This window comes from Pseudomonas fluorescens (assembly GCF_000967965.1).
Taxonomy (GTDB): Bacteria; Pseudomonadota; Gammaproteobacteria; order Pseudomonadales; family Pseudomonadaceae; genus Aquipseudomonas; species Aquipseudomonas grandcourensis.
In genome coordinates this window covers 219,134-263,372 of sequence record NZ_LACC01000025.1, presented here as the reverse complement: position 1 = coordinate 263,372, position 44,239 = coordinate 219,134, and the positions used below count along the sequence as shown (strand labels likewise).

48 protein-coding genes, 4 tRNA genes and 1 riboswitch (1 of these 53 only partly in view) are annotated in these 44,239 nt (G+C 57.0%); of the genes, 24 read left to right on the top strand and 28 right to left on the bottom strand.

What is annotated here, in order from left to right:
• Nucleotides 1-93 precede the first annotated feature (93 nt).
• From flgE to flgB, 4 genes are read right to left on the bottom strand one after another with little or no spacing between them, the layout of a single operon-like run.
• Nucleotides 94-1,434 (bottom strand): flagellar hook protein FlgE, encoded by a 1,341-nt coding sequence (gene flgE, locus VC35_RS21140; RefSeq protein WP_046042367.1) that lies wholly within the window; start codon nt 1,432-1,434, stop codon nt 94-96.
• Nucleotides 1,435-1,465: 31 nt separating this feature from the next.
• Nucleotides 1,466-2,188, bottom strand: coding sequence for a flagellar hook assembly protein FlgD (gene flgD / locus VC35_RS21135; RefSeq protein WP_046042366.1), 723 nt, complete (start codon nt 2,186-2,188; stop codon nt 1,466-1,468).
• Nucleotides 2,189-2,203: 15 nt separating this feature from the next.
• The gene (gene flgC, locus VC35_RS21130) at nt 2,204-2,647 is read right to left on the bottom strand and encodes a flagellar basal body rod protein FlgC (RefSeq protein ID WP_007980123.1); all 444 of its coding nucleotides are present in this window, start codon (nt 2,645-2,647) and stop codon (nt 2,204-2,206) included.
• Between the two features lie 3 nt (nt 2,648-2,650).
• Nucleotides 2,651-3,058 (bottom strand): flagellar basal body rod protein FlgB, encoded by a 408-nt coding sequence (gene flgB / locus VC35_RS21125; protein WP_008051530.1) that lies wholly within the window; start codon nt 3,056-3,058, stop codon nt 2,651-2,653.
• A gap of 54 nt (nt 3,059-3,112) precedes the next feature.
• Here flgB and VC35_RS29610 point away from each other — a divergent pair, with 54 nt between their 5' ends.
• Nucleotides 3,113-3,259: a hypothetical protein gene (locus tag VC35_RS29610; protein ID WP_185754821.1), complete on the top strand. Its 147-nt coding sequence runs from the start codon at nt 3,113-3,115 to the stop codon at nt 3,257-3,259.
• Nucleotides 3,260-3,431: 172 nt separating this feature from the next.
• Here the strand turns inward: VC35_RS29610 and cheR are convergent, their stop codons facing one another.
• Nucleotides 3,432-4,259 (bottom strand): protein-glutamate O-methyltransferase CheR, encoded by an 828-nt coding sequence (cheR, locus tag VC35_RS21120; protein ID WP_007980127.1) that lies wholly within the window; start codon nt 4,257-4,259, stop codon nt 3,432-3,434.
• Nucleotides 4,260-4,304: 45 nt separating this feature from the next.
• Nucleotides 4,305-5,237, bottom strand: a complete 933-nt coding sequence (locus tag VC35_RS21115) for a chemotaxis protein CheV (protein ID WP_007980130.1) — start codon at nt 5,235-5,237, stop codon at nt 4,305-4,307.
• An 83-nt stretch (nt 5,238-5,320) separates the two neighbouring features.
• Here VC35_RS21115 and flgA point away from each other — a divergent pair, with 83 nt between their 5' ends.
• From flgA to VC35_RS21095, 4 genes are all read left to right on the top strand, one after another.
• Complete coding sequence (gene flgA / locus VC35_RS21110) at nt 5,321-6,079, top strand: flagellar basal body P-ring formation chaperone FlgA (protein WP_046042365.1); 759 nt, start codon at nt 5,321-5,323, stop codon at nt 6,077-6,079.
• 168 nt (nt 6,080-6,247) lie between these two features.
• Nucleotides 6,248-6,574 (top strand): flagellar biosynthesis anti-sigma factor FlgM, encoded by a 327-nt coding sequence (flgM, locus tag VC35_RS21105; protein WP_046042381.1) that lies wholly within the window; start codon nt 6,248-6,250, stop codon nt 6,572-6,574.
• Between the two features lie 48 nt (nt 6,575-6,622).
• Nucleotides 6,623-7,090: a flagella synthesis protein FlgN gene (locus VC35_RS21100; RefSeq protein WP_046042364.1), complete on the top strand. Its 468-nt coding sequence runs from the start codon at nt 6,623-6,625 to the stop codon at nt 7,088-7,090.
• Nucleotides 7,091-7,182: 92 nt separating this feature from the next.
• Entirely contained in the window at nt 7,183-7,929 is a 747-nt protein-coding gene (locus VC35_RS21095; RefSeq protein WP_046042363.1) for a flagellar brake protein, read from the top strand.
• A gap of 63 nt (nt 7,930-7,992) precedes the next feature.
• On the opposite strand, the gene VC35_RS21090 is transcribed toward VC35_RS21095, so the two are convergent.
• The 4 genes from VC35_RS21090 to VC35_RS21075 form a co-directional block, all read right to left on the bottom strand.
• Nucleotides 7,993-9,369 carry an MFS transporter gene (locus VC35_RS21090; RefSeq protein WP_046042362.1) on the bottom strand — a complete coding sequence of 459 codons (1,377 nt, stop codon included), beginning with the start codon at nt 9,367-9,369 and terminating at the stop codon, nt 7,993-7,995.
• Nucleotides 9,370-9,439: 70 nt separating this feature from the next.
• The gene (locus tag VC35_RS21085) at nt 9,440-10,684 is read right to left on the bottom strand and encodes a glutamine synthetase family protein (protein WP_185754823.1); all 1,245 of its coding nucleotides are present in this window, start codon (nt 10,682-10,684) and stop codon (nt 9,440-9,442) included.
• Between the two features lie 201 nt (nt 10,685-10,885).
• Complete coding sequence (locus VC35_RS21080) at nt 10,886-11,578, bottom strand: sensor histidine kinase (protein WP_046042360.1); 693 nt, start codon at nt 11,576-11,578, stop codon at nt 10,886-10,888.
• The gene (locus VC35_RS21075) at nt 11,575-13,179 is read right to left on the bottom strand and encodes a tetratricopeptide repeat-containing response regulator (protein ID WP_046042359.1); all 1,605 of its coding nucleotides are present in this window, start codon (nt 13,177-13,179) and stop codon (nt 11,575-11,577) included. Before VC35_RS21075 ends, VC35_RS21080 begins: the two co-directional genes overlap by 4 nt.
• A 591-nt stretch (nt 13,180-13,770) precedes the next feature.
• Here VC35_RS21075 and VC35_RS29090 point away from each other — a divergent pair.
• Both VC35_RS29090 and VC35_RS21070 read left to right on the top strand, forming a co-directional pair.
• The gene (locus VC35_RS29090; RefSeq protein WP_080925354.1) at nt 13,771-13,989 is read left to right on the top strand and encodes a hypothetical protein; all 219 of its coding nucleotides are present in this window, start codon (nt 13,771-13,773) and stop codon (nt 13,987-13,989) included.
• Nucleotides 13,986-14,699, top strand: coding sequence for a response regulator transcription factor (locus tag VC35_RS21070; RefSeq protein WP_046042358.1), 714 nt, complete (start codon nt 13,986-13,988; stop codon nt 14,697-14,699). Before VC35_RS29090 ends, VC35_RS21070 begins: the two co-directional genes overlap by 4 nt.
• 286 nt (nt 14,700-14,985) lie before the next feature.
• On the opposite strand, the gene VC35_RS21065 is transcribed toward VC35_RS21070, so the two are convergent.
• Nucleotides 14,986-19,575 (bottom strand): DUF5801 repeats-in-toxin domain-containing protein, encoded by a 4,590-nt coding sequence (locus tag VC35_RS21065; RefSeq protein WP_080925353.1) that lies wholly within the window; start codon nt 19,573-19,575, stop codon nt 14,986-14,988.
• 444 nt (nt 19,576-20,019) lie between these two features.
• On the opposite strand from VC35_RS21065, the gene VC35_RS21060 reads away from it, so the two are divergent.
• Nucleotides 20,020-21,231 carry a site-specific integrase gene (locus VC35_RS21060; protein WP_046042356.1) on the top strand — a complete coding sequence of 404 codons (1,212 nt, stop codon included), beginning with the start codon at nt 20,020-20,022 and terminating at the stop codon, nt 21,229-21,231.
• Here VC35_RS21060 and VC35_RS21055 read toward each other — a convergent pair.
• Complete coding sequence (locus tag VC35_RS21055; protein ID WP_046042355.1) at nt 21,228-21,725, bottom strand: hypothetical protein; 498 nt, start codon at nt 21,723-21,725, stop codon at nt 21,228-21,230. The genes VC35_RS21060 and VC35_RS21055 overlap by 4 nt on opposite strands.
• Before the next feature lie 164 nt (nt 21,726-21,889).
• Between VC35_RS21055 and VC35_RS21050 the strand changes: the two genes are divergently transcribed.
• From VC35_RS21050 to VC35_RS21040, 3 genes are all read left to right on the top strand, one after another.
• Nucleotides 21,890-22,090: a helix-turn-helix domain-containing protein gene (locus VC35_RS21050; protein ID WP_046042354.1), complete on the top strand. Its 201-nt coding sequence runs from the start codon at nt 21,890-21,892 to the stop codon at nt 22,088-22,090.
• Between the two features lie 115 nt (nt 22,091-22,205).
• Nucleotides 22,206-22,442 carry a helix-turn-helix domain-containing protein gene (locus tag VC35_RS21045; RefSeq protein ID WP_259674442.1) on the top strand — a complete coding sequence of 79 codons (237 nt, stop codon included), beginning with the start codon at nt 22,206-22,208 and terminating at the stop codon, nt 22,440-22,442.
• A 64-nt stretch (nt 22,443-22,506) separates the two neighbouring features.
• A complete protein-coding gene (locus tag VC35_RS21040; protein ID WP_052960573.1) occupies nt 22,507-22,920 on the top strand; it encodes a hypothetical protein in 414 nt (137 codons plus the stop codon).
• A 278-nt stretch (nt 22,921-23,198) separates the two neighbouring features.
• Here the strand turns inward: VC35_RS21040 and VC35_RS21035 are convergent, their stop codons facing one another.
• From VC35_RS21035 to VC35_RS21025, 3 genes are all read right to left on the bottom strand, one after another.
• Nucleotides 23,199-23,495: a hypothetical protein gene (locus tag VC35_RS21035; RefSeq protein ID WP_046042352.1), complete on the bottom strand. Its 297-nt coding sequence runs from the start codon at nt 23,493-23,495 to the stop codon at nt 23,199-23,201.
• On the bottom strand, nt 23,492-23,677 hold the full coding sequence (locus tag VC35_RS21030; RefSeq protein WP_046042351.1) for a hypothetical protein: 186 nt from the start codon (nt 23,675-23,677) through the stop codon (nt 23,492-23,494). Before VC35_RS21030 ends, VC35_RS21035 begins: the two co-directional genes overlap by 4 nt.
• A 113-nt stretch (nt 23,678-23,790) precedes the next feature.
• Nucleotides 23,791-24,015 carry a hypothetical protein gene (locus VC35_RS21025; protein ID WP_046042350.1) on the bottom strand — a complete coding sequence of 75 codons (225 nt, stop codon included), beginning with the start codon at nt 24,013-24,015 and terminating at the stop codon, nt 23,791-23,793.
• A 249-nt stretch (nt 24,016-24,264) separates the two neighbouring features.
• On the opposite strand from VC35_RS21025, the gene VC35_RS21020 reads away from it, so the two are divergent.
• The gene (locus tag VC35_RS21020; RefSeq protein ID WP_046042349.1) at nt 24,265-24,699 is read left to right on the top strand and encodes a DUF2846 domain-containing protein; all 435 of its coding nucleotides are present in this window, start codon (nt 24,265-24,267) and stop codon (nt 24,697-24,699) included.
• Nucleotides 24,671-25,504 carry a hypothetical protein gene (locus VC35_RS29605; RefSeq protein ID WP_185754820.1) on the top strand — a complete coding sequence of 278 codons (834 nt, stop codon included), beginning with the start codon at nt 24,671-24,673 and terminating at the stop codon, nt 25,502-25,504. The genes VC35_RS21020 and VC35_RS29605 overlap by 29 nt, the downstream gene beginning before the upstream one ends.
• 340 nt (nt 25,505-25,844) lie before the next feature.
• Here VC35_RS29605 and VC35_RS21015 read toward each other — a convergent pair whose 3' ends face one another.
• Together VC35_RS21015 and VC35_RS29600 are read right to left on the bottom strand one after the other, a co-directional pair.
• A complete protein-coding gene (locus VC35_RS21015) occupies nt 25,845-26,618 on the bottom strand; it encodes an AbiV family abortive infection protein (RefSeq protein WP_046042348.1) in 774 nt (257 codons plus the stop codon).
• A gap of 211 nt (nt 26,619-26,829) precedes the next feature.
• Nucleotides 26,830-27,588, bottom strand: a complete 759-nt coding sequence (locus VC35_RS29600) for a hypothetical protein (RefSeq protein ID WP_185754819.1) — start codon at nt 27,586-27,588, stop codon at nt 26,830-26,832.
• Between the two features lie 739 nt (nt 27,589-28,327).
• Here VC35_RS29600 and VC35_RS21005 point away from each other — a divergent pair.
• The 5 genes from VC35_RS21005 to VC35_RS20980 all read left to right on the top strand — a co-directional run bounded on the left by VC35_RS21005 (nt 28,328) and on the right by VC35_RS20980 (nt 31,224).
• A complete protein-coding gene (locus tag VC35_RS21005) occupies nt 28,328-28,744 on the top strand; it encodes a DUF5681 domain-containing protein (RefSeq protein ID WP_046042345.1) in 417 nt (138 codons plus the stop codon).
• Nucleotides 28,741-29,172, top strand: coding sequence for a hypothetical protein (locus tag VC35_RS21000; RefSeq protein ID WP_046042344.1), 432 nt, complete (start codon nt 28,741-28,743; stop codon nt 29,170-29,172). Before VC35_RS21005 ends, VC35_RS21000 begins: the two co-directional genes overlap by 4 nt.
• Before the next feature lie 200 nt (nt 29,173-29,372).
• The gene (locus VC35_RS20990; protein WP_046042342.1) at nt 29,373-30,206 is read left to right on the top strand and encodes a hypothetical protein; all 834 of its coding nucleotides are present in this window, start codon (nt 29,373-29,375) and stop codon (nt 30,204-30,206) included.
• A 68-nt stretch (nt 30,207-30,274) separates the two neighbouring features.
• Nucleotides 30,275-30,619, top strand: coding sequence for a hypothetical protein (locus VC35_RS20985; protein WP_046042341.1), 345 nt, complete (start codon nt 30,275-30,277; stop codon nt 30,617-30,619).
• 8 nt (nt 30,620-30,627) lie between these two features.
• A complete protein-coding gene (locus VC35_RS20980; protein WP_046042340.1) occupies nt 30,628-31,224 on the top strand; it encodes a tail assembly protein in 597 nt (198 codons plus the stop codon).
• 22 nt (nt 31,225-31,246) lie between these two features.
• On the opposite strand, the gene VC35_RS20975 is transcribed toward VC35_RS20980, so the two are convergent.
• Entirely contained in the window at nt 31,247-32,452 is a 1,206-nt protein-coding gene (locus VC35_RS20975) for a hypothetical protein (protein ID WP_046042339.1), read from the bottom strand.
• Between the two features lie 184 nt (nt 32,453-32,636).
• Between VC35_RS20975 and VC35_RS20970 the strand changes: the two genes are divergently transcribed.
• Both VC35_RS20970 and VC35_RS20965 read left to right on the top strand, forming a co-directional pair.
• Nucleotides 32,637-33,254: a recombinase family protein gene (locus tag VC35_RS20970; RefSeq protein ID WP_046042338.1), complete on the top strand. Its 618-nt coding sequence runs from the start codon at nt 32,637-32,639 to the stop codon at nt 33,252-33,254.
• A gap of 18 nt (nt 33,255-33,272) precedes the next feature.
• A complete protein-coding gene (locus tag VC35_RS20965; protein ID WP_046042337.1) occupies nt 33,273-33,833 on the top strand; it encodes a hypothetical protein in 561 nt (186 codons plus the stop codon).
• Nucleotides 33,834-33,967: 134 nt separating this feature from the next.
• On the opposite strand, the gene VC35_RS20960 is transcribed toward VC35_RS20965, so the two are convergent.
• Nucleotides 33,968-34,044, bottom strand: a tRNA-Arg gene (locus VC35_RS20960).
• A gap of 290 nt (nt 34,045-34,334) precedes the next feature.
• On the opposite strand from VC35_RS20960, the gene VC35_RS20955 reads away from it, so the two are divergent.
• On the top strand, nt 34,335-34,568 hold the full coding sequence (locus VC35_RS20955) for a hypothetical protein (protein WP_046042335.1): 234 nt from the start codon (nt 34,335-34,337) through the stop codon (nt 34,566-34,568).
• A 23-nt stretch (nt 34,569-34,591) separates the two neighbouring features.
• The gene (locus VC35_RS20950) at nt 34,592-34,771 is read left to right on the top strand and encodes a PA3371 family protein (RefSeq protein ID WP_046042334.1); all 180 of its coding nucleotides are present in this window, start codon (nt 34,592-34,594) and stop codon (nt 34,769-34,771) included.
• 70 nt (nt 34,772-34,841) lie between these two features.
• Here VC35_RS20950 and VC35_RS29080 read toward each other — a convergent pair whose 3' ends face one another.
• Nucleotides 34,842-35,075 carry a hypothetical protein gene (locus tag VC35_RS29080; protein ID WP_080925351.1) on the bottom strand — a complete coding sequence of 78 codons (234 nt, stop codon included), beginning with the start codon at nt 35,073-35,075 and terminating at the stop codon, nt 34,842-34,844.
• A 110-nt stretch (nt 35,076-35,185) separates the two neighbouring features.
• On the opposite strand from VC35_RS29080, the gene VC35_RS20945 reads away from it, so the two are divergent.
• A complete protein-coding gene (locus VC35_RS20945; protein ID WP_003178899.1) occupies nt 35,186-35,512 on the top strand; it encodes an Arc family DNA-binding protein in 327 nt (108 codons plus the stop codon).
• 101 nt (nt 35,513-35,613) lie between these two features.
• Here VC35_RS20945 and mgtE read toward each other — a convergent pair whose 3' ends face one another.
• The gene (gene mgtE, locus VC35_RS20940) at nt 35,614-37,056 is read right to left on the bottom strand and encodes a magnesium transporter (RefSeq protein ID WP_046042333.1); all 1,443 of its coding nucleotides are present in this window, start codon (nt 37,054-37,056) and stop codon (nt 35,614-35,616) included.
• A 322-nt stretch (nt 37,057-37,378) separates the two neighbouring features.
• Between mgtE and VC35_RS20935 the strand changes: the two genes are divergently transcribed.
• A complete protein-coding gene (locus VC35_RS20935) occupies nt 37,379-37,897 on the top strand; it encodes a SmpA/OmlA family hypothetical protein (protein WP_046042332.1) in 519 nt (172 codons plus the stop codon).
• A gap of 19 nt (nt 37,898-37,916) precedes the next feature.
• Here VC35_RS20935 and VC35_RS20930 read toward each other — a convergent pair.
• From VC35_RS20930 to ltaE, 7 genes are all read right to left on the bottom strand, one after another.
• A tRNA-Arg gene (locus VC35_RS20930) sits at nt 37,917-37,993 on the bottom strand.
• A gap of 72 nt (nt 37,994-38,065) precedes the next feature.
• A tRNA-Arg gene (locus VC35_RS20925) sits at nt 38,066-38,142 on the bottom strand.
• Nucleotides 38,143-38,249: 107 nt separating this feature from the next.
• Nucleotides 38,250-38,340 (bottom strand) — tRNA-Ser (locus VC35_RS20920).
• 62 nt (nt 38,341-38,402) lie between these two features.
• Entirely contained in the window at nt 38,403-38,591 is a 189-nt protein-coding gene (csrA, locus tag VC35_RS20915) for a carbon storage regulator CsrA (RefSeq protein ID WP_002554426.1), read from the bottom strand.
• 188 nt (nt 38,592-38,779) lie between these two features.
• Complete coding sequence (locus VC35_RS20910) at nt 38,780-40,021, bottom strand: aspartate kinase (RefSeq protein ID WP_007971040.1); 1,242 nt, start codon at nt 40,019-40,021, stop codon at nt 38,780-38,782.
• A 91-nt stretch (nt 40,022-40,112) separates the two neighbouring features.
• A complete protein-coding gene (alaS, locus tag VC35_RS20905; protein ID WP_046042330.1) occupies nt 40,113-42,734 on the bottom strand; it encodes an alanine--tRNA ligase in 2,622 nt (873 codons plus the stop codon).
• A gap of 146 nt (nt 42,735-42,880) precedes the next feature.
• The gene (gene ltaE / locus VC35_RS20900; protein WP_046042329.1) at nt 42,881-43,885 is read right to left on the bottom strand and encodes a low-specificity L-threonine aldolase; all 1,005 of its coding nucleotides are present in this window, start codon (nt 43,883-43,885) and stop codon (nt 42,881-42,883) included.
• Between the two features lie 197 nt (nt 43,886-44,082).
• Nucleotides 44,083-44,239, top strand: a riboswitch (FMN riboswitch) (it continues 13 nt past the right edge of the window).

The following is a 44,239-nucleotide window of genomic DNA, read 5'->3' as shown; positions in this document are numbered from 1 at the left end:
AAGCTGGTTGCGCTTACGCGCACCGCGCCATGCCTGGCGTACCAACAAAAAAGCCCCTCTAATGAGGGGCTCCTTGCACTGCACTTTCCAGCATCAAGTCATCTGAATGATGGTCTGCATGATGGTGCTCTGGGTGGAGATGGTCTTGGCATTTGCCTGGTAGTTGCTCTGCGCCTTGATCAGGTCGACCAGTTCGTTGGTCAGGTTGACGTTGGACTCTTCCAGGGAGTTCGAAACGACGGAACCCAGCGTTCCGGTTTCCGGCGCATCGTAGCCCGGAATACCCGAGGTGTAGGTTTCTTTCCAGCTGGTGCCACCCACCGGCTGCAGACCTTGTTCGTTGGTGAAACTTGCCAGCGAAATCTGGCCGATTGGCTTGGTCTGGTTGTTGCTGAAGTTGGCCAGCAGTACGCCGCTACCGTCGATGGTCAGGTTGGTGATCTGGCCAGTGGCATAACCGTTCTGCGATGGAATCGAACGCGCGGTGTCGGCGTTGAACTGGGTGGTGTTGCCCATGGCAATGGTCAGGCCCGCCGGATCGGCTGCCGCGCCGTTGGCTGCCCAGACACCGTTGGTGACGGTACCCGGCGTCCAGTTGCTGATTTTCAGGTCATTGCTGGTGGTCGATGTTGGCGGGGTCGTCGGTGGCGTCACTGGCGTGCTGACCGAAACCAGTTTGCCGGATGTATCAAATGTCATGGTCGAAGCAATTGGATCAACTGCACCCGTACCGGTAGGCGAGGAACCGTCCGGATTGCGACCATCGATCAGGGTGTAGGTATCCCAAGTGTTCGGCCCGGTCTTGACCATGTATTGATCCATGGTGTGCTGGTTACCCTGAGTGTCGAAAACCGGGGTACTGAACTGCTTGGTGAAAGTTGCCTGTTTGGTCGGATCGAATTTGTTGGTGGCGACCGACTGGTCAATCACCACGGCCGTAGAGTTCAGGTTGATCGTCGACGAAACGGTGCTGGTGGATTTCGGCGCCAGATTGGAGGTGTCGATCCGCAGATCGGTCAATACGCCATTGAGGATCTTGCCATTGGAGTCCACGCCATAACCTTGCAGACGGGCCGTACCGTCGCTGTTCGTCACGTAGCCATCCTTGTCGGTCTTGAACGTACCGGCACGGGTGTAGGTCAGCGAACCGTTGTTGCTCAGGACGAAGAAGCCATTGCCCTGGATACCCATGTCGAGCACGTTGCCGGTGTTATTCACGTCTCCCTGGCCGAACTGCTGGGAAATGTTGGCCAGGCGCACGCCGTTGCCGACGGTCTTGCTGCCGGTGCCCAGGCGAGTTGCCGAGTACACATCTTCGAATTCTGCACGGGACGATTTGAAACCGGTGGTCGCGACGTTGGCGATGTTGTTGCCGGTCACGTCCAGTTGTTTGTTGGATGCAAAGAGACCGCTAAGGCCGATATTAAAAGACATAATCCACTCCTTTGTGCCGGGTTAGTCGGCCTTACATACCAATGGTTTGTACTTTGGACAGAGCGACGGTGCCCAGCCCGGCCAGATTGAGCATCAACTCACCGCCAGTCTGACTGATGGTCACGCTGTTGACGGTCGCTGGCAGGTTGGTGATCAGCGCCACGGACTTCCCGTCGATCGTGCTGGTAGCGCCGAAGGTGTAAGTACCTGCAGCTGCCGTTTCGCCCGCGTCATTCTTGCCATCCCAGATGAAACTGGCGTTGCCTGCCTTCTGAGCGCCCAGGTCGATGGTGCGTACGGTCTTGCCGCTCGCATCAGTGATATTCAGGGTGGCGGCGGCCACCGACGATGGCACCACCACCGTACCGCTGAGGCTCTTCGACGTGTCGACCACAGCCTTGTCACCGGGTGCAATGACCGAACGCCCCACCAGCGACGAAGCCTGCAATGCCTGGGACGAGTTGTAGTTGCTGGCCAGCCCGCTCACGGTGTCGTTGAGCGTGGTGATGCCTTCCAGGCTGCTGAACTGCGCCAACTGGGCCACGAAAGCGCCGTTGTCCTGCGGCTCCAGCGGGTTCTGGTTTTTCAGCTGGGTCACCAGCAACTGCAGGAATGCATCCTTGCCCAGGGCTTTGTTGCCCGTGGGGCTGTTGGTAGCCGATGCCAGACCATCAGTCGTGGCGGTGTTCTTGATCGAAGAGTTGGCCAGGATGTCCTTGAGGCTCAAAGCACTGGTGCTATCGTTAATACTCATCTGAGTCGCCCCTTATCACTGACCGAGGGTCAGGACCTTCTGCATCATGGTTTTGGCGGTGTTCATCATTTCGGCGTTGGTCTGGAACGAACGGCTCGCGGAAATCATGTCGGCCATTTCCTCCACCACGTTGACGTTCGGGTAGTAGACGTAACCCTTGGCATCGGCCGCCGGATGATTCGGCTCGTAGCGCGCTTCAAGATTGCTCTGGTCTTCGACCACACCCAGCACCTGAACGCCCTGACCGGCGGCGTCCTGGCTCTGGAACAGCGAATCACTGCCGCCGCTCTGCCCGCCCTGGAACATGGTGGCGAATACCGGGTGGCGTGCACGGTAGGTCTGGTCGATGCTCGACGAGACCGTCTCGGCGTTGGCGATGTTCGAAGCGACGGTGTTCAAGCGCGTGGTCTGCGCACTCATGCCGCTACCGGCAATGTTGAAAACACTGGATAGAGACATGGCTTACTCTCCGCGCAGGGCTGACACCAGCCCTTTGAATTTGCTGTTGAGCAGGGTGAAGCTGGCCTGGAAGCCGATCGCGTTTTCCGCGTAGTTCGACTGCTCCAGCTGGGCGTCCACGGTGTTCTGGTCAATCGACGGTTGCATCGGCGTGCGATACAGCAACGATTCGTCGCCATTGCCCAGGCCTTCAGCTTCGATATGACGGCTGTTGGTCATGTTCAAGGCGAAGGTGCCGCTTTTGGTTTTCTCGTTCTGCTCGGCGAGCACTTTCGAGAAGTCCAGGTCCCGAGCCTTGTAGTTCGGGGTATCGGCGTTGGCAATGTTGTTGGCCAGGACTTCGGCACGCTGGGCGCGGAAGCCCAGGGCTTGTTCGTGGATACCGAGCGCTTTATCGAAGCTGATGCTCATGTCGGGAAACCTTCGGGTGACCTGATTTTTCGTAGGATCAACTTAGCAAGCCCCATGCCAATTCAAAAAACCCCGGAAACCGGGGCTTTGCCGGCCTTGGCAACGCGGCAATGCCAGAAAAGCGGCAACGGTTTTCCGCCGGATGCCGCTTTTCTGCCGCTTGGCACCCATCTCACCAACACCACCGAACAACTGTTGTAGGAGTGAGCCTGCTCGCGATGACTGTGTATCAGTCACCGGATATGTCGAATGTGAAACCGCTCTCGCGAGCAGGCTCACTCCTACAGGGGATTTGCGGTGTGTGGGAGAGATATTGCGGACAAAAAAACGGGAGCCCCTGAGGACTCCCGTTTTTTTGACAACACCAACGAAATCACTTCGCCTGGTAAATGATCCCCGGGCTGCACTGGACCATCTGGTAATGATCCGGCAAACCGTTCAACGCTTCGGAAGCGCCGAGGAACAGGTAACCGCCTGGCTTCAACGTGCTGTGGATACGCAGCAGGATGTCCTTCTTTACCTCGGCGGAGAAGTAGATCAACACGTTGCGACAAAACACGATGTCGAACTTGCCGAGGCTCGCGTAGCTGTCCAACAGGTTGAACGAGCGAAACTCCACCCGACTCTTGATCGGCGCCTTGATCGCCCAGCGCCCCGGCCCTTTAGGGTCGAAATAACGCTGCAGGCGCTCAGGCGACAGACCGCGGCCGATGGCCAGGCTGTCGTACTCGCCGGTCTTGCAGTTGTTCAGCATGGTGCCGGACAGATCGGTGGCAACAATCTGCACGCCCATCCGCAACTGGCCCATGTTGACCCGCTCGAACTCGTCGATGGACATCGACAGCGAATACGGTTCCTGACCCGACGAGCACGCTGCCGACCAGATGCGCAGGCGCTGGCCGGGACTGGCCTTGATCGCTTCGGGCAGTACCTTGTTCTTCAAGACTTCAAACGGGTAGGTGTCACGAAACCACAGGGTTTCGTTGGTGGTCATGGCATCCACCACCTGCTCGCGCAGACCGCTGCGCGGCTGGGTCTGCATGCGCTGAACCAGTTCCCCCAAAGACTTGATGCCTTGCTGTTCCATCAGTTTGTTGAGACGGCTGGAGACCAGGTACTGCTTGTTTTCACCGAGCAAAATGCCACAGGCTTTTTCCAGGAATACCCGGAACTGTTCGAAATCCAAATTACCCGTAGACAATGATGCCGCCTCTTAAATCGTGTTGACTGCCAGGAGCACGGGCCCCTAGCTGATATCTGCTGCTTTGATCCGGTCGACTACCCGGGATGCCAGGTCATCAGGACGGAACTTGGCCAGGAAGTCATCGGCACCGACCTTCTTGACCATCGCCTGATTGAATACCCCCGACAACGAAGTATGCAGGATGATATGAAGCTTTTGCATGCGCGGGTCGTTGCGGATTTCCGCCGTCAGGGTGTACCCGTCCATCTCCGGCATCTCGATGTCGGAGATCATCATCAGGAACTCTTCTTCCGGCTTCTTGCCCTCGTCGACCAGTTTGCGCAGGTAGTCCAGCGCTTGCCGACCGTCGTTCAACGCCACCACTTCGACGCCGACCGTTTGCAGGCAACGCGTGACCTGCTTGCGCGCCACCGACGAGTCGTCGACCGTCAGCACGCGCAACGAAAGCGCCTTGTGCTGGGTTTCGACATCCACTACACCGACGGAAATCGCTTCCGGCGTCGGCGCCACTTCCGCCAGCACCTTCTCGACGTCGATTATTTCGACCAACTGATTGTCGACCCGCGTCACCGCCGTGAGGTAGTGATCGCGCCCGGTGCCCTTGGGCGGTGGATGGATCTCCTCCCAGTTCATGTTGACGATGCGCTCCACCGAGCGCACCAGGAAACCCTGGGTCTTGGTGTTGTACTCCGTGATGATCACGAAGGGGTTGTTCTTGTCCTTCAACGCGCCGGAGCCAGTTGCCATCGCCAGATCAAGGATTGGAATGGTCGCCCCCCGGATGTTCGCCACGCCGCACACGACAGGACTGGACTTGGGCATCAGCGTCAGTTTGGGGCATTGCAGCACCTCCCGAACCTTGAACACGTTGATCCCGTACAGTTGCTGGCCGTCGAGACGGAACAACAACAGTTCAAGGCGATTCTGCCCCACCAGTTGCGTGCGCTGGTTTACCGAATCCATTACACCAGCCATGCCCAGACTCCTACGCCAACGCCAAGTGTTGTTGCGACGCGCCTTCATCACTAAACGGCACGGCGCTTGCTTTTTTAATCGTTATGAACACAGAACCGACATTTTTTCGACGCCTGACCACACCCTACCGCAAATTGCTCGGCGTGCTGGCGGCTGTTTGCCTGTTCAACGCTGGCAGCCCTGCCCTTGCTGACGCGGTTACCTTGCCTGACATGCTTATCGGCGTCACTCAGGGCTTTCTTGAATTCACCGTAGAAGACTATCTGGCTACCAGTCAAACGGAAGGTCGCTACGAGATCCAGGTCAACCAGCTCGATCCGCGCATGCACATGCCCATGTGCGACAAGGAATTGACAGCAACGCTCGAGAGTCCCAAGCCGCTGGGACGGGTCACGGTCAAGGTTCGCTGCGAGGGCGCGTCCCCCTGGACGGTGTTCGTACCCGCTCAAGTCCGCCTGTTTCGCGATGTCGTGACCAGCGCCCGACCACTGCGCCGCGCCGCCATTGTCGAGCCTGGGGATGTGGTCCTGCGCGAGCGCGATATCAGCCTCACCAGCCAGGGCTACCTGACCTCCCTGGATCAGGCGATCGGGCAGCGACTGACCCGACCAATGGTCGCCGACCAGGTGATTACCCTGGTGCATATCGAACAGGCCGAAGTCATCCGCAAGGGTGATCAGGTGGTGATCACCGCCCGCAGCGGTACCCTCAGCGTGCGCATGCCGGGCGAAGCGCTGTCAAACGGCAGCCTGAGCGAGCAGATCCGGGTGAAAAACCTCAATTCCCAACGAGTCATCAAGGCGCAGGTCATGGCGCCGGGGCAGGTGGAAGTGTCCATGTAAGGCTCTCTGCTCATCAGAATGTGGCGCTTGCCGCGGCGGTTCCCTAGACTGTGCTCCATGCAGGGCAAGCGCTGACGCGCGCAAGGTTCATTGATAAATGGGCCTAAAGTTTTCCAGGGAATGGCCGAAACCATGGCAAGCGTCCAAATTCCCAGAGGTTTTTTTATCATGGTCATCGATTTCAGCCGTTTGAACAGCTCCTCGTCCCTGACGGGCAGTACACGTACCAGCACCAGCAAGGAAAGCGCCGAGGCCGGCAAATCCGCGCCGCTGGAGTCCGCGGCCGAACAGGCCGGTACCGTCAAAAGCGGGGAATCGGTACATCTCAGCAATGAGGCTCAACAGTTGCAGAAGGTCACTGACAAGCTGCGCGATCAGCCTGCCGTCGACAACGCCCGCGTGGCCGAGTTGAAAGCAGCGATTGCCGATGGCAGCTATAAAGTCGACAGCAACCGTGTAGCCAGCAAACTGCTCAACTTCGAAGCCCAGCGCTAGGCCACCGCCGGCGCCAGGCTTTTGGACGCTTAAAACCCAAGGCCAGCCATGCACGACACTCATTTACTGCAACTGATCACCGACGACTTTGCTCCAGCGCAACACCTGCTGGAATTACTGCAGACCGAATCCCTCGCATTGCATGGTCGCGACATGCCATTGCTCGAGGACATCCTGGCGCAGAAACAGGCGTTGGTCGTTTTGCTCGAACAGCATGGCCGCAAGCGCAGTGAAATCCTCGCCAGCCTCAACCTGCCGACCAACCGTGGCGGTCTGGAGCAATTGGCCGGCCAGTCAAGCATTGGCGAGCAGTTGCTGGCGCAAAGTGACGTGCTGACCGATCTCCTGGCCCAGTGCCAGGCCATCAACGCCAACAACGGCCAGTCGATCCTCACTCAGCAGGCCGCTACGGCCACCCAGCTGAAAATCCTCAACGGCGGTGAAACCCCGGCGCTTTACGATGCCAGCGGAACATTCTCCAAGCTTGCCAAGCCGCGCCCGCTCAGTCAGGCATGAGCCGGTCAATGCCCCCGCTCTATCAAGACGCACAACATACTGGCAAACTGCTAGCCTGCCGTAGTCAAATTTTGTCTGGAGATTGATTAACCGTGTCCAATGCCTTATCCGTGGATGATGCTCCGCAGCCACCCAAGGTGCTCTCCACGCCCTTGGAAATCTCCAGCAACCTGCGCCAGCTGCTCGAAAGCCATGACCCGCTGATCATCACGTTCCACGAGCGCAGCCAGCGCTTCCAGAGCTATCTGGTGGACCTGGACCGTGACAGCAACATGATTGCCCTGGACGAAATGATTCCCCGTGATGGCGAGCGCTATCTGCTGGCGGGCGAGCCGTTCCGGGTCGAAGGCTTCCACGAAGGCGTACGCATTGCCTGGGAAAGCAACGGCCAGCTGAACATCGACGAGTCCGCTGGCAGCCGCTGCTACCGCGGCCCCCTGCCCGATGAAGTGGTGTACCACCAGCGCCGCAATGCGTTCCGCGCCGCGCTGAAGCTGGCACAACTGGTCAACGTCAACCTTGACGGCGAAAAGCTCAAGGCGCCGATCAGCGGCAAGCTGCTGGATATTTCCGCCACCGGCTGCAAACTGCGTTTCGACGGCGACATCACCGGCAGCCTGCAACTGGGTCAGGTCTACGACCGTTTCACCGCCGACCTGCCCTTCGGCAAGATGACCGCGCCGGTCGAGTTGCGTTATCTGCATTTCGAAGAAAGGATTTCCACCACCTTCGCCGGCATTCGCTTCCACAACATGAGCGGGCTGGTGCAGCGTCAGGTCGAACGCTTCGTCTACCAGTTGCAACGCGAGGCGCGTCGCTTCGACAAAGACGACATGTGATAGAGCGTCAACAAAAAACGGGCAGTCCCTTGCGGCGACTGCCCGTTTTTTTGTGCCCCGATTTTAAGGCCTGGCCTCGGTAAAGCTTTGCTCGCGGCCCGAGTCAGGATCTTCTGGCGGCTGATCGGATTCAGTTCCTGATTCGGCTTCCGGTTCGGCTGGCGGCTCCGGATTCACCGGATTGCACATCTGATCCTGCACCACCTGCTCATCAACACGCGGGTCGAGGCAGGCCACCAGTGGCGAACTCGTCATATTGTCCGGCATGGCGACGTGATGCAGCGGTGCGTCGTCGACCTGATGCAGGTTGGTCACTGCTTTCGGGCGAATCCGCCACACCAGTACCAACGCGAAGAAACTGAAGAAGGCGTAGAGCATCTGGCTGCCAAACAGCTTCATCAGCACACCTGCCACCAGCGGCCCGATACTCGCACCCACGCCATAGGTCACCAGCAACATTGCCGTCAAGGACACCCGGCGATCGCCTTCGACATGGTCATTGGAGAACGCCACCGCCAACGGATACAGGCAGAACTGCACCAGCGAACAGACGAAACCGGCGATAAACAGAACCTCCAACGGCACCTGCGGCATGATGGCCAGCGGTAGTGCGGCCAGGGCCAGGCTGAACGCGAAACTGCGGATCAACACGGCCCGATCGTAGCGGTCGGACAACCAGCCCAACGGCCACTGCACCAGCAGCCCGGCAAAAATGCAGCTACCCATGAACAGACCGACCTGTTCGGTGGACAACCCTTGCTGCGAGGCATACAGCGGCGCCAGACCATAGAACGAACCGACGATCAGGCCCGCCCCGAGCACCGTGCTCAATGACTGCGGCACGCGCTTGATAAAGAACCGTGGCTCCATCGGTGCCGGATGCAAGGGCGCCGGGTGAATCCGCCGGGTCAGGGCCACGGGTACCAGACAAAGCGCGAAGCACAGGGCGACCAACATCAGCAATTCAAGCCCCAGCCCTGGGTGCATGACCAGAATCAACTGCCCCAGCACCAGCCCCAGGTACGAAGCGATCATGTAGCCGCTGAAGACCATGCCGCGCTGATTGGCATCGGCCTGTTCATTGAGCCAGCTCTCGATCACCATGTACTGGCACATCATGCCGAGGCCGACGATCACCCGCAAAAACAGCCAGGCCGGCAACCAGTCCACCAGGCCATGGCCGAGCACCGCCGCGCCAACGATCCCGGCACACGCCGAATAGGCCCGGATATGCCCGACCCGGGCAATCAACCGGTGACCGATCTTGCCTCCCAGCACCAGGCCGAAATAGTTGGCGGCCATCAGCGCACCGACCCACAGACTGTCGACATGGTCGGCAGCCAGGCGCAACGCCAGGTAAGTACTCAACAGGCCCGAGCCGATCAACATCATCAGCGAGGCGAAATACAGCGCTCGAAAGGATTTCCAGATTTGGCGCATCGGCGTTCCGAGCGGCTCCTTGCAGTGAGAATCGACTATCGCTAAACGATAGCCGGATGTCGACGGGACGTCAGGCCTGGGCTGCTAAAACACGCCTTTCCCAGGGAGTAATTTCATCATGGAAACTGGTCAGTTCCAGGGTCTTCGAAGCGATGTAGCCTTCGATGAATTCCGCGCCGAACAGTTCCTTGGCCAACTGGCTACGTTTCAGACGCTCAAGTGCCGCATGCAAGGTACACGGCAACGAAAGATTGTCCGGAACTTCGAACTCACCCTGGATCGGCGCGCTCGGCTCCAATGCCTTCTCGATGCCATGCAACCCCGCCGCCAGGCTTGCGGCAATCGCCAGATACGGGTTGGCATCGGCCCCCGGCAAGCGGTTCTCGACCCGACGGGCCACCGGCAAACTGGCCGGAATGCGCAGGCCCGCCGCCCGGTTGTCATAGGACCAGCAGGCATTATTCGGTGAGGCGTAAGGGTGGCACAAGCGCTGATAGGAGTTCACGTTCGGCGCAAACAACGCAGTGAAATCGGCCATACACGTTTGCTGACCGGCAATGAAGTGGCGGAAGGTGGCCGTCTCCTGCCCCGCCTCGTCGCTGAACACGTTACGCCCCGAATCGATTTCGACCACGCTCTGGTGGATATGCATCGAACTGCCCGGCGTATGCGGCAACGGCTTGGCCATGCACACCACGCTCAGGCCGTGCTTGAGGGCAACCTCCTTGAGCAAGTGCTTGAACAGGAATGTCTGGTCGGCCAGCAACAGCGGATCACCGTGTAGCAGATTGATCTCGAACTGGCTGACGCCCATTTCGTGCATGAAGGTATCGCGAGGCAACCCCAGGGCCGCCATGCACTCGTAGACTTCATTGAAGAACGGCCGCAAGCCGTTGTTGGAACTGACGCTGAACGCCGACTGACCATCCTCGCGACGACCGTCCAGCCCCAGTGGCGGCTGGAACGACTGAGTCGGGTCAGTGTTGGGGGCGAAGACAAAAAACTCGAGCTCGGTCGCCACTACCGGCGCAAGGCCTCGGGCCGCGTAACGGGCAATCACCGCCTTGAGCTGTCCACGGGTCGACAGATTGGAGCTGGTGGTGGTGCCCAGTTCATCCGCATCGCAAATGGCGAAGGCCCGTGGTGGATGGCTCCAGGGCAAGCGGTGGATTTGTGCAGGGTCCGGGATCAGCGCCAGGTCGCCATCATCGCTGCCGTAAAACCGTGCCGGCGGATATCCGCCCATGATGCATTGCAACAGTACGCCCCGCGCCATCTGCAAACGTCGACCGTCGAGAAAACCCTCGCTGGTCATCACTTTGCCCCGTGGAACGCCATTCAAATCCGGCGTAACACATTCAACTTGATCAATGCCCGTCAATCGCTGCGCGAGTGAACTCAGGCCAACGGTCGTCATGACGCTATCCTTGTTATTGTGCGGGCCGCGAACGGCGACCGTACAAAATAGGCTCCACGTGTTCAGAATTTCAAGCAGCGTCGATAAATTTGCTGCCGGTCAGGGCAGGTAAAGGCGGAACACCCCACCACCCAACGGCCCGCCATTGCTGATTTCGGTACGCCCACCCACGCCATTGCGTTGATGCAGCGCGGCAATTCGCCCGGCAAAGTACAGGCCCAGCCCGGTGCTGCCGGTGCTTTGATTGATGCCCTGCACATAATCGGCCTGACGCTCGATCATCTGCGCCGGGTATCCCTCGCCATCGTCATTGATGGTCAACACCAGTTGCCCGGCTTCGTCGCTGACACTGATCAAAACGGCATGCCGCGCAAAGCGAATGGCGTTGTTGATGCAGTTGGCCAATACCGACGCGATCAACTCACGGTCAAAGAAGCCCAGCGGGCTCAGCGGGTCCACTTCATAGGTGGCCATGATGCTGCGGCTGGCGAACACCTCCTGATGACAGGCCAGTTGTGCTTCGATGAAATCGTCCAGCTCATGGTAGGCCGGTTGCAATGGCATCTGGTTGACGCCGAGCTTGTACAGCCCCAGCAACTGCACCAGCATGCCGTTGAGGTGGGCGAATTCGAAGTCGATCACACCCTGCTCCGGCGCCTGCCGCGCCGACTCCGGCAATCGTCCCAGCCACTGGCTGTGGGCCTGCATCAGCATGGCCAACGAGTTCTTCATATCGTGCACGGTAGAGGCGATCACCGTGGAGAAATCCAGTGCCTGCTCGTTGTCGTTCATTGGCCAAGCGCCTTGCTTTTCAGCTTCTGATAACGCGGATAGCGCGCGTCGGTGTCGGGCATCAGGCCGACCATTTTCAGGCAGACCCGGCACTCTTCCAGCTCCGCCGAAGGAACGCTGGTATCGGTGCCATGCAGCAACGACTGCGCCATGTTCAGGGCGATACTGATGTTCTTCGGTTGCATCGCCAGGGCCTTGCGGAATGCCTGCCGGGCCTCCACCAGGTTGCCGGTCTTGTAGACGCGCACGCCCTGACGGTTGAGTTCCGCGGCGGCGTTGCCGGAATTGAGGATGCTCGGGTCGTCGGTCTGCTTGGCGATGTCCTTCATGACCACAGGATCGTCGCCGTAGATTTCCACGCAGTTTTTCAGCATCGCGGTACCGGCCTCGGTCTGCCCGAGCAGTTTCAGCTGCTTGGCCACCAGCAAGGCTGCTTCGGCGCTCATGAATTGCTCCATGCCATCCAGGCGCAGCAAGGCTTGCTCGGTGAGCTTGTCGGCCGTCTCGGCGTCGTTGAGCAACAGGCTGGTGGCCTTCATCAGGCGCGCGCGGATTTGCAGGCCCGGATCGGAGGGGTTTTCCTTGGCCACGGCACTCAATGTGGTGTTGATTTCAAGGCGAGTCCGCGTGTCCAGGCCCCGTTCGCTGCCCTTGCTGATCAAGGCGTGGGCCAGGCCGAGGTTGCTCTCGGCATCCTTGAACCGTGACTGCGCGCCCTGGCTCACTGCCTGGCGATAGGCCTTGGCCGCCGTGTCGAAGTCCTCGTTGGTCATCGCCAGCTTGCCGAGCAATGCCTGGCGACGCACCGCCAGCGGCGACAGGCGAATCGCCTCTTCCAGTACGCGCTGTGCTCCCTTGGTGTCCCCTTCGGCGACCAGTACATCCGCCATGCCGTCATACAGCGACGGCATCATCGGGAAGACTTTCAGGGCTTTTTCATAAATGCCCTTGGCCTGCCCGACCTGGCCACGCTTGAACAGCAACTTGCCCAACCCGGCAAACGCCCATGGCAACGGGCGGTCGGCGATGATGCTGTCGTAGAGACGCTCCAGCGCTTCGTTCTGATTCAGGTCGCGCAGGGCATCGGCGCGAAAGCGCAGGCACAGTGGCGAATAGCGGATGTCTTGTTTGCACAGGGCGATACAGGCGTTGAGCACCTCCATCGGCTTACCGCGGTCGAGGGCCTGCAGGATCGGCTTGAGCAGGGTCTTGCGTTGCTCCAGGCGCTCCAGACGCTGGGCCAGGCTGGAACGGTTGAACGGCTTGGTCAGGTAGGCATCGGGCTCATGCTCCAACGCACTGAGCACCATGGCCTGGCTGGTTTCGGCGGTGACCATGACGAACACCGCTTCATGGCTGATCAGCTTTTCTTCCATCAGGTCTTCGAGCACCTGCTGGCCATTCTTCTTGCCGTCGCCCAGATGAAAGTCCTGCAGGATGAAGTCGTAGGCCTTCTGCGAGCACATTTTCAGCGCCTGCTCGCCGGTATCGGCAGTGTCCACTTCCTTGACGCCCAGTTCACGCAGCATCGACCTGACCGAACTGCGGAAGTCCGAGAAATCATCGACGATCAGAAAACGCTTTTGGTGATACGACAGCATCGAAGATTTCCAGGCAATTTAAGAAGAAGAACCCAAAGGCAAATACACGGACGGACTCAGCTTTGCAGCCCATATTTTGGCGCGCAGATGATAGCTGGTAGCCCTTAGCCATCAAACACCTACTCATTGCCAATCAACACATGCATCGACCGCGAGAGGAGGCTCGTAACTGCCGTGTTATCGGCCAGCCATGGCATTCCCTTGAGAACCTTCCTCAACGCTCACTCTGAATATTCGAAGGCGCTACTGAAAACGAGAACTCGCGCACAAAAAAGTGCTGATGCATGAACACCCACAATTGCCGGTGGCTGACCAGGCAGATTTCGCCGATAAATTGACTAAGTCAACATTAGCGCTCCTAAGTGAACGCCACTCGTCGATTAGTTGACGATCGTGATGTGGATCCGATCTTGGCCATTGGCCATCTATGGCAGGCCTAATACCTTGATTTTCGAGGGTTACTCCCCCTTCTCGAGAGCATCGGACAGTCCTGTCCGCACCGAACCTGGATCGAGGACTGACGGACGGGCGGGCAGGTAGCGCTCCGGGTTGACCTAGAATCAGTTGAGAGGCGGGAGGGAGCACATCATCATGCGTAAACCACTGATAATTATTCGTATTTATCTGCTCTCCCGGGCTTTGGCTGCCTTCTGGAAACGTTCGCGCCGCCTGCCGGTGCTGTTGATGGAAATGGCTCCGGGGTCGGTGATTACCAATGATCGCGCCTGCCTGGCGAGCAAATGGTTGACCCAGGAAGATCTGCGGGTAGAGGTCATCATTGGTTTTTCAAGGGGGTCAGGAAGATCATGACCGACCAAAAAGAGCCAATTCGTGTGATGTTGATCGATTGTCGCCCCCTCGTGCTCATGGGCCTTCACGACTTGATCAATGCCAGAAAGCCCCGGATGGAAGTGACAGCACAGGCCACCACCTATACCCAGGCGCTGGATCTTGCCGATCAACTGCGGCCCGATGTGATTTTTTTCAGTTTCTTTCCGGATGCGCTGAATCCTCTGGATGTCATCGCGGGACTCACCCGTAGCGCCGAAATGAAAGTGCTGCTGCTCAAGGGTCTGTACGAAGTCGTCCCCGCTGCCCAGGCGATAGAGGCTGGCGCTCGCGGCATCGTGCTGGCGGAAGACCCGACGGAATCGATTATCCAGGCCATCCTCAAGGTCCACCATAGCGACTTTGCAATGGACAGAGCCTGGGCTGGCGGCCTTTGCGGCTATGCCGTGACCGGGCAAATGCCCATTAAATGCAATCTGGAGCAGGCGAAACAGGCGCGGTTGACGCTGCGAGAGAGAGAACTGATTCGCGCCATCGTCGGCGAACCGTCCGCCAAATATGTAAGCATCGCCGGGCGCCTGGGGATCAGCGAGCACACCGTGCACAACCACCTCAGCAACATCTATCAAAAGCTTAATCTGATCAACCGTATCGACTTGCTGATGTATGCGCTGAAACACGGGCTCACCAACGAAGCCCCGACCGAGTCCGTCTGGGTGGAGCTGGATTGAATTTCAAGTCGATACAAGACGGTCTGCTCCTCACTTTCAGAGGGTAGACCGCCACCGTTCCGCCATCCTTGTCGGTAGACCGGGTCAGACAGAGTGCCCCGCAATACTGATGTCGTTCTCGGTAAATTCCGCCACGCCAACCTGTACCTACCCGCCGCGCTTTTCAAGCCTTGTGCTGCTCGCCAGTTCACAGCGCATGCGATCATGGGGATCTCGTATCTGAACCGCAAAAAGAATGCGAGGGTGGTTTCCTAGGCCACCCTCGCATCCGTTCACGCGCAAAGCCTCAGGCGCTGCCAAAAAAGATGTCGGTATTCTGAACATGGGCCCCGACCACTGTGATGGTCGTTGCTTGTCCGCCAGACTCGGCAACCGTCACGACGCCGTTTGCGCCCGAGTTGTCGATCTGGACAACGGCGTTCGGGTCGCCGTTGAGCACCAGCTTGTCTTGCACGCCAGACCCCGTATCGAAGCCGGTGACCTGGTACCTGTTCTCATTGACTGACAGGTCGACGTTGAACGCATCCTGCTTTCCGATCGTGCCAGCCAGCGAGAAGTCGAAGGATGCGTTGGCCGGGTCGTTGGCGAACAGGTTGGCGTTAAACGTACTCGTCGCCGAATCCCCATCCTTGTCCGTCAACGTCGCGCTGAACGCCAGCTGGACATCGCTGGCCAGACTCTCGCTCTGCTGAATGAACTGGATCACCGGGATCTTGACATCGCCCCGGCCCATCGTCAGCTGAACAGCGTCGATCAGTACCGTACCCTCCTTCTGGACGAGGAAGGACACCTGGCCGCCAGCCTCCGACGTCAGGGTGTTCACCTCGACTTGGTTCGAATGCGTGCCATCCGCGTAGTAGATCCTGTAGTACAGATCCTCGGTCGCCGTGTTGTAACCCGCCACGGAGTTGTCGATGAAGACCTTCATGCCCGTCAGCAGGCTCTCTGGATTGATGACGAAACTTTCATCGGCGGCGCTGATTGCCGCCAGGTTATCGCCCTGGAAAACGTTATTGCCGACGCCGATGCCGGACGCGCTGACGTTCATGGATGCGGGGTCGATGTACGCCGGCAAGGGGTTGGTCTGTAGCGTGGCTTCGGTGGGGTCGGATGCTCCGAGCCCGATGCCGGTCAGGATGTCCGCAGGCAACGCAAGCGCCTTCGCGGAAAAGAACACGATCTCCTCGGAGGTCGAAGGAATAGCCGGGTTATCCGTGTGAGGGATTAACAATGTGCGCACCGAATCCGGGCCGCCGGCAGCGAGCGAGCCGTTTGCACTGCTAAGCACGATCGTCGAACTGAAGCCTTGCACCAGATCCAGTGCATAGTGACCATCGGCATAGGCGGTCAGCGTGTAGTCGACGTTGGTATCCGAGGTTGCGGTGTTGTTGTCGAAATCACCGGTCAACGTTCCCGCGAAGTGGTACGCGCCATTGGCATCCGGTGATTGCGCCAGCTCGTGGAGCGTGCCGGTCCCGGTCATGGTCGTGTTGTCGGGCCTGACGAGGGTGAAGTGGTCATTGACCAACGAGATATCCAGACCGGCCGCACCCAGCCCGTCGGCTCCCGTCGCCATATTCCAGAACCCGGATTGCGCAAGGACGCTACCGGTCCCGATCAAGTTGCCGAAACTGAGTGCCGGCCCGTCGTCCCTGAACACCAGGTTCTGCCCGATGTTGAGGGTCGCCTGGGCGCTGTCGCCGTCCCCGTCGGTCTTGATCGCGGTCAGCGTCACCAGGTTGTCCGAGGTCAAACTCGTTGAATCATCCGGATTGGTCGGGTCGAGATGCACCACGGCCCGGAGCTGGTCGAGCGTGACGCCGCCATTGGCGGCCACGCTGACCGTGAACACCAGCAGGTTGCTGAGGGCTGTATGCCCTTCCACCACCGTGCCATTGAGCGACAGGTTCACCGCCTGGCCCGAGGCCGTGTCCGTCAGCCCGGAAGCTCCTGCCACTACGCCCAGTGCATAGGTCAGCGTGCCGGCACCATCGGCGCCAAACGCCGAGTTGAAGTTGGCGGCGAAGCTCTGGGTATCGTTGGTCGTCAGTATCGTTTCGTCCACCGTCAATGTTGGCTCCGTGCCGGTGGTGGTAATGCTTGGCCCGTCGTCCTTGAACACCAGGTTCTGCCCGATGTTCAGCGTCGCCTGGGCGCTGTCGCCGTCCCCGTCGGTCTTGGTCGCGGTCAGCGTCACCAGGCTGTCCGAGGTCAGGCTCGTCGAATCATCGGGATTGGCGGTGTTGGCATGCACCACGGCGCGGACCTGGTCGAGCGTGACGCTGCCATTGGCGGCCACGCTGACCGTGAACACCAGCAGGTTGCTGAGGGCCGTATGCCCTTCCACCACCGTGCCATTGAGCGACAGGTTCACCGCCTGGCCCGAGGCCGTGTCCGTCAATCCGGAAGCCCCGGCCACCACGCCCAGCGCATAGGTCAGCGTGCCGGCACCATCGGCGCCAAACGCCGAGTTGAAGTTGGCGGCGAAGCTCTGGGTGTCATTGGTCGTCAGTATCGTTTCGTCCACCGTCAATGTCGGCTCCGTGCCGGTGGTGGTAATGCTTGGCCCGTCGTCCTTGAACACCAGGTTCTGCCCGATATTCAGCGTCGCCTGGGCGCTGTCGCCGTCCCCGTCGGTCTTGGTCGCGGTCAGCGTCACCAGGCTGTCCGAGGTCAGGCTCGTCGAATCATCGGGATTGGCGGTGTTGGCATGCACCACGGCGCGGACCTGGTCGAGCGTGACGCTGCCATTGGCGGCCACGCTGACCGTGAACACCAGCAGGTTGCTGAGGGCCGTATGCCCTTCCACCACCGTGCCATTGAGCGACAGGTTCACCGCCTGGCCCGAGGCCGTGTCCGTCAATCCGGAAGCCCCGGCCACCACGCCCAGCGCATAGGTCAGCGTGCCGGCACCATCGGCGCCAAACGCCGAGTTGAAGTTGGCGGCGAAGCTCTGGGTGTCATTGGTCGTCAGTATCGTTTCGTCCACCGTCAATGTCGGCTCCGTGCCGGTGGTGGTAATGCTCGGTCCATCGTCGTCGAAGATGATCCTGGAGCCGATTTCGGTTTTTGTAATTGAGGCCTGGACCAGCGTGAAACCACCAATATCAAAATCGGCGTGCTCATTGCCCTTGGCAGTGACGGCCGCGCCGTTCTCGACGAGCACGCGGTTGTGGTCCGACGTAGTGGTGTATTCAATCTGGTAGCCGGCTTTAACGCCGGTGATGGTTGCGACCCCTGCAGCAATGCTGATGGTGATGGCCGGATCATTCACCGAGCCGTTTGAATTCTCGATCACCTGCCCGGTGCTATTGTTGAAGACTCGAACATTGGTGATGGCCACCGACGCATCACCCGCATACCCATTGATGAAATCCGCGCCAGGCTCAGCAGCGGTGCTGAATGCGCTGACTCTTACCACGGCACTCTTGCCACTTTGCAACTGCACAACGTCGAAACTGGCCATCTTCGCATTGAAGACGTCGGTAAAGTCGATGTTGGATTCAACATCGGCTTCGTTTTGACTGAGGTTGGGAATGGTTAGATCCTGCCTGGCACCCGTGACGAACGAAAAACGGATGCCTTCCTGTTCCGTAATCATCTGGTTGTTGGTGCCTAAGGTGGTCGGGTTAGCCGCCTGGCTGGTAATGATCGTGTCGCCAGTGTTTATATTGGCGCCGCTTGACTGGTCAGCGGGGTCCTTGCCGGTGGCGATGATGGTGGGATCCGTGATCCGCAACACACCAGCGTCATCGACAATGTTCGGATTCGCCTTCGTGAACATCAGGAACAGGTTCGAACCGGAGGGCACACCGGTCAGACTGAATTCCAGGTCCTGGCTAGCCCCGATGAAAACCTTATCCAGCAGATTGAGCGAATCATCGGCATTCGTCATAACGGGATGTTTGAGCGGTTGGTACTCCACGGTCCAGATCTTGCCACCCGTGGCCGGCGATCCGGTTTCATCAATATAGGCAGCGAACACGATCGCGCCGGTTGCACTCCCGGCTCGGCCCACAACGATGTTGTTGTTCGTATCCGTATAGAGAAGGATGCTGGTGCCATCGAGGGTATCCAGTCCGCTGTCCTCGCCATTGAGCGGTGCGCCAGAGAAGCCGACGAAGCTGATATCGATACTGCTTGCTCCGGGGTCAGCGGTGATGGTGAATGCATTGCTGCCGGTGTTGTCCGCGGCACCGGTATAGCCACTCAAGGCCGCCCCCGTGGCGGTACCTGCCCCCAGTGCGGCTAAACGGGTAGTGAAGATCGAAGGCAGGGACGCCACCAGAATGTCATTGTCGTCAGCGTCCCCCGCAGGGGTTGGAGTGGCAGTGGCGTTCTGCAATCCGGCCGTTTCGTCCAGCGTAACGTCCTCGCCGGTTGCCACGACGCCCAAAACGCTGTCCGTAAACGACATTGTCGCCACGGCGTCATCAGCGGTGCCGACCACTCCATCGGCGCCCGCAGCGGCCGCGGTGAGCAGAAACGTTGCGCCTGCCGAGTCGTCGGGATTCACGTACCACGAGGTGGTGACGCTGCCGTTGACCTGGCCGTCGAGATCGCCGGCGCCGCCGTCGGTCACGGACCAGGGCTCGTGACCCGCTCCGGTGTTGGTATCGAGCACATCGTCGGACGTACCCCACACGCCATCCGCGCCGGCACCGATAGCGTGGTCGACTTCGAGCGTCACTGTGCTGCCGGCGGCGAAACCGCTGGCCGTGATGATGGCAGTGCTGCCGGGGGCGTAGTCTTTAAGGTTGGTGGTGACGGTCGGAATGTAGGTAAAAGTCCAGTCGTGGTTGACGGGTGAAGGATGGTCACCGGCGTTACTGGTCAGGTCATTCGTTAGCGATGAGATTTTCTTGCGCATAGCCATGACTTTCTCCTGGGCGGGGTCCAGTCATCGGAGGTCGACCTTGGACCATTTTCTGATCTATTGGTCACAACTATGAACAAGCACCGCAGACGGCACATCGGCGGATACTCCCAGACGGGATGGGAGATTCAGACTACGTGGGGGAGGAGACGGAAAGTCGCGAAGGCAGGGTTGATGGCGTCAATAGATCCCGGGGACCTGGGCTTTTCGAACGTTATCTACTAATCGTGAAAAAGGAAGCGTTGAAACAGGCGGGGAGAACTGCGAAATATGGTGTCCCAGGGCAGGTTCGAACTGCCAACCTTCCCCTTAGGAGGGTCAATTTAGAAGCAACCCGGCTTGAGAGAGACCAGCGATTACTGGGCTTCCAGTCCGGTTGCGTCCGATAAAACGGCCCCGTATAGTTCTTTTCGCTGCCACGGCGCTGTCACGGAGCTGGACCGCTTGAAAACGAAGATCACACAAAAGCTCATCAACAGCCTGCCTACTGAGCCGAAGGCATACCGCGTCCATGACACTGTACAGCCGGGCCTGTTCATCCGCGTGCTGCCGAGCGGGCATAAATCGTACATGGTCACCTGGGGCCGCAACAAGAATGCCACCCTTGGCCGCGTTGGCGTTATGACCCTCGATCAAGCGCGCACCGAGTCCGCCCAGTACCTGGCCGATGCACACGCCCACGGGGAGCCGCTGGCCGTCACCCAAGGGCGGAAAGGCGCCGCCCTGCCCTCTTTGCGCCAGTTCATCGACGACACCTATATTCCATGGTTCAAGACGCACCACAAAGGGCATGAGAAAACCCTGCACACGCTCGACAACAACTTCGAATCGATCATGCCTAAGCGTCTCGATGCAATCACTGGACGCGACCTGGACCAGATCCGGACCGGATGGATGCAGTCGGGCAACAAGCCGTCGACGGTCAACCGCAAAATGGGCTCGATCAGCGGCCTATTCAGTAGGGCCGTTGAATGGGAGTACATCAGCGCCCACCCGATGGACAAGCTGAAAGCCCTCAAGGTCGACTCCATGGGGTTGGTCCGCTATCTGGATGTCGATGAGGCCAAGCGCCTGCGCGAAGCGCTAGACGCGCGCCAAGACGAAGCGCGGGCGGAGCGCGAGACTGCGAACAAGTGGCGGGCAAACCGCGGCAAAGAGTTGATGCCGAGCCTGCTGGGATTGCCCTTCACTGACCACCTGAAACCCATGGTTCTAGTCTCGCTGAATACCGGAATGAGGCGCGGCGAGCTGTTCGACCTGAAATGGTCAGCGGTGAACTTCCAAACGAAGACGATCACCGCCGCCGGCGCCACTACCAAAACGAGCGATACGCGCCATATCCCGATGAACAAGGAAACCTTCGGCGTACTGGAGGATTGGAAAAAGCAGGTCGGGAAGTCCCGGTACGTTTTCCCGAGTCAATCCGGCGGCCGCCTGGAGGACGTTAAAAGCGCCTGGCTCAATCTGCTGGAGCGAGCCAAGATTGATGGCTTTCGCTGGCACGATATGCGTCACGACTTCGCGTCACGCTTGGTAATGGCTGGCGTACCGCTCAACACGGTACGGGATCTGTTGGGGCACGCCGATATCAAAATGACGCTTCGGTATGCCCACTTGGCGCCAGGCACCAAGGCTGCAGCGGTAGAGCTGATTTAGAATGGCGGCTCGAACGGAACAATAGTTCGGCTCTCTTTGTTGTCCTCGACATGAGCCAACAGATCCTGCCACCAGCGCCTAACATTTTGCCTATCAACATTCCCTACCCCTGGCACGTCCCAATATTGGGCATTATCACCAATACAATCAGTGAGAAAGAATTTAGATGCCTTGATCGTCTCCCATAGACGCTGCTCTTCGTAGGTAATCAGTGAGGGCAGATAGGTGCAAAGCTGAATGAATCGTTCGCTTTCGTCTGTCGACCATATCTCGCTTACAGAACTGAGCAATGACATGGGGTGCGCTTCTCCGCCAGATACAAAGGGCGCATCCAAATCAAAGGCAATCTCCTCGATTGCGGCTTCCACTACACCCGTGATGGATTGCCGGCGAATGCGAGATATAAGCTCGATCATCAGCTTTACCTTGGGATCGAGACGCAGTGTCAATGTCTCTGTCTTCCGTGCGCCCTGGCTGGGCTTGTTCTTCGCCATCTAATCCACACCCGTCAATTTGCACTTTAACCGAATCCTACCTTTTGCGTCCGGCGAAGTCCATGCGTTCACATTCAGCCATTGACTGCAGTTGACGTACAGCAAATACAGCAATACGCTTCTCACATCGCCCGATCAATCTCGATGGGCATTTGGAGAAATCTATGGAACAAGCACACCAAATCGCTCCCCTCTCAGTGAGCGTCGAAGATGCAGCAAGGATCGTCGGCTATTCCCGGTCGGGCGTATATGAACTGATTGCTTCCGGGGACTTGAAGGCTTTCAAGCTTGGTCGGCGCCGTCTGATTTTGATGACGGAGCTCAAGGCTTGGATCGAGCGCGCAGCAAAGGACGGCGCGCGGTGAAGTGCAAGAATAAGGGGGAAGTATGGCGCAGGGCTGCGCAGAAGATTGCCAAGGCGGTGTTCGAGCACCGCCTTAGCGAAAACACACTGGATAGCACCAACGTGAAGGGCAAACTATGACACGTCATTCTTCCGTCGAGCAAGACCGTAAAATGATCGAGGCGCTGCGAACCGGCCCGATTTCCTCAGTCGAAGCGGCTCAAATGCTCGACATCGTTCAGCCACCAAGCACCATTCGCCGCCTCAGGAAGAAGGGGCATGAAATCCGCACCTTCTGGACGCACCAGTCCACTGAGCCAGGCCGCCCACCGCATCGCGTGGCCAAATACATCTTGATGCGCGAAGCGTCGTAACCCAAGAACAGCAGAGATGCCCTCAGTTTTGAGGGCATCTCTGCTCCTGCCTGTGAGCAGCCGAATGGCGACAAAAAGAAAGGGGTTCAAGCCCAAGGCTAAACCGTTTGCCATGATGCTATGGCAAATGGGGCAATCGGCTCCCTATCGCGCGCTGAGCTTCACCGCCAGGGGTGTTCTGATGGAGCTGCATATGCAGTACAACGGGAGCAACAATGGCGACCTGTCCGCTACGCGCACGATGGCCAAAGAATGGGGGGTCAGCTCTCCAAACATCCTTCAAAAAGCTCTTACCGACTTGCTGAATGGCGGCTGGATCGTTCAGACCCGCACCAGTCACTTCTCCCGCCACGGGTCAAGGTGCGCGCTGTACGCGCTTTCCTGGTATGCAATCGACGAATGCCCGGGAAAAGAGCTCGAGGTTTCACCAACAATTGCCCCTCCGAGAACTGTCCGGGATCTGACAGATTCGAATTGATCCTGTATTGAATCGATACACGTAGCGGTATTGAATCGATACACGTAGAAAAATTGAAAGTACCGTTCTGTCCGGTAGCGTTCAGAAACTCACTCATCGTGTATTGATTCAATACCACTAAATCAATTCTTCCTGTATCGAATCAATACACCCTTATAGATATCTACCACACCAGCCGTTGAAACCCGTGCGCCTGTTCCAATGCTTTGCTCGCACACAGCAAAAGGCACCACCCCGTTGCAGGGTAGTGCCTTCGATACAACGAAGTTTCGTAGTGCTCAGTCAATTCCTTCGCGAGCTCCAACCACGCCATGGGATGCGCCCAGGTGACGATACTTCCAGCAGAAGTTGCCGCTGAAGGAGCGTACTTGCTCGATGTGACGGGCGATATCGGAAGCGACAACATTTTCCTCATGACACAACAATGGGTCGAGCAGCGGCCACAGGATCTGTACCAGCTTGTTGAATTCCTCGCGCGCAAAGTTCATGTAAGCCATATCGCGAGAATCTAGAATCGCGTCAGCGAGAAACTCACCATCGAGAGTCAATGCGGCCGGCAGGGTCTGCACATTCATTGCACACCTCCTGCGCTGATTCCTTCGTATGGAGCGGTGTAAGGCAAGACCTTCACGTTGATGGCGCCCAGCATTTTCAGCGGAGCCAGGTCGTTCAACTTGATATTGGCGGGCAGCACCATAGTGCCAATGATTCCCCCGCGCGCATCGAGGATTTGGATGATATTCTGTTTAAATTGCATGACGTGTGCCTCTAAGCGTCGTCGTGTGATCGCCAGGCCGCTGTTGACGCAGCGGCTTGGCACCTTTTAAAAGTGGGATTCCCTCACATTTAAGTACCCGGATCTAGGGGGCTTTATTGCTTCCCCTTCTCGGCGATCCATCCCGCCGCCCAGCTCAAGGGGTCTTTCGACGCCATCGGCTTGAGTGGTTTGCCGTCCCGCGCCGCCTGCTTACCCTCCTCCTCAGTTTCCGTGTGAATCCATAGCGCTGTGAGTTTGTATCCTGCTGCTCGCTGACGCTCTTTGTAGTCCCGCTGCCTGGCTGCTGATGAGCGCGGGGGATTGACCTGATCCGTCATTTGAAGCCCCTGTTACTAGTTACGATGAAGAGAAGATATACGATCGTTACTAGTCACGCAATAACAGAGTTAAAAATAATTGCAGGCCCGAAGATGCGGGGTTTTCTGTTCACGTCTGGATTTGAGATCCGGAAGCGCTCAACCCCTAATGGGAGAACAACCTGCAGGCAGTTGGCACCCAGCGGTTGCCGGGGTATAAAGCCTCGCAGCGTGGCAAACCGCCACCCACTCCAAAGATAGGGACATCAGATGAAAAAGACTGCTGGCGCATTCGCCCTGATCGGCGCTCTCCACGGTTGCGCCTCGGTACCCATGGGAGACCCCGTGGCAGACGCTGAGATGAAGCGCTTCGGCACCGTGCCAGATATGTCCAGGGTCTACATCTATCGCAACGAGAATATGGGCGCGGCCATCAAGATGACGGTAACTGTCGATGGGCGAGTGATCGGCGCTACGGCGGCGAATACATACCTTGTCGCAGAAGTGTCAGCAGGCTCACACACAATCGGTTCTGACGCTGAAAACCTGACGATGCTTAAGATCAACGCCCAACCCGGAAGAAATCTGTACGTGTGGCAAGAGGTAAAAATGGGATTCGGTTACGCAAGGAGCCAACTCCATCTGGTGAGCGAGTCTGAGGGGCGCAAAGGTGTGCTTGAGACAAAACTGGCCGGATCTCTATAAAAGAGGTCTTAAACTTTATTTGCCGGGCCGTCTCGAACGGATAAATGGCGGCGCTATAGGGATTCAAGGTTCCAGAGAAAACACACACCTATTGATAAAATTGGAAACGCAATTGAAAATACTACACCTTATAAAGTCTGCCTCCCCACAAGCCAACATTCTTTTAGTTTTATCAGCCTCACTACTCCTATTAAAAATACTGATACTGAACAAATTTGAACCGTTATTTACTGGTGCATACAGCCTAGGCCTAATGGTCGAATCAATACTTGCATCAGTAATAGCGAGCTATGTGTTTTACTTAATTGTTGTGCACTTGAAAGAGACCAACGATAGAAAAACAATCGCACCATACATCGCCAAGCATATAAATCGTGTAATTCTATCTTGCAGAGCTCAAGTTTCAGCCTTTAGCCAAGCGGCCAATACCGACCTAGGATTCAATGCACTATCCAAAGAAGAGCTCGAGCTAGCACTCAAAAAAATCCCGCCATACTCTGAGGCTCCGCTTTCGTTTGGATTAAATCAAAAAAATGCAAATTGGTTTCAATATTTTGAGTACCAATCAAACAGAACAAAATCGAGCATCCAAAGAATTCTACAGCAACTCCCTTTTCTTGAAGCAGAACTAATAAGCAATCTTGCTGCGATAGATGACTGCAATCACGTCGATACGGCTAGCTTTTTAGCAAATCAAAGATTTAACAACACTGACCTTTCAGTATTTTCAGGGCAAATTTATGAGTACTACACCCTCAATAAAAAACTAGAATCACTCTTAACTAAATACAACTACCCAACATAAGCAAGACTAAAGACGCCGACATGTCGGCCATCCACTCTGAGCTTCCAATTTTAAACTGGGCCACCATCGGTTCACTCAAATCTTTGCGCGCAGGGTTAATGTGAGCAAAATCCCGCGTGCCAGGTTGATGCCCTCAGTGTTAAGGGCATCTCCTTCAGGCAAAAGCCCGTGATACAATGCTCCCACTGTGAAATCTTGCGCAGCGAGATGATTCGGTCTCAGTGAGCTGGCTTGGTCTGATGGACGGGCTAACTTTTAAGCCAACTACCCCGGTAGAGTTAAGATCTCAAATCTGGCCTCCTGCTTCCAAACTCGAAAGTATCGCTTACTTTGCCAGCTACTACTTTCTGCGGTCCTTAGCGATATCTTCTAATCGCTTAGAGAGTGTATCTCTAACTTCAACCATAGACATTTCACCCAGCTTTCCCTCATCAACGATCTCGAAAATTTCTTGCGCCTCTTTAACGGCTGCATTGAGATCGCCTCTCCATCTAGACAACATCTGCACCTTAATATTTGTCAGCCCCATAAACTTTGCATTCTGCGCTCGGATCCTTTCGTAATCGTCCTGAGAGATAACATCTAGAGGAGATGTAAAATTACCATCGAAGTCAACATATAAAGATGAGTTCTTTAAGCGATTTGATTCCTGATGAAACTCTTCCTGAACGACTTTAAATGCGCTAACTGCCGCCGCAACATTATTACTTTTCTCTGCAACTTCCTCATTCTCAGAGAGAGGAAGAAAGTACGCATTCATTTTATTTTTACTTTCGTGCCGTCTAAATACCTTAGAAAGGGATTTTACATCCACCTCATTTCCAATTAAGTAGGAGAGAACCGCGGCACCTAATATTTCGATTTTTCCGCACTCTTCGAGTGAGATTTGGTGTAACAGGTATGCTCTAGGAAATGCTTTTACATCAGCCAGAACACCAGCCTCATAGAAAAGCTGATCAGCATTCTCAAATACTCTCTGAGCACCATCAATAAGACCAACCGCAAACGCCTCTTGCTCCTGTGTTAGTGCCATTTCACCCTTACTCCCTTTGAAAACGCCATTGTGCGCGAGCAGCAGACCAAAACCAATACCGGCCCCCGTAGTCCCAAACATACAAACGCCAGTAAAAGCCCGCGGTTTTCCCGTCCCCACCAGCAAGATATAGTGGAGTGTGACGTTTTGGTCTCTGTCCGATGATTTTGGCTCACTGAACTTGGCACGCCAATCGGCGAAGGTTTCAGTTGGTTGGCTGTCCCATCCCAGGAAGCGACACGGGGGCGATTCCTCAACATCTTCGTCGGTTGATCGTTTTAATGAGGAATCATCACCTGGTATTGGGGAAGTTTATGAGCCACGCTGGTTTGTCCTGCATGTGAACGGCGAAGTGATCAATCACAGCCTTTGCAGCCAGATGAGGCGCGGGAGACAAAATTATTGCTTTCCAAACGCTTTCTACTTCTGGGCCTGAGGATCGACGATCAAGTGTCTTCATATGCACTATACGATCCCTCGTAGTCTTCAATTGCCGATACCCCTGCCAGCATCTGGTGCCTTTCGGTGATGAGCATTTCAAAATCTCAGGAAGAACTGCAGTCAGCTTTGTATCAATCCGAATATGTCGTTCTATCGTGGGTTTGCTTGACGCCTCCAGGACAACGTCGCTTCGATTGTGGTGAGCGTAGAAATAATCCTCGGGAATTATTTCGTTCACAAAAGCTTCGAGCGCAGTAAAAGCCAGCACTATCGACTCGATCATTCTTTCGATGAAGTCAAAAGCATCCGCGTCGCTCTTAAAACTGACCTCCATGTGATGACTCTTGTCTATTCCGCTCCGATCACGAATTTCACGTGCTGCGGTAAACGCTGTTGCCGCCGAATTGAGTAGCAAAGCTGAAGCATTGGGAAGAGGGATCGTCAGTTGTTTCTTCTTCGTCATTTGAACCACTGAAGAGAGCGTAACTCGCGTCCCCACCGGTGAAATAGTACCGGTCCAGGGCGAGGTGAACTCCTGCGTCAGATGGGTGATTAGCTGGAGTCTCCAATCATCACCAATTGAGGTCTGTGCTTTGTCGGAAGGCTTCATAGGCACTCGGAAAGTGGTCGAAATGGGTATGCAAGTATGGCTAAAGTTACGCCTGACAGCAGGCCGGAGCAGGCGCGACTCAATTGTAATACTGGCTGACATTTGAGCCGGACCAAAGTGGGATTCCATCACTTTGCCTCGGCATCAGCGCCGCGACACGTTTTCATCATTCGCAAAACGTGTCGCGACACCTGCCATACCAAATTGGGAGGTCAAGCCCAGCCCCCATTGGGGGTAGGATGAATTTGAAATCCGGCCAACTTCGGCCAGCGGCAACAGTTCCTCAAATTGAGGAAGACCCGCCATCGCAGGGCGCTCCCCGCAATTCCCCGTCCTCAGATTGAGCGTGAACGAATCGTTCACCTGTGACGCTGTATCACTTTGCCTACCCCTAACTTACTGCAACAAAAAAATCCCCGTTTCCATCCGCCAAAACCAACTATTTCAGTCCCATTCCGTCTCGTTCCGTGTAGCACCTGAGGTGCACCTAAAAAGCACTGGATAAATGATCAGATCATGCCTAATGTGAGTTTTTGAGCCACTCAAAACCCATCGAGGCAGCACCTATGAACACAGCTAAGCCCGCCCGAGGACGCCAGCACAAACCAACTCGCTCTGAAGTTGCTGCCGCCTGGGGCCGCCTTCGCGAAGCCGCGGCAGACGGAAGCGTTCAAGCATCCGCCCTGCTGATAGCGCTCGCTGAAAACAAGCCGGTCATCGCCATGGAATCGCCCGCCGCATGACTGATCGCGATAAAGCCGGCAAATGGAAGCCCGGACAGTCGGGTAATCCCGGTGGCCGTTCTGGCCAGACGCAAGAGCTACGCGCCCGACTCGCGGAAGGTGCAGACGCCGTAACAAAGAAGGTTCTGACAGCAGCCAAGAAGGGCGATATGCAGGCTTGCCGATTGATCCTTGAACGCCTGGTACCGCCAATCAAGCCAACTGCCGAAACAGTGTGCTTCGACCTCGACGATACCGACCTACCCAGCGCAGCCAAATCAATCCTTCGCGCAGTTGCCGCCGGCGAGCTACCGCCAGACCAGGGCAAAGCATTGATCGAAGGGCTAGGCGCTGTTGCCCGGGTAATCGAAGTTGCCGAGCTACAGAAGGCCGTCGAAGACCTCCGCGAACAGATGGAGGGAATGCGGCAATGAGCATTAAGTGGATGCGGGCCGAGCTCAAGCGAATCGCAGAGAAGATCGGCGCCGAAGACGAAGAGACAGTTCTCGTTATGTTGACGGTGGTGGACTGCAGGGTTGACGCGGTTGAGGGGGAGATGGATTACCCCGAGACAGTGGGCCATTCGTTCAACTATCCCGTCCAAGGCGTACAGGCGGTCATGCACTTCCCACTGCGCACCATGAACAGCAGCGACGCGGCCAATCTGGCAGAGGCGTTCATTCTCCACGTCCGCGCAATTGAAAGCCTCCGCCGTCCCGCTCCGGTAGGTGTGATGGATATGCGGCCATTCCCAAGTCCGGGTGCCTGGATCTTCCCGCCGCTGGCTGACGGGCAAGACATTAAAAATCACGTCGCAGAACAGTATCGACTGATGATCGAGGCCCGCCATGAACATCCGTAGCCAGGTGGCCAAGTTGCGTCATCAATCCGGGCTCACTCAATTCAATCGTGACGTGCGAGAGATTAGCGCCCTTATGGACGAGTTGCACACAGCCGCAGCCGGCGGTGGCGCCCGAGAAAACGTGTCCCTACTCGAAATCCTGAGCGAAGCCTCAGACCAAAACCGGCCGCCCCACGGCCAGACAATCAAAAGGTAACTCAATGAAAATCGGCAAACGATCAGTCCTCAAAGTTGGCTTGGCCAACCTCCATTACTCCGAATACGAACACCATCAGGTAGAGGCAAGAACATTCAATATTCAGCGACCAGATGGCACCAAAGGCACCTGGCAGGCCGGTGGCTTGCTGAAGTCTGTTCGCCATTTGCAGGGCTTGTCGCTGGAGGCGTTTAAGGACCTCGGAGAAGAAATACTCTCGATTCGCGAGAACAAAGACCTCAACGCCGCAGCCATTGAGCGCAAGGGCAAGGAGCAGATTGATGGAATCATCCCCGCCCTGATGCCTGCGATGGAGAAGGCAGCAAAAGATATGCTCACACTGGCCCAGACAGTGGCCAGCGGCTTTGCCGCGGTCACGCCCCGCGCTAGCTCGGACGTTGTTGGTTTCCTGGCTGATCAGGAGCTACGCGCCATCGTGCGAGGCCTCAAGCCGGAGGAGCGTCAGCGACTAGTAGCTGAAGCGCGAGCAGGCAGTCATCCCGACGTTGTAGAGGCGGTGCTCAGGGCAAATCCAATGCTCTCCGGGCTATCGCCAGAGGCGGCTGACAGCCTTTCGCGCGCAGGTATTGCCGCGTCACGCGCCGAAGACATCGAAGGGCTCAAGCAAATGCTGGCGATCTACGATGACGTGCTGGCCACCGCCTCCAATGCCGGTGTCGCACTGAGCGGTATGGTCGCCAATTCGAATGGATACACCGGCCGGTTTGAGAAGTGGAGATCGGGCTGCGAAGGCTCCGAAGCGCTTCGCGACTGGCTGGCGAAAATGCCAACTCGCACCTCCGCAAAAGCGTCTCCTGATCAATCCGAAGCGGCCTAACTACCCGTCCGTGCGCTACGCAAGTATTGGTAGCGCCGATCAGCGGCAGACTCTGTGAGTGTGACGATATGACCTTTCAAGAGCGCTTTAACGAAGCGTGCAGTACGCAGAAGTTCAAACCCTACGAGCTAATACAGGGGCCAGACGCCGGCTATTTGGTGTGGGAGGTTCAACACGTCCGCAATGGCCAACAGGTGACCATCGACGGCCCCTACTTCACCGAGGAAGAGGCCAGGGTGTCAGCCGACCTGATGCGCGGAACATTCCGCGGCGCCCGGGCCAGCGAGGCGATCTACAACCGGGTGTGGAACTACGACCCGCGCCAGGAGCAACTGACCATCGACCAGGCGCATATGTCGCGCGCAGTGCTCGCCATTCGTCTTGGGCTGCCCGCCCCATCCACCAATCCATAGGAGGCCCCATGGCCGCTACAGCAATCGAATATGCCCCGTTCACCACCATCAAACTGTACGGGCAGCTACGACAGTTCGGTAAGTCCTACCAGTTCTCCGTCCGCACGCCGGCCGAGGCCATCAAAGCACTGTCAGTGCAGATCCCAGGGTTTGAACGGTTTCTGTCTAATGCGAAGTCTCGCGGGCTCGTGTTCGCCGTTTTTCGAGGCAAAAAAAACATTCGTGAGAGCGAGCTCACCTACCAAGGTCAAGGCGACATCATCATCGCGCCTGTGATCGTTGGTAGTAAGCGCGCGGGTGTTTTGCAAACGGTCGTCGGCGCGTTGCTTATAGCAGCGTCATTCTTCACGTTCTGGGCGCCTCCGGTGTCAGCAGCGCTATTCGCATCAGGCGTGGGTATGGTTGCTGGAGGCGTTATTCAAATGCTTAGCCCCCAGGCCGGCGGCCTCAAGACAAGTGCTGCGCCAGAAAATCAACCTGGATACGCGTTCGGTTCGGCGCGAAACACCACCGCTTCCGGAAACCCAGTCCCGCTCTGTTACGGGAAGCGTCGGGTAGGCGGAGCAATTATCAGCGCCGCCATCTACGCAGAAGACCAGGTGTGACTGGTGACCACCTCTGCCTCAACTAAACCGTTTTCGCAGCCTTCAGCGCCTCAACCAAACTCTTGATGTGTTCGGGATCAAGCGGGCTACTGACAGTGTGCGCTTCCGTAGTTCGACCAAAATAACTAGATGTAAGGCCCGTACGTATTGCCACCTTACTTTCCTCAGGAAGCAGTTCAATAAACGGACCGATCGACGCAAGCTCTAACTCGGTCTGTTTAGCCCTATCCGCATTTGTTCGATGACGGGCTGACTCTCTAGCTGTGTAAATCGCTGGCGTGGTAATCACAATGGCGTAAAACAGCCTTATGAGGACTGACACTGCGCTATCAGGAGTAAATGGCTCGAACCAAAACTTCAAGAAAGTGGCCACCGCAATCAAAATACCAGTGCCAAAAATCCCTATCGTGGCCCAACGCCAGAAATTAGCCTGTTTGCCTTCAGAGTTGGCAATCAACTGGTAGTTGCCTGTTACTCCTATGTTCCCCACCACCTGCACGATACGAGCGGCTTCATCTCGAAAATTGCTGATCTCTTCTAGTGTTCTAGAGGCGATATATGCCTGAAGCTTCATTTCCTCTTTGTGCAGCCCTTGTTGCTCGACGATACTCGCGTCAAAGACTGCTTGCCGTGCACCTTCAGCCTGGGTAAACACCTGCTCCAGCTTGGCAACGGCAGCAGACGCTTCCGCACGCTCCTTCGCTGCAATCTCAATCGCCTCATCAAGCTTCTTCGAGAGAATTCCACTTTTTTCGATGATGTCGACCAGGTCGTTCGCTAATTCATCTCGAGTCTTAGTCAGTTCCTGTATGACACCCTGCGAAAAATCGGCCTGGGCTTTGAGCAAGGCAGGAAAGGTATTCTTTGCAGTTCCCTGGAGCTGTGGAGTGAACGCCCAAAAGGTGGACATTACATTTTGGTCTAGCTGCGAAGATGCGTTAACGATATGGCCAGGATTCCCGTTACTGACAAATGCAACCAGCTCAGCAAGTGGGGCCTGAATATGGCTATTCAGCGTGCTCAACCCACCAGCGCTTGTGAGTTCCGCAGGCGTCTTATCGAGAAGCTCTTGAAGAACCTGAGCAATAGCAAAAACCTTATCGCGGGCGAATGAATAGCCTTCATCTAATGCTACGGCTTCGCTCGAAAACTCTGACATTTTGCGCATATCCAGGATGCGCTGGACTGATGCACGCAGCGGGGTTTCGTCGTAAGCAGCTCGCGTCATGGTTGATAGCTCGTTGTTATTTCATCCAGAAGCTACTGTTTCGCCATCACCTTGTCCACGAAACAAAAAGGTATGCCTATCCAGATACGGGCTAATTTTGTCTTTTTCAGGCTTTCCGCTTGATAAGTAACACCCAAAGTGCAACATTATTAGTAGAACGCCCTAACTGATACAGGCACCCATCATGTTCATCCGCGCATACCTCCGAGCCTCCACCGAAGAACAAGACGCCGGCCGCGCCCGGGCCTCGCTTGAGCAGTTCGCAAGTGACCACAACAAGGTCATTGCGAGCGTGTACTTGGAGAACGCCAGCGGCGCAACTGCCGACCGGCCGGAGCTGCTGCGCCTGCTGAAAGATGCGCGCAAGGGCGACGTGCTGCTGGTGGAATCGATAGACCGCCTATCCCGCCTCCCGGTGGAGGACTGGAAAAAGCTCAAGGCTGCTATCGACTCCAAGGGCCTGCGCATCGTTGCGCTCGATCTGCCAACCAGTCACCAGGGAATGCAGGACACGAAGGGCGACGAGTTCACCGGACGGATGTTGGGGGCGATCAATTCAATGTTGGTGGAAATGATGGCCGCGATCGCACGCAAGGATTACGAGCAGCGCCGCGAGCGCCAAGCCCAGGGTATCGAGAAGGCTAAAGCTGCCGGTAAATACCAGGGCCGGCCGGTCGATGAGGATCTGCACAAGCGCGTTACAGAACTGCTCGGCGCCGGCTTGGGCATTCGTGCAACGGCACGGCACGCCAAGTGCTCGACGACTACAGTGCTCCGTATCCGAGATATTTCTGTGAGTTGAATCAACCAGGATAAACAAGTGAAATTTCAACCAGCTGTAGACTTCACCGCTCAAGGCATCAACATACGAACCCTTATGACTATGTTTCGGGACTTTGAAGAGGTGCCCGTCACCGTGGAAAAAGTCGTGCCCATGGTGGTATTCATGGCTTTTTCAATTGAGTCATATTTGAACTCAATTGGCTCACGCCGCGTGAAAATTTGGGATGAGATCGAGCGAGTCCCTTGGAAAAGCAAGGTGGACATCCTTCATAGAAATGCAGGAGTGACGGCCGTTTGGGGTGATAGACATCTCCAGTTTGCTAGGGAAATCTTCAAGCTCAGAGATAATCTTGCGCACGGCAAACCAGAAGAGGTGCTCGGCCCGATGGTGGACTGTAACGAGCAGGCAATAGCTATCTTGGAGAGCGCCGACTTCGGGCCTGCTTGGTATAGCGCGCTGAATAAGGATTGGGTGATGAAAGCAAAATCGGATTTTACGAATCTGATGCAGAAGCTTGCAGCATTGTATGAACTTGGTGATTCGGATCACCTCTGTGCTGCAGTAGGTAGGGTCATAACCGTAGACCATGGGCACTGACCAGACGAGACACTCATAAAAAAAGCCCCGACCGAGCATTGCTTGGCGGGGCTTCTTTTTGGCCTGCTGCTGCCACCCTGCTGTCACGAAAAATTTAAGCTGACAGGAGTATGGCTTGAAAGGCCCAATTTATATGGTGTCCCAGGGCAGGTTCGAACTGCCAACCTTCCCCTTAGGAGGGGGATGCTCTATCCAATTGAGCTACTGAGACACACGTTGACCGCGCCGATGCGCGGTGCGATGGACGGCGTGCATGTTAACGGCCGGGCTGGCTTTTGTCATGTCGTCCGTAGGCTTTTTAAGTGTAGGCAGACGCCTCGGCCGGGCGCGGACTTGTTTACCGTGCAAATTGCATCACTGCAAAAAGCCATCATTGCAAAATGCAATATGGCGCTTTACCAAAAATAACTTAATTCATTGTTTTTAAAGAATTTAATTACCGATAAACTCTGGCATGCGAGCTGCTTCTGCTGTTCTCACAGAACAACCGAGGCCCGCCCCATGAAGAGCGCCCTTTCACTCTCCTATGCCATCGCACTGGCGGTTTTAGCGGGAGTTCATTTTGTTCCCGAGAGCAGCGCTACGCAGGCTGCCCAACACATGCCGCATTACCTTCAGTTGCAGAAGGCACCACAGCTGGCAGTGACGAGCGACCAGCACGGCTTTGTCAGTCAGGAGAACAGCCAGAAAAACACCCTGGTACCAGCTCCGTCTGCCGAACGTTTGGTATTTTGAATGACCCTCACCAGGAGTACAGCATGTCCAGATCAGCCGCGAGTTTCTTCATCCTCGCCTTGTCGAGCGGCATTTTTCATCTGTCATTGACCCAGGGCATGGTCGTCACCCTCCCCCTGATCGCCTGTGGCGTATTCAGCGCGCTGTTCGTGCTCGCATTGATCGCCGGGCGCAAGATCAAGTTTGATCCGGTACTGCGCTGATCCCGACATGGCAGACCCGTTGCAAGGGCCTGCCATCCATCCTGAATTCCCCCCATCCATACGACTCCCCCTAGTAAATCGGCCATTTGCCACTATTCTGTAAAAGACAAGGAACAGGGATCGAGTTCACTTTTTCCTGCTCGTCGGAAACCTTTCGTCGGGTGGAGAAAGCAGGAAGTGATGGGGCCTGGCCGAACTTTTCAAACCAGTCCGCATTTCTGATAATTGGTGCTGGCAGAACGCCTTTATCCAGTTCAATATTTGTCACAGAATTGACGCCAAGGATCTGGCTGCTTTGAGGCATGATGCGCGCCTCTATCAATTCAGGTTGAACATTTGGTCAGAGCGCTTGTCCTACCAGACATCCTGCGGCCAATCCCGAAAACCGCTCCCCTGAACTAACCGGTTAAATATATGCGCCCATTGAAACAGGCAATTTATTCCAGCCGTACGGCTGACAAGTTCGTCGTACGTCTGCCAGACGGAATGCGTGAACGCATTGCCGAGGTGGCTCGCAATCATCATCGCAGCATGAACTCCGAAATCATTGCGCGCCTTGAGCAGAGTCTTATTCAGGAAGGCGCACTGGGAGAAGAGTTGAGCATGCGCCTGGACAGCCCCGAGCTTTCCTTGCACGAACGGGAGCTGCTGCAGCGCTTCCGCCAGCTCTCCCATCGACAGCAGAACGCCCTGGTATCTCTGATCGCCCATGACGCTGAAATGGCCGCCGACGCGTCCTGATTCAGCCAGAAAGCCCAAGCCAGCCTGATCGCTGGCTTTTTTTTGCCTGAAATCCGGGCACAAAAAAACCCGCCAAACGGCGGGTTTTAGTGAAGCGGACTTCAGAGCAGGAAGATTGTCGCCAGCCCCAGGAAGATGAAGAAGCCGCCGCTGTCGGTCATGGCCGTGATCATCACGCTGGCACCCATTGCCGGATCGCGCCCCATCTTCGCCAGGGTCATCGGGATCAAAACCCCCATCAACGCCGCCAGTAACAAGTTGAGTATCATCGCGGCGGTCATCACCACGCCCAATGACCAACTGCCATAGAGCAGGTAGGCAACCACACCGATCACCCCGCCCCAGATCACGCCATTGATCAGCGCTACCGCCAATTCCTTGCGCATCAGGCGCGAGGTATTGCCGGTACTCACCTGGTCCAGCGCCATGGCCCGAACAATCATGGTGATGGTCTGGTTACCCGAGTTACCGCCGATCCCCGCCACGATCGGCATCAATGCCGCAAGCGCCACGAGTTTCTCGATCGAACCTTCAAACAAACCGATCACCCGAGAAGCCACGAACGCGGTAATCAGGTTGATCGCCAGCCAGGCCCAACGGTTACGCAGGGATTTCCAGACCGACGCAAAAATGTCTTCCTCTTCACGCAGACCCGCCATGTTGAGAACTTCGCTTTCGCTCTCTTCACGGATCAGGTCGACCATTTCATCGATGGTCAGACGGCCGATCAGCTTGCCGTTCTTGTCGACCACGGGCGCCGAGATCAAGTCGTAACGTTCGAACGCCTGGGCGGCGTCGTAGGCGTCTTCGTCCGGGTGGAAACTCACCGGATCGCTGGCCATCACCTCGGCAACCTGTTTGTCCGGATCGTTGACCAGCAAACGCTTGATCGGCAATACGCCCTTGAGGACGCCGTCGTAATCGACCACGAACAGCTTGTCGGTATGGCCCGGCAACTCTTTGAGACGGCGCAGGTAACGCAAGACCACTTCAAGGCTGACATCCTCGCGGATGGTCACCATCTCGAAGTCCATCAACGCACCGACCTGTTCCTCGTCGTAGGACAGTGCCGAACGCACGCGCTCGCGTTGTTGCTGGTCGAGGGTCTCCATGAGCTCATGGACGACGTCTCGCGGCAGCTCGGAGGCCAGGTCAGCGAGTTCGTCGGCATCCATGTCCTTGGCGGCTGCCAGGAGCTCGTGATCGTCCATGTCGGCGATCAGCGTTTCACGGACCGAATCGGATACTTCAAGGAGGATGTCGCCGTCGCGATCGGCCTTGACCAGTTGCCAGAGCGTCAGACGATCGTCCAGCGGCAAGGCTTCAAGGATGTAGGCGACGTCGGCGGAGTGCAGGTCATCGAGCTTGCGTTGCAACTCGACGAGGTTCTGCCGGTGAACCAGGTTCTCGACCCGGTCATGATGCGGGCCTTCCTGGCGGTGAGTCAGGTCTTCTACAACTCGCTGGCGCTGCAGCAACTCAACCACCTGAGCCAGGCGATCCTGCAAGCTTTCCTGCGTTTTCTTTACTTCAACATCGGACATAGGCGAACTCCACTCCCAGCAGCGGGGCACGCCGGAAGGATCAATCAGTCAATTCATGATTGGTGAAACGGGGTACTGAGTAACTACTGGGTAAGTCCATGGAGGTATTCCACAAGCCCCGGCGGGGCTGACGGGCGCAATGATACACCGCCTGACGGTTTTAAACGTTAAAAAATCTCGGCTGAAACAAGCGCTTGCATAACAAACCTGAGCATCGTCCTGATCCAGGAAAATGCGACGAAGCATCCAGAAAAGAAAACACACCTCCTATTCGAAAATTGTAGCCGTTACCCTTGAAAAGGAACGTCACGGAGGACGCCTGATGCCATCAGTTGCACAATTCTTTTTGCTTTTCACCCTGCTCAACCCCCTGCCCTTCGCGCTCGCCACCACCGTTCAGCGCTGCGAGGCGGCCAATGGGCGCATTACCTTCACCACACTGGGCTGTGCCGCGGAAGAGAGCGTTTCACTCCAGGACGTCCGTGCCTTCACCCCTGGCAGCACGAGGGCGCTTTTGCCGCCGGCCGAACCCCGTGAAACATCAGGAATTAAAATCCAGAGGAAAGAGCCGACCGTGGTCGGTCAGGCGCAGGACAAGTGTGGAAACCTGATCAGTGCCAGAGAGCGCCGGGAGGCAATCATCAATCAGCGAGTGGTCGCCGGCATGAGCCAGCAAGACGTCGAAAGCGCCCTCGGCAAGCCGGACAGGATCAGTATTCGCAATTCAGCCACGAGCTACCGCTACGATACCCAGAGAGGTCGCAGCGCACAGGTGGAGTTCGACGAGAGGGGATGCACGAAAGGAAAAGCCAAATCCAAGACGGCAAAAAGCCCGCATTAAATGCGGGCTTTCTGTTGTATGGTGCACTCGACAGGATTCGAACCTGTGACCGCTCGGTTCGTAGCCGAGTACTCTATCCAGCTGAGCTACGAGTGCAATTTGTGTTTTTAGACCAGATCACAACTGGTTGAAGCCAAGTTACCTGCATTGCTGCAACTAACTCTTAAATGGTGCACTCGACAGGATTCGAACCTGTGACCGCTCGGTTCGTAGCCGAGTACTCTATCCAGCTGAGCTACGAGTGCATTTGTTGCCGCGCATTATAGGCCGTCTAATCTCTATGTCAAACACTTTTTCTAGTAATTTCAACAACTTACCGAAGAAGCCAGATTACAACGTACTACGCAAATAATGGCGGAGAACGGGGGATTCGAACCCCCGACACCCTTTTGAGGTGTACTCCCTTAGCAGGGGAGCGCCTTCGGCCACTCGGCCAGCTCTCCGCAACACGGGGCGTATATTAACCAGCTTCTTCCCCGTTTGCAAACATAAAAAACGATAAAAATTAATGGCTTGGTTCTTCGTCCTTCTCTTTCTTGATACGCAGGTAAATTTCTTCCCGGTGAACAGCCACCTCTTTGGGGGCATTAACACCGATGCGCACTTGATTTCCTTTGACGCCGAGCACGGTCACGGTGATTTCGCCATCACCGATAATCAGGCTTTCTGCGCACCGACGAGTCAGAATCAGCATACCTTTCTCCTCACGCATTACATTTCAGGGACAACAGTCTGCAAAAAAAAGGCACTCGACCCACAACCGGAGCGGTCGCAGCCCTACATGCCTGAGTATTGACTAGCGCGAGCAAAAGAACAGGCTCGAGGGTCACGCCATTCAAAAAAACAAAAGGCGCGGTCAGACCGCGCCTTTTGGCAAACGCATCACTCGCCCTGGCGGGCCGGTGCGTCCAGTTCGAAAGCCGTGTGCAGAGCGCGCACAGCCAGTTCCAGGTACTTCTCTTCGATCACTACGGAGACTTTGATTTCCGAAGTCGAGATCATCTGGATGTTGATGCTTTCCTTGGCCAGGGATTCGAACATGCGGCTGGCCACGCCTGCGTGAGAGCGCATGCCAACGCCGACGATCGACACCTTGGCGATCTTGGTGTCGCCCACGACTTCACGGGCACCCAGCTCGCCAGCGGTTTTTTCCAGCACGGCCTGCGCCGCCTGGTAGTCGTTGCGGTGCACGGTGAAGGTGAAGTCGGTAGTGTTATCGTGCGCAACGTTCTGCACGATCATGTCGACTTCGATGTTCGCGGCACTGATCGGGCCGAGAATCTTGAAGGCAACGCCCGGGATGTCTGGCACGCCACGGATGGTCAGCTTGGCTTCATCGCGGTTGAAAGCGATACCGGAAATGATCGGCTGTTCCATGGTTTCCTCTTCATCAATAGTAATGAGGGTGCCCGGACCCTCCTTGAAGCTGTGCAGTACGCGCAGCGGAACGTTGTACTTGCCGGCGAACTCGACCGCGCGGATCTGCAGCACCTTGGAACCGAGGCTGGCCATTTCCAGCATCTCTTCGAAGGTGATCTTGTCCAGGCGCTGAGCCACGGACACCACACGCGGGTCGGTGGTGTAAACGCCGTCGACGTCGGTGTAGATCTGGCATTCGTCAGCCTTCAGGGCTGCCGCCAGTGCCACGCCGGTGGTGTCGGAACCGCCACGACCGAGGGTGGTGATGTTGCCGTGCTCGTCGACGCCCTGGAAACCGGCGACAACCACCACACGACCTGCCTTCAGGTCACCGCGAATCTTCTGGTCATCAATCTGCAAGATACGCGCTTTATTGTGCGCGCTATCCGTCAGAATCCGCACCTGGTTGCCGGTGTACGACACCGCCGGCACGCCGCGCTTGATCAGCGCCATGGCCAACAGGGCAATCGTCACCTGCTCACCGGTGGAAACGATCACGTCCAGCTCGCGCGGAACCGGTTGGCCGTCGCCACTGATTTGCTTGGCCAGATCGATCAGACGGTTGGTTTCGCCGCTCATTGCAGACAGCACAACCACCAGGTCATCGCCGGCATCGCGGAATTTCTTAACCTTGTCGGCGACCTGCTCGATTCTCTCGACAGTGCCGACCGAGGTGCCTCCAAATTTCTGTACGATCAAAGCCATTTCAAAGCCGCCTCTGCCCATGAAGGGCGCCCAAATAATCACTCAAACAGCGTTGCGGCCCACCACTAGACTGCGGGCCGCAAGCACTGCCTTAAAGACCCTGCTCTACAAACGGAACGGTCAGGGCCAGTGCCGCATCCAGTGCGCCAGCGTCGGTACCGCCGCCTTGCGCCATGTCTGGACGACCACCACCCTTCCCGCCCACTGCCGCAGCGGCTTGCTTCATCAAATCACCGGCTTTGAGTTGGCCAGTCAGGTCTTTGGTTACGCCTGCAACCAGAACGACCTTTTCCTCATGGACACTGCCGAGCAGGATCACTGCGCGGCCGAGTTTGTTTTTCAGTTGATCGACCAGCGCCAGCAGCGCCTTGCCATCCTGACCGTCCAGACGCACGGCCAGCACTTTCACGTCCTTGACGTCCAGCGCCTGGGCCGACAGATCGTCGCCTGCAGCACTGGCAGCCTTGGCTTGCAACTGCTCGAGTTGCTTCTCCAGCAGACGGTTGCGCTCCAGCACAGCCGACAGCTTGTCGATCAGGTTGTCGCGGCTGCCCTTGACCAGGCTGGCCGCTTCCTTGAGTTGTTCTTCCGCCGCGTTCAAGTAGGCCAGCGCTTGCGCACCGGTAACTGCCTCGATACGACGTACGCCCGATGCCACACCGCCTTCGCTGATGATTTTCAGCAGGCCAATGTCGCCGGTACGGTTGGCGTGGATACCGCCGCACAGCTCGACAGAGAAATCGCCCATGCTCAGCACGCGCACGTTGTCGCCGTATTTCTCGCCGAACAGCGCCATGGCGCCTTTCTGCTTGGCGGTTTCGATATCGGTTTCTTCGGTTTCAACTTCGGAGTTCTTGCGGATCTCGGCGTTGACGATGTCTTCCAGCGCTTTCAGTTGTTCAGGCTTGATGGCTTCGAAGTGGCTGAAGTCGAAGCGCAGGCGCTGACTGTCGACCAGCGAGCCTTTCTGCTGAACGTGATCGCCCAGCACCTGACGCAATGCGGCGTGCAGCAAGTGAGTCGCGGAGTGGTTCAACGACGTGGCGTGACGCACCTCGGCATCAACGTGGGTCTCGACCGGCGTACCGACGATCAGGCTACCCGAATCCAGGATACCGTGGTGCAGGAATGCACCCCCGGTCTTGGTGGTGTCACGCACGTCGAAACGCGCGCTGCCCGCCTGCAGGTAACCGCAATCACCGATCTGGCCACCGGACTCGGCGTAGAACGGCGTCTTGTCGAGAACGATTACGCCCTCATCGCCTTCGCTCAATACGTCGACTGACTGGCCATCTTTATACAGCGCAACGATTTTGGCGGAACCGCTGTGAGCGATGTAACCGGTGAACTCGGTGGCCACGTCAACCTTGACCAGGCTGTTGTAGTCCATGCCGAAGGAGCTGGCGGAACGGGCACGGACGCGCTGGGCTTCCATCTCACGCTCGAAACCTGCTTCGTCGATGGTCAGGCTGCGCTCGCGAGCGATGTCGCCGGTCAGATCCATCGGGAAACCGTAGGTGTCGTAGAGTTTGAACACCACGTCGCCCGGCACCACGTCGCCTTTGAGTTCAGCCAGATCCTGCTCGAGGATCTTCAGGCCCTGCTCCAGGGTCTTGGCGAACTGCTCTTCTTCAGCCTTCAGCACGCGCTCGATGTGCGCCTGCTGGGATGTCAGCTCAGGGAAAGCTTCGCCCATCTCGGCGACCAGGGCCGCAACGATCTGGTAGAAGAAGCTGCCCTTGGCGCCCAGCTTGTTACCGTGGCGGCAAGCGCGACGGATGATCCGGCGCAGCACGTAGCCACGGCCTTCGTTGGACGGCAGCACGCCGTCGGCGATGAGGAAGCCGCAGGAACGGATGTGGTCAGCCACGACTTTCAGCGACGCCTGGGCGTCGTTGGTGCAGCCGATGGCCTTGGCCGAAGCGCTCAGCAGGCTCTGGAACAGGTCGATTTCATAGTTCGAGTGAACGTGTTGCAGCACGGCACTGATCCGCTCCAGGCCCATGCCGGTGTCGACCGACGGCGCTGGCAGCGGGTGCAACACGCCATCGGCGGTGCGGTTGAACTGCATGAATACGTTGTTCCAGATTTCGATGTAACGGTCGCCGTCTTCTTCCGGCGAGCCCGGTGGGCCGCCCCAGATGTCGGCGCCGTGATCGTAGAAAATCTCGGTGCAAGGACCGCACGGGCCGGTATCGCCCATGGTCCAGAAGTTGTCGGAGGCGTACGGCGCGCCCTTGTTGTCGCCGATACGCACCATGCGTTCGGCCGGAACCCCGATCTCCTTGGTCCAGATGTCATACGCCTCGTCATCGCTGGCGTAGACGGTGACCCAGAGCTTTTCCTTCGGCAGGTTCAACCACTTGTCGGAAGTCAGGAAGTTCCAGGCGTAGCTGATGGCATCACGCTTGAAATAATCACCGAAGCTGAAGTTACCCAGCATTTCGAAGAAGGTGTGGTGACGAGCGGTATAACCGACGTTTTCCAGGTCGTTGTGCTTGCCGCCGGCGCGCACGCATTTCTGGCTGCTGACGGCGCGGGTGTACGCGCGCTTTTCCTGGCCCAGGAAGCAGTCCTTGAACTGGTTCATCCCCGCGTTAGTGAACAGCAGGGTTGGGTCGTTGCCCGGAATCAAAGAGCTGGAGGCTACACGGGTGTGGCCTTGCTCTTCGAAGAAGCGAAGGAAGGCTTCACGGATTTCTGCGCTTTTCATTAGGTTCTTCCACGGAGGCTGCGGCCAAAGGCCTGTTCGAAACGTCAACAGACGAAGCGACGGCAAAGGGCCGCATTATATCGGCCCTGCGCGCGGGGTACAGCGTGTTTATACGATAGAAACGGTCAATTGGAGTGCTAACGCTATCACTTGCGCGAAAAGTCGACGAATGTCGCGACGACCTGCTCGATTTGCGTGCGGCTGACGTCCATGTGCGTGACCATGCGCAGACGAGCGGCGGCACTGAGCTTGATCCCGCGCTCGGCGGCAAAGGCCTTGATGGCCTCGGCCTGTTCGCCCATCTGCACGTAAACCATGTTGGTCTGCACCGGTTCGACCTCGAACCCCGCCCCGCGCAGGCCTTCGGCCAGTAACTGCGCGTTGCCATGGTCATCGGCCAGGCGCTGTACGTTGTTATCCAGCGCATACAGGCCTGCCGCCGCGAGAATACCGGCCTGACGCATGCCGCCACCGACCATCTTGCGCAGGCGCCGGGCCTTGCCGATCAGCTCGGCCGAGCCGCACAGCACCGAACCGACCGGCGCACCCAGGCCTTTGGACAGGCACACCGAGACGGAATCGAAATACTGGGTGATTTCCCGGGCATCCACACCCAGTTTCACTGCCGCGTTGTACAAACGTGCGCCGTCCAGGTGCAGTTGCAAGCCATGCTCGCGGGTAAAACTGCGCGCCCGGGCCAGGTACTCCAGCGGCAGAACCTTGCCTTGCATGGTGTTTTCCAGCGCCAGCAAACGGGTGCGGGCGAAATGGAAGTCGTCCGGCTTGATCGCCGCCGCAACCTGCGCCAGGTCCAGCGAACCGTCAGCCTGCACTTCCAGCGGCTGTGGCTGGATCGAGCCAAGCACCGCCGCGCCACCACCTTCGTACTTATAAGTGTGGGCCTGCTGGCCGACGATGTACTCGTCACCGCGCTCGCAATGGGCCATCAACCCCAACAGGTTACTCATGGTGCCGGTCGGCACGAAGAGCGCCGCGGCAAAACCCAGGCGCCTGGCCAGTTCGGCTTCCAGGTGATTGACCGTCGGATCTTCGCCATACACGTCATCGCCGGTGGCGGCCTTGGTCATTGCATCGAGCATGCCGGCGCAAGGTTGGGTGACGGTGTCGCTGCGAAGATCGATAACGCTCATGAATCTGGCCTCGGTAAGCAGGGGAAATCCCTTTCAGGTAGGAATTACTGCGGGCATGGCGACGATTAATCAACCCTTGGGCTCGGATAATGCTCACTAATAAAGCGAAATACTCGATAGCAATCATCCAAAAGGGGCCATGCGCACACCGGAAATATGTGATAAAAACGCTGCGCCGCCAAACATTTGGGCGGCAAAAACGTTCTCAGGGCGGGGTGCAACTCCCCACCGGCGGTAATTGCGCGCAATGCGCATAGCCCGCGAGCGCTTGGTGACAGCATGGCTTCGGCGGTGCCGGCAGCAAGGTCAGCAGACCCGGTGTGATCCCGGGGCCGACGGTCATAGTCCGGATGA

Coding starts and splice junctions, on each gene's coding strand:
- VC35_RS21055 (WP_046042355.1), bottom strand. CDS start 21,725: ATGGCGAAGAACAAGCCCAGCCAGGGCGCACGGAAGACAGAGACATTG.
- VC35_RS29090 (WP_080925354.1), top strand. CDS start 13,771: ATGCGTAAACCACTGATAATTATTCGTATTTATCTGCTCTCCCGGGCT.
- flgA (WP_046042365.1), top strand. CDS start 5,321: ATGAACACAGAACCGACATTTTTTCGACGCCTGACCACACCCTACCGC.
- VC35_RS20955 (WP_046042335.1), top strand. CDS start 34,335: ATGAAGAGCGCCCTTTCACTCTCCTATGCCATCGCACTGGCGGTTTTA.
- VC35_RS20950 (WP_046042334.1), top strand. CDS start 34,592: ATGTCCAGATCAGCCGCGAGTTTCTTCATCCTCGCCTTGTCGAGCGGC.
- VC35_RS21075 (WP_046042359.1), bottom strand. CDS start 13,179: ATGCTGTCGTATCACCAAAAGCGTTTTCTGATCGTCGATGATTTCTCG.
- VC35_RS20980 (WP_046042340.1), top strand. CDS start 30,628: ATGGCCGCTACAGCAATCGAATATGCCCCGTTCACCACCATCAAACTG.
- VC35_RS21025 (WP_046042350.1), bottom strand. CDS start 24,015: ATGACGGATCAGGTCAATCCCCCGCGCTCATCAGCAGCCAGGCAGCGG.
- VC35_RS21115 (WP_007980130.1), bottom strand. CDS start 5,237: ATGGCTGGTGTAATGGATTCGGTAAACCAGCGCACGCAACTGGTGGGG.
- flgC (WP_007980123.1), bottom strand. CDS start 2,647: ATGTCTCTATCCAGTGTTTTCAACATTGCCGGTAGCGGCATGAGTGCG.
- VC35_RS21090 (WP_046042362.1), bottom strand. CDS start 9,369: ATGCGCCAAATCTGGAAATCCTTTCGAGCGCTGTATTTCGCCTCGCTG.
- VC35_RS21040 (WP_052960573.1), top strand. CDS start 22,507: ATGGCGACAAAAAGAAAGGGGTTCAAGCCCAAGGCTAAACCGTTTGCC.
- csrA (WP_002554426.1), bottom strand. CDS start 38,591: ATGCTGATTCTGACTCGTCGGTGCGCAGAAAGCCTGATTATCGGTGAT.
- flgM (WP_046042381.1), top strand. CDS start 6,248: ATGGTCATCGATTTCAGCCGTTTGAACAGCTCCTCGTCCCTGACGGGC.
- flgD (WP_046042366.1), bottom strand. CDS start 2,188: ATGAGTATTAACGATAGCACCAGTGCTTTGAGCCTCAAGGACATCCTG.
- flgB (WP_008051530.1), bottom strand. CDS start 3,058: ATGAGCATCAGCTTCGATAAAGCGCTCGGTATCCACGAACAAGCCCTG.
- VC35_RS20935 (WP_046042332.1), top strand. CDS start 37,379: ATGCCATCAGTTGCACAATTCTTTTTGCTTTTCACCCTGCTCAACCCC.
- VC35_RS29600 (WP_185754819.1), bottom strand. CDS start 27,588: ATGAAGCCTTCCGACAAAGCACAGACCTCAATTGGTGATGATTGGAGA.
- mgtE (WP_046042333.1), bottom strand. CDS start 37,056: ATGTCCGATGTTGAAGTAAAGAAAACGCAGGAAAGCTTGCAGGATCGC.
- VC35_RS21000 (WP_046042344.1), top strand. CDS start 28,741: ATGAGCATTAAGTGGATGCGGGCCGAGCTCAAGCGAATCGCAGAGAAG.
- VC35_RS20970 (WP_046042338.1), top strand. CDS start 32,637: ATGTTCATCCGCGCATACCTCCGAGCCTCCACCGAAGAACAAGACGCC.
- VC35_RS21030 (WP_046042351.1), bottom strand. CDS start 23,677: ATGCAATTTAAACAGAATATCATCCAAATCCTCGATGCGCGCGGGGGA.
- VC35_RS21080 (WP_046042360.1), bottom strand. CDS start 11,578: ATGAACGACAACGAGCAGGCACTGGATTTCTCCACGGTGATCGCCTCT.
- VC35_RS20990 (WP_046042342.1), top strand. CDS start 29,373: ATGAAAATCGGCAAACGATCAGTCCTCAAAGTTGGCTTGGCCAACCTC.
- VC35_RS21015 (WP_046042348.1), bottom strand. CDS start 26,618: ATGTTTGGGACTACGGGGGCCGGTATTGGTTTTGGTCTGCTGCTCGCG.
- VC35_RS20975 (WP_046042339.1), bottom strand. CDS start 32,452: ATGACGCGAGCTGCTTACGACGAAACCCCGCTGCGTGCATCAGTCCAG.
- alaS (WP_046042330.1), bottom strand. CDS start 42,734: ATGAAAAGCGCAGAAATCCGTGAAGCCTTCCTTCGCTTCTTCGAAGAG.
- VC35_RS21045 (WP_259674442.1), top strand. CDS start 22,206: ATGACACGTCATTCTTCCGTCGAGCAAGACCGTAAAATGATCGAGGCG.
- VC35_RS21050 (WP_046042354.1), top strand. CDS start 21,890: ATGGAACAAGCACACCAAATCGCTCCCCTCTCAGTGAGCGTCGAAGAT.
- ltaE (WP_046042329.1), bottom strand. CDS start 43,885: ATGAGCGTTATCGATCTTCGCAGCGACACCGTCACCCAACCTTGCGCC.
- VC35_RS21005 (WP_046042345.1), top strand. CDS start 28,328: ATGACTGATCGCGATAAAGCCGGCAAATGGAAGCCCGGACAGTCGGGT.
- VC35_RS20910 (WP_007971040.1), bottom strand. CDS start 40,021: ATGGCTTTGATCGTACAGAAATTTGGAGGCACCTCGGTCGGCACTGTC.
- VC35_RS20945 (WP_003178899.1), top strand. CDS start 35,186: ATGCGCCCATTGAAACAGGCAATTTATTCCAGCCGTACGGCTGACAAG.
- VC35_RS21035 (WP_046042352.1), bottom strand. CDS start 23,495: ATGAATGTGCAGACCCTGCCGGCCGCATTGACTCTCGATGGTGAGTTT.
- VC35_RS29610 (WP_185754821.1), top strand. CDS start 3,113: ATGCCAATTCAAAAAACCCCGGAAACCGGGGCTTTGCCGGCCTTGGCA.
- VC35_RS20985 (WP_046042341.1), top strand. CDS start 30,275: ATGACCTTTCAAGAGCGCTTTAACGAAGCGTGCAGTACGCAGAAGTTC.
- VC35_RS21020 (WP_046042349.1), top strand. CDS start 24,265: ATGAAAAAGACTGCTGGCGCATTCGCCCTGATCGGCGCTCTCCACGGT.
- VC35_RS21085 (WP_185754823.1), bottom strand. CDS start 10,684: ATGACCAGCGAGGGTTTTCTCGACGGTCGACGTTTGCAGATGGCGCGG.
- VC35_RS21065 (WP_080925353.1), bottom strand. CDS start 19,575: ATGGCTATGCGCAAGAAAATCTCATCGCTAACGAATGACCTGACCAGT.
- VC35_RS21070 (WP_046042358.1), top strand. CDS start 13,986: ATGACCGACCAAAAAGAGCCAATTCGTGTGATGTTGATCGATTGTCGC.
- VC35_RS21100 (WP_046042364.1), top strand. CDS start 6,623: ATGCACGACACTCATTTACTGCAACTGATCACCGACGACTTTGCTCCA.
- VC35_RS29080 (WP_080925351.1), bottom strand. CDS start 35,075: ATGCCTCAAAGCAGCCAGATCCTTGGCGTCAATTCTGTGACAAATATT.
- flgE (WP_046042367.1), bottom strand. CDS start 1,434: ATGTCTTTTAATATCGGCCTTAGCGGTCTCTTTGCATCCAACAAACAA.